General features: G+C 61.5%; 51 protein-coding genes, 2 pseudogenes and 1 riboswitch (2 of these 54 cut by a window edge). Of the genes and pseudogenes, 21 read left to right on the top strand and 32 right to left on the bottom strand.

The window, feature by feature from the left end; genetic code table 11:
- A protein-coding gene (locus tag AC30D9_RS09530) for a M48 metallopeptidase family protein (protein WP_134926172.1) crosses the window boundary here: on the bottom strand, positions 1-84 show its start. It extends 420 nt beyond the left edge of the window; the window shows 84 of its 504 coding nt (coding positions 1-84); the start codon lies at positions 82-84; the stop codon falls past the left edge of the window.
- Positions 85-126: 42 nt separating this feature from the next.
- Positions 127-2,250: a putative bifunctional diguanylate cyclase/phosphodiesterase gene (locus AC30D9_RS09525; protein WP_134926173.1), complete on the bottom strand. Its 2,124-nt coding sequence runs from the start codon at positions 2,248-2,250 to the stop codon at positions 127-129.
- 322 nt (positions 2,251-2,572) lie between these two features.
- Here AC30D9_RS09525 and AC30D9_RS09520 point away from each other — a divergent pair, with 322 nt between their 5' ends.
- The 4 genes from AC30D9_RS09520 to AC30D9_RS09505 all read left to right on the top strand — a co-directional run bounded on the left by AC30D9_RS09520 (position 2,573) and on the right by AC30D9_RS09505 (position 5,932).
- A complete protein-coding gene (locus AC30D9_RS09520; protein WP_307576613.1) occupies positions 2,573-3,238 on the top strand; it encodes a polysaccharide lyase family 7 protein in 666 nt (221 codons plus the stop codon).
- A 281-nt stretch (positions 3,239-3,519) separates the two neighbouring features.
- Complete coding sequence (locus tag AC30D9_RS09515) at positions 3,520-4,188, top strand: polysaccharide lyase family 7 protein (RefSeq protein WP_134926175.1); 669 nt, start codon at positions 3,520-3,522, stop codon at positions 4,186-4,188.
- A 328-nt stretch (positions 4,189-4,516) separates the two neighbouring features.
- Positions 4,517-5,185 (top strand): polysaccharide lyase family 7 protein, encoded by a 669-nt coding sequence (locus tag AC30D9_RS09510; protein ID WP_134926176.1) that lies wholly within the window; start codon positions 4,517-4,519, stop codon positions 5,183-5,185.
- Between the two features lie 462 nt (positions 5,186-5,647).
- Complete coding sequence (locus tag AC30D9_RS09505) at positions 5,648-5,932, top strand: fructose-bisphosphate aldolase (protein ID WP_210641687.1); 285 nt, start codon at positions 5,648-5,650, stop codon at positions 5,930-5,932.
- A 1,043-nt stretch (positions 5,933-6,975) separates the two neighbouring features.
- Here AC30D9_RS09505 and fba read toward each other — a convergent pair.
- From fba to tkt, 6 genes are all read right to left on the bottom strand, one after another.
- On the bottom strand, positions 6,976-8,040 hold the full coding sequence (fba, locus tag AC30D9_RS09500; RefSeq protein WP_003177554.1) for a class II fructose-bisphosphate aldolase: 1,065 nt from the start codon (positions 8,038-8,040) through the stop codon (positions 6,976-6,978).
- A gap of 244 nt (positions 8,041-8,284) precedes the next feature.
- Entirely contained in the window at positions 8,285-8,617 is a 333-nt protein-coding gene (locus AC30D9_RS09495; RefSeq protein WP_490143934.1) for an MliC family protein, read from the bottom strand.
- Between the two features lie 56 nt (positions 8,618-8,673).
- Entirely contained in the window at positions 8,674-8,898 is a 225-nt protein-coding gene (locus AC30D9_RS09490; protein WP_307572442.1) for a hypothetical protein, read from the bottom strand.
- Between the two features lie 31 nt (positions 8,899-8,929).
- A complete protein-coding gene (locus AC30D9_RS09485) occupies positions 8,930-10,093 on the bottom strand; it encodes a phosphoglycerate kinase (RefSeq protein WP_134926182.1) in 1,164 nt (387 codons plus the stop codon).
- A gap of 24 nt (positions 10,094-10,117) precedes the next feature.
- Positions 10,118-11,173, bottom strand: a complete 1,056-nt coding sequence (epd, locus tag AC30D9_RS09480; RefSeq protein ID WP_134926183.1) for an erythrose-4-phosphate dehydrogenase — start codon at positions 11,171-11,173, stop codon at positions 10,118-10,120.
- Positions 11,174-11,324: 151 nt separating this feature from the next.
- Positions 11,325-13,322, bottom strand: coding sequence for a transketolase (tkt, locus tag AC30D9_RS09475; protein ID WP_307572443.1), 1,998 nt, complete (start codon positions 13,320-13,322; stop codon positions 11,325-11,327).
- Between the two features lie 271 nt (positions 13,323-13,593).
- Here tkt and AC30D9_RS09470 point away from each other — a divergent pair.
- Positions 13,594-14,588: pseudogene (locus AC30D9_RS09470) on the top strand (ArsR/SmtB family transcription factor).
- Between the two features lie 19 nt (positions 14,589-14,607).
- Entirely contained in the window at positions 14,608-15,798 is a 1,191-nt protein-coding gene (metK, locus tag AC30D9_RS09465) for a methionine adenosyltransferase (RefSeq protein ID WP_003177547.1), read from the top strand.
- Positions 15,799-16,008: 210 nt separating this feature from the next.
- Here the strand turns inward: metK and AC30D9_RS09460 are convergent, their stop codons facing one another.
- Positions 16,009-16,629: a LysE family translocator gene (locus AC30D9_RS09460; RefSeq protein WP_490143933.1), complete on the bottom strand. Its 621-nt coding sequence runs from the start codon at positions 16,627-16,629 to the stop codon at positions 16,009-16,011.
- A 207-nt stretch (positions 16,630-16,836) separates the two neighbouring features.
- On the opposite strand from AC30D9_RS09460, the gene ligB reads away from it, so the two are divergent.
- Both ligB and AC30D9_RS09450 read left to right on the top strand, forming a co-directional pair.
- On the top strand, positions 16,837-18,513 hold the full coding sequence (ligB, locus tag AC30D9_RS09455) for an NAD-dependent DNA ligase LigB (RefSeq protein WP_490143932.1): 1,677 nt from the start codon (positions 16,837-16,839) through the stop codon (positions 18,511-18,513).
- An 89-nt stretch (positions 18,514-18,602) separates the two neighbouring features.
- On the top strand, positions 18,603-18,998 hold the full coding sequence (locus AC30D9_RS09450) for a DUF1090 domain-containing protein (protein WP_134926188.1): 396 nt from the start codon (positions 18,603-18,605) through the stop codon (positions 18,996-18,998).
- 54 nt (positions 18,999-19,052) lie between these two features.
- Here AC30D9_RS09450 and AC30D9_RS09445 read toward each other — a convergent pair whose 3' ends face one another.
- On the bottom strand, positions 19,053-19,502 hold the full coding sequence (locus tag AC30D9_RS09445; protein WP_307572445.1) for a c-type cytochrome: 450 nt from the start codon (positions 19,500-19,502) through the stop codon (positions 19,053-19,055).
- Between the two features lie 125 nt (positions 19,503-19,627).
- Here AC30D9_RS09445 and mltA point away from each other — a divergent pair, with 125 nt between their 5' ends.
- Positions 19,628-20,815 carry a murein transglycosylase A gene (gene mltA / locus AC30D9_RS09440; protein WP_490143931.1) on the top strand — a complete coding sequence of 396 codons (1,188 nt, stop codon included), beginning with the start codon at positions 19,628-19,630 and terminating at the stop codon, positions 20,813-20,815.
- 153 nt (positions 20,816-20,968) lie between these two features.
- Here mltA and AC30D9_RS09435 read toward each other — a convergent pair whose 3' ends face one another.
- Together AC30D9_RS09435 and AC30D9_RS09430 are read right to left on the bottom strand one after the other, a co-directional pair.
- Complete coding sequence (locus tag AC30D9_RS09435; protein WP_134926191.1) at positions 20,969-21,352, bottom strand: MAPEG family protein; 384 nt, start codon at positions 21,350-21,352, stop codon at positions 20,969-20,971.
- A gap of 49 nt (positions 21,353-21,401) precedes the next feature.
- Positions 21,402-22,235: an EamA family transporter gene (locus AC30D9_RS09430; RefSeq protein ID WP_490143930.1), complete on the bottom strand. Its 834-nt coding sequence runs from the start codon at positions 22,233-22,235 to the stop codon at positions 21,402-21,404.
- Positions 22,236-22,429: 194 nt separating this feature from the next.
- Here AC30D9_RS09430 and AC30D9_RS09425 point away from each other — a divergent pair, with 194 nt between their 5' ends.
- Together AC30D9_RS09425 and AC30D9_RS09420 are read left to right on the top strand one after the other, a co-directional pair.
- Entirely contained in the window at positions 22,430-23,590 is a 1,161-nt protein-coding gene (locus AC30D9_RS09425) for an MFS transporter (RefSeq protein ID WP_490143929.1), read from the top strand.
- Positions 23,591-23,831: 241 nt separating this feature from the next.
- On the top strand, positions 23,832-25,784 hold the full coding sequence (locus AC30D9_RS09420; RefSeq protein WP_307572447.1) for a patatin-like phospholipase family protein: 1,953 nt from the start codon (positions 23,832-23,834) through the stop codon (positions 25,782-25,784).
- Positions 25,785-25,822: 38 nt separating this feature from the next.
- On the opposite strand, the gene AC30D9_RS09415 is transcribed toward AC30D9_RS09420, so the two are convergent.
- Both AC30D9_RS09415 and AC30D9_RS09410 read right to left on the bottom strand, forming a co-directional pair.
- Positions 25,823-26,704 (bottom strand): formate/nitrite transporter family protein, encoded by an 882-nt coding sequence (locus AC30D9_RS09415; protein ID WP_307572448.1) that lies wholly within the window; start codon positions 26,702-26,704, stop codon positions 25,823-25,825.
- A 200-nt stretch (positions 26,705-26,904) separates the two neighbouring features.
- The gene (locus AC30D9_RS09410; protein WP_072346269.1) at positions 26,905-27,306 is read right to left on the bottom strand and encodes an acyl-CoA thioesterase; all 402 of its coding nucleotides are present in this window, start codon (positions 27,304-27,306) and stop codon (positions 26,905-26,907) included.
- Positions 27,307-27,495: 189 nt separating this feature from the next.
- A riboswitch (S-adenosyl-L-homocysteine riboswitch) is annotated at positions 27,496-27,602 on the top strand.
- Positions 27,603-27,625: 23 nt separating this feature from the next.
- Between AC30D9_RS09410 and ahcY the strand changes: the two genes are divergently transcribed.
- The 5 genes from ahcY to rhlE2 all read left to right on the top strand — a co-directional run bounded on the left by ahcY (position 27,626) and on the right by rhlE2 (position 34,259).
- Positions 27,626-29,035, top strand: coding sequence for an adenosylhomocysteinase (gene ahcY / locus AC30D9_RS09405; protein WP_134926196.1), 1,410 nt, complete (start codon positions 27,626-27,628; stop codon positions 29,033-29,035).
- A gap of 180 nt (positions 29,036-29,215) precedes the next feature.
- The gene (gene metF / locus AC30D9_RS09400; RefSeq protein WP_134926197.1) at positions 29,216-30,061 is read left to right on the top strand and encodes a methylenetetrahydrofolate reductase [NAD(P)H]; all 846 of its coding nucleotides are present in this window, start codon (positions 29,216-29,218) and stop codon (positions 30,059-30,061) included.
- 83 nt (positions 30,062-30,144) lie between these two features.
- Positions 30,145-31,227, top strand: a complete 1,083-nt coding sequence (locus AC30D9_RS09395; protein WP_490143928.1) for a hypothetical protein — start codon at positions 30,145-30,147, stop codon at positions 31,225-31,227.
- Positions 31,228-31,361: 134 nt separating this feature from the next.
- Positions 31,362-32,141 carry a substrate-binding periplasmic protein gene (locus tag AC30D9_RS09390; protein WP_134926198.1) on the top strand — a complete coding sequence of 260 codons (780 nt, stop codon included), beginning with the start codon at positions 31,362-31,364 and terminating at the stop codon, positions 32,139-32,141.
- Between the two features lie 261 nt (positions 32,142-32,402).
- On the top strand, positions 32,403-34,259 hold the full coding sequence (gene rhlE2 / locus AC30D9_RS09385) for an RNA helicase RhlE2 (RefSeq protein WP_134926199.1): 1,857 nt from the start codon (positions 32,403-32,405) through the stop codon (positions 34,257-34,259).
- A gap of 244 nt (positions 34,260-34,503) precedes the next feature.
- On the opposite strand, the gene AC30D9_RS09380 is transcribed toward rhlE2, so the two are convergent.
- Entirely contained in the window at positions 34,504-35,100 is a 597-nt protein-coding gene (locus AC30D9_RS09380) for a YceI family protein (RefSeq protein WP_134926200.1), read from the bottom strand.
- A gap of 32 nt (positions 35,101-35,132) precedes the next feature.
- Positions 35,133-35,684, bottom strand: a complete 552-nt coding sequence (locus AC30D9_RS09375) for a cytochrome b (protein ID WP_134926201.1) — start codon at positions 35,682-35,684, stop codon at positions 35,133-35,135.
- A 340-nt stretch (positions 35,685-36,024) separates the two neighbouring features.
- On the opposite strand from AC30D9_RS09375, the gene llpB reads away from it, so the two are divergent.
- Positions 36,025-36,531: a lectin-like bacteriocin LlpB gene (llpB, locus tag AC30D9_RS09370; RefSeq protein ID WP_490143927.1), complete on the top strand. Its 507-nt coding sequence runs from the start codon at positions 36,025-36,027 to the stop codon at positions 36,529-36,531.
- 563 nt (positions 36,532-37,094) lie between these two features.
- Here the strand turns inward: llpB and AC30D9_RS09365 are convergent.
- On the bottom strand, positions 37,095-38,858 hold the full coding sequence (locus AC30D9_RS09365; protein WP_490143926.1) for a flavin monoamine oxidase family protein: 1,764 nt from the start codon (positions 38,856-38,858) through the stop codon (positions 37,095-37,097).
- 223 nt (positions 38,859-39,081) lie between these two features.
- On the opposite strand from AC30D9_RS09365, the gene AC30D9_RS09360 reads away from it, so the two are divergent.
- Together AC30D9_RS09360 and AC30D9_RS09355 are read left to right on the top strand one after the other, a co-directional pair.
- Positions 39,082-40,488, top strand: coding sequence for an adenosylmethionine--8-amino-7-oxononanoate transaminase (locus AC30D9_RS09360; protein ID WP_490143925.1), 1,407 nt, complete (start codon positions 39,082-39,084; stop codon positions 40,486-40,488).
- 199 nt (positions 40,489-40,687) lie between these two features.
- A complete protein-coding gene (locus AC30D9_RS09355; RefSeq protein ID WP_307572454.1) occupies positions 40,688-41,407 on the top strand; it encodes a 16S rRNA (uracil(1498)-N(3))-methyltransferase in 720 nt (239 codons plus the stop codon).
- 138 nt (positions 41,408-41,545) lie between these two features.
- On the opposite strand, the gene AC30D9_RS09350 is transcribed toward AC30D9_RS09355, so the two are convergent.
- Both AC30D9_RS09350 and AC30D9_RS09345 read right to left on the bottom strand, forming a co-directional pair.
- Complete coding sequence (locus tag AC30D9_RS09350) at positions 41,546-42,448, bottom strand: transporter substrate-binding domain-containing protein (RefSeq protein WP_307572455.1); 903 nt, start codon at positions 42,446-42,448, stop codon at positions 41,546-41,548.
- Between the two features lie 21 nt (positions 42,449-42,469).
- The gene (locus tag AC30D9_RS09345; RefSeq protein WP_307573236.1) at positions 42,470-43,711 is read right to left on the bottom strand and encodes a D-amino acid dehydrogenase; all 1,242 of its coding nucleotides are present in this window, start codon (positions 43,709-43,711) and stop codon (positions 42,470-42,472) included.
- A 105-nt stretch (positions 43,712-43,816) separates the two neighbouring features.
- Between AC30D9_RS09345 and AC30D9_RS09340 the strand changes: the two genes are divergently transcribed.
- Positions 43,817-44,734, top strand: coding sequence for a LysR family transcriptional regulator (locus AC30D9_RS09340; protein WP_490143924.1), 918 nt, complete (start codon positions 43,817-43,819; stop codon positions 44,732-44,734).
- A 6-nt stretch (positions 44,735-44,740) separates the two neighbouring features.
- On the opposite strand, the gene trhA is transcribed toward AC30D9_RS09340, so the two are convergent.
- On the bottom strand, positions 44,741-45,358 hold the full coding sequence (gene trhA, locus AC30D9_RS09335) for a PAQR family membrane homeostasis protein TrhA (RefSeq protein ID WP_134926206.1): 618 nt from the start codon (positions 45,356-45,358) through the stop codon (positions 44,741-44,743).
- 288 nt (positions 45,359-45,646) lie between these two features.
- Here trhA and AC30D9_RS09330 point away from each other — a divergent pair, with 288 nt between their 5' ends.
- The gene (locus AC30D9_RS09330) at positions 45,647-46,561 is read left to right on the top strand and encodes a LysR family transcriptional regulator (RefSeq protein WP_109755107.1); all 915 of its coding nucleotides are present in this window, start codon (positions 45,647-45,649) and stop codon (positions 46,559-46,561) included.
- A gap of 118 nt (positions 46,562-46,679) precedes the next feature.
- On the opposite strand, the gene madM is transcribed toward AC30D9_RS09330, so the two are convergent.
- From madM to AC30D9_RS09270, 12 genes and pseudogenes are all read right to left on the bottom strand, one after another.
- Positions 46,680-47,444 (bottom strand): malonate transporter subunit MadM, encoded by a 765-nt coding sequence (madM, locus tag AC30D9_RS09325; protein WP_116833652.1) that lies wholly within the window; start codon positions 47,442-47,444, stop codon positions 46,680-46,682.
- A 1-nt stretch (position 47,445) separates the two neighbouring features.
- Positions 47,446-47,862, bottom strand: coding sequence for a malonate transporter subunit MadL (madL, locus tag AC30D9_RS09320; RefSeq protein ID WP_490143923.1), 417 nt, complete (start codon positions 47,860-47,862; stop codon positions 47,446-47,448).
- Positions 47,863-47,928: 66 nt separating this feature from the next.
- Positions 47,929-48,849, bottom strand: a complete 921-nt coding sequence (gene mdcH, locus AC30D9_RS09315) for a malonate decarboxylase subunit epsilon (RefSeq protein ID WP_307572461.1) — start codon at positions 48,847-48,849, stop codon at positions 47,929-47,931.
- Positions 48,846-49,466, bottom strand: a complete 621-nt coding sequence (locus AC30D9_RS09310; protein ID WP_307572463.1) for a malonate decarboxylase holo-ACP synthase — start codon at positions 49,464-49,466, stop codon at positions 48,846-48,848. The genes mdcH and AC30D9_RS09310 overlap by 4 nt, the downstream gene beginning before the upstream one ends.
- Positions 49,463-50,266 carry a biotin-independent malonate decarboxylase subunit gamma gene (gene mdcE, locus AC30D9_RS09305; protein WP_307572465.1) on the bottom strand — a complete coding sequence of 268 codons (804 nt, stop codon included), beginning with the start codon at positions 50,264-50,266 and terminating at the stop codon, positions 49,463-49,465. Before mdcE ends, AC30D9_RS09310 begins: the two co-directional genes overlap by 4 nt.
- Positions 50,263-51,114 carry a biotin-independent malonate decarboxylase subunit beta gene (locus AC30D9_RS09300; protein ID WP_490143922.1) on the bottom strand — a complete coding sequence of 284 codons (852 nt, stop codon included), beginning with the start codon at positions 51,112-51,114 and terminating at the stop codon, positions 50,263-50,265. The genes mdcE and AC30D9_RS09300 overlap by 4 nt, the downstream gene beginning before the upstream one ends.
- Positions 51,107-51,406, bottom strand: coding sequence for a malonate decarboxylase subunit delta (locus tag AC30D9_RS09295; protein ID WP_134926210.1), 300 nt, complete (start codon positions 51,404-51,406; stop codon positions 51,107-51,109). The genes AC30D9_RS09300 and AC30D9_RS09295 overlap by 8 nt, the downstream gene beginning before the upstream one ends.
- Positions 51,406-52,281 carry a triphosphoribosyl-dephospho-CoA synthase gene (locus AC30D9_RS09290; RefSeq protein WP_490143921.1) on the bottom strand — a complete coding sequence of 292 codons (876 nt, stop codon included), beginning with the start codon at positions 52,279-52,281 and terminating at the stop codon, positions 51,406-51,408. Before AC30D9_RS09290 ends, AC30D9_RS09295 begins: the two co-directional genes overlap by 1 nt.
- Positions 52,282-53,952, bottom strand: a complete 1,671-nt coding sequence (mdcA, locus tag AC30D9_RS09285; RefSeq protein WP_307572472.1) for a malonate decarboxylase subunit alpha — start codon at positions 53,950-53,952, stop codon at positions 52,282-52,284.
- Between the two features lie 185 nt (positions 53,953-54,137).
- Positions 54,138-54,490 (bottom strand): annotated as a pseudogene (locus AC30D9_RS09280) (DUF6124 family protein); the annotation flags it as partial.
- 993 nt (positions 54,491-55,483) lie between these two features.
- Positions 55,484-55,957 carry a chemotaxis protein CheW gene (locus tag AC30D9_RS09275; protein WP_490143920.1) on the bottom strand — a complete coding sequence of 158 codons (474 nt, stop codon included), beginning with the start codon at positions 55,955-55,957 and terminating at the stop codon, positions 55,484-55,486.
- Positions 55,950-56,648, bottom strand: partial view of an Hpt domain-containing protein gene (locus tag AC30D9_RS09270; RefSeq protein WP_490143919.1) — the end only. The gene runs 5,241 nt beyond the window's last position; only the last 699 of its 5,940 coding nucleotides appear in the window; the start codon falls outside the window, past its right edge; its stop codon occupies positions 55,950-55,952. The genes AC30D9_RS09275 and AC30D9_RS09270 overlap by 8 nt, the downstream gene beginning before the upstream one ends.

Below are 56,648 nucleotides of genomic sequence, written 5' to 3'. Positions count from 1 at the left end.
GCCCAGACGGTCCTGGGCGATCAATTGCTGCACTTGGGCTTGCAGGGCGGCGGGGTAGGCCTGGAGGTATTTGAGCGCGGTCATCAAAGGGCAACACAGTCACAAGAGGCCGCCAGTGTAGCGAATTCAGGCCTGCACCGCGCTCCAGTCGAATGGCGTGGCGAAGGCATTGGTGTCTTCGGCCATCAAGGGCCGCGCCACGAGGAACCCCTGCACGTACTCACAGCCATGGGCCTGCAGCCACCGATATTGCTCGTGGGTTTCCACCCCTTCGGCAATCACCCGCAAGCCCAGTTGCGTACACAGGTCGATCACCGAGGCCGCCAACGCGGCGTCCCGGGGCGACCCTGGCAGGCGGGCAATCAGGTGTCGGTCGAGCTTGAGGGTATCGAGCTCAAGGTCGCGCAGATGCGTCAGTGAGCAAGGCCCCGAACCGAAGTCGTCCAAGGCCACGCGCACCCCGAGGTGGCGCAGCAGGCGCAATTGCTTTCGGGTTTCCTCGGGATTGCGCATCAGCGCATCCTCGGTCACCTCGACTTCCAGCTGCCGTGGCTTCAACGCATGGCGCTCCAGGACCTGGCGCAATTCGGTCACCAGGTTTGGCATGCCGAACTGAGTGCTGCTCAGGCTCACCCCCAACACCAGGTCGTCAGCGAACAAGCGCTCCCAGACTTTGCGCTGGGCCGCGCTGCGATGATAAATCCAGCTGCCCAGCCGACTGATCAACCGCGCCTCTTCCAGCAGGGGCAGGAACAGGCCCGGCGGAACATCGCCGACGCTGGGGTGCTGCCAGCGCAACAACGCCTCGAACCCGCGAATCCGCCCGTCGACGATGCTCACCTGCGGCTGGTAGACCATATTGAAATCACGATTCTCGATGGCCGAGCGCACGCTTTCTTCGAGCATCAGCCGTGAGCGGGCCCGGCCGTTCATTTCGTGGTCGTAAAAACGGTATTGCTGGCGACCGGCACGCTTGGCCTCGTACATGGCGATGTCGGACGCCCGCAGCAATCCATCGAGATTGGCGCCACAATCCGGGTACGTCGCGATGCCGATGCTGGCCCCCAGGGCCACGTCCATGCCTTCGATCTGCTGGCAGATCGCGACTCGCTCGATAAGCTTCTCTGCGATCTTGGCAGCCTGCTCGGGAAACTCCAGGTCCAGCAGCGCCGTGAACTCGTCCCCGCCCAGCCGCGCCAGGATATCGAATGGCCGCAGGCACGCCTTCAACTGCTCCGATACCCAGCGCAAAACCCGGTCGCCGGCATCGTGCCCCAGCGAGTCATTGACCCGTTTGAAACCATCGAGGTCCAGGTACAGCAGCACCCAGTTGCTTTCCAGTCGCTCGCTGCGCATCAACAGGTTTTCCGCGGTCTGGTAGAACCCCCGGCGGTTGAGCAATCCGGTCAGCGGGTCCGTGACGGCCTGGTATTCGAGTTGCTGGTGCAAGTGGCGGACCACGGACATGTCCTGGAGTGTCACCACCATCGCTTTCTGCTCCGAGGGCAACGGCGCACAAGACAAGGCCACCGACACCTGTTGGCCGGGTGCCGTGCGCAGGACTGCATCATGCAAACGCCAGGTTTCACCACGACGGTAGGCGTTGTGGATATCGGAATCGATCCATTCGGGGATGTGCGGTTTCTGCAGGAAATCCAGGAACGGCATGTCCTGCAAATGCTCGGCGGTGGCATTGAGCAAGCGGCAGGTCGACGGGTTGGCGAAACGAATACACCCATTCTCATCCACCACCAGGATGCCTTCGGCGGCGTTGTCCAGCACCGAGGCGTTGAAAGCCCTGGCCGCTTCGAGATCCTGACTCAGGCGCTGCAAGGCCCGGCGATTGCGCTGGTGCTCGAGCAACGCCTGGACCTTGGGCTTGAGGATCTGCGGATCGAAGGGTTTGAACAGGTAATCCACGGCACCACTGGCGTAGCCCTTGATCACCGCATCCTGGGATTGTTCGTTGGCGGTCAGGAAAATGATCGGCGTAAGCCGCGTGCGCTGGCTGCCGCGCATCAGGCGCGCCACTTCGAAACCGTCCATGTCGGGCATCTGCACATCCAGCAGCACCAGATCGATGTCATGTTCGAGCAGCAGGTTAAGCGCCTCGACCCCCGAGGACGCGGTCATGACCTGCCAATCCTGACGCTGCAACAAGGCCCGCATGCTGAGCAGATTTTCAGGGTAATCATCAACAATCAAAAGGACAGAGCTGTCTTCGCCGAGCGGTGGTTGCGCGCATTCCATGCTGCTTCTCTTATCGGGCGCCACGTCCGTTTTTACGTAGCAAAGCGGACAAATACTGTCCCCTCACTCTAGACCGGGATTTTGAAAAGCAGTAGGTGTCAACGAGCCATCATCCAGGCAAAGCCCGAAATAGCCGACTAACGGTCACCCTCCTCGGGCACAGAAACTGCAAAGACATCTTCGACAGACAATTGACGTCAGTCATCCGCCGGACGGTTATCAAAAAAATTTCCCTCCTGCGTGATTAATCCGCCCACAAGCGCGGGCTAGAGCCTCTCGTTGGGCGTTCAGCATTTTCACTCCCGTTACGTAGGATCCGATCATGATTGATCTCGCCACCTGGAACCTGAGCATCCCCGAAGGTAGCCCACCGACGACCATCCAAACCTCTCAACTGGTGCAAGGGTTCCAAGACCAGTACTTCCATGCCGACTCCGGCACGGTGTTTTTCTGGGCACCGGTGACCGGCGCCACGACCGCCAATGCTATTTATCCGCGCAGTGAACTTCGTGAAACCTACAGCGACGGCACCTTGCGCAATTGGCTGTACTCGGCGGCGGACAACAAGCTGGCTGCCACCCTGGCCGTCAGCCAGGTACCCAGCTCCGGCAAGGTCGTCATTGGCCAGATCCATGCCAAGGACAGCACCAGCCCCCTGGTGAAGCTGGAATACCAATACAAGACCTACAGCTCCACCGGCAACATTGTCGCCAAGGTGCGCATGCGCCCCGACGACGAATCGGGTCAGGTCATCACCATCGCCACGGGCATCAAGCTCAACCAGTCCTTCTCTTACCTGATCCATCTCAGCCCCGCCGGCGTCCTGACCATCAATGGCGCGGGTTACCAGTGGAGCTCCCCCATCAGTTCCACTTGGAGCGACAAGCCGCTGTACTTCAAGGCGGGCGTGTACGTGCAGGACAACACCGGTTATCCCACCGAAGGCGGGACCGTGACGTTCAGCCTGCTGGATATCGATCACATCTAGACGCTTTGCGGGGCGCCAGGGCAGCAACGCAATGCTGTCCGCCCGGGCGACCCTATCAATAAGAAATCGTTCAGTGTGGGTTTGAAACAGCCGACTAACGGTTGCCTACCCAGGCACAGATGCTGCAAATGACCTATTCGACGAACAATTGACGTCAAACATCCGCCGGATGGTCATTCAAAAAATCTCCTTCCTGCGTGATCAACACACCCCAAATGCTTGGAGTAGAGCCTCCCGCTTTGGTCCTCAGCACTTTTACGCCCGTTACGCAGGATCCGACCATGATCGATCTCAACACCTGGAACTTGAGCATCCCCGAAGGCAGCCCGGCAATGACCATCGAAACGCCGCGGCTGGCGCAAGGCTTCAAGGACGAATATTTCCATTCCGACACCGGCACGTTGTTCTTCTGGGCGCCGGTGACCGGCACCAAGACTGCAAACGCGATTTATCCGCGCAGCGAACTGCGGGAAACCTACAGCGACGGCACCCTGCGCAACTGGCTGTATCCGGCGGCGGACAACATCCTGCGTGCCGCCGTCACCGTCAACCAGGTGCCCAGTAGCGGCAAGATCGTGATCGGTCAGATCCACACCAAAGACAGCACCAGCCCGATGGTGAAACTGGAGTACCAGTACAAAACCTATAGCTCCACCGGCAACATCGTCGCCAAGGTACGCATGCGCCCCGACGACGAAACCGGCCAAGTCATCACCATCGCCACCGGCGTGAAGCTCGACCGCAGCTTTACCTACATGATCCATCTCAGCCCGAAGGGCGCATTGGGCATCAGCGCGGCGGGTTACAACTGGAGAACCACGATCGACCCGTCCTGGAAGGTCAAACCGCTGTACTTCAAGGCGGGCGTGTACGTGCAGGACAACACCGGCTACACCACCGAAGGCGGGAAAGTGACGTTCAGCCAGCTGGAAATCAATCACAACATCTGATCGCTTTGCTTGGCGCCATGGCAGCACGGATGCTGCCTGGGCCCTTCCTCCACCCTTGATATTCGCGCCTCAAGCGCCTTCGAACAGAGGCCGTGTGTGCGGTGCCATATCGCCATCGTTCAAAAAAAATACGCTTTAGCCGACTAACGGTCGCTTGTCTCGGGCACCAAACCGGCAAACGCCACTCTGACGGTCTGCTGACGTCAACCCTCCGCCGGGTCCACGTGGAAAACGTTCGATCCCGCCGCCTCCTGGCGTCAGCGAAAGCGCGTCCTAGAGCCTTCGGCTGTGGCGTAAATCATTTCTTATGTATAGAAAGGATCCGAGCATGGTCGATCTTGCAACCTGGAACTTGAGCATCCCCGAGGGCAGCCCGCCGAAAACCATTGAAACGCCTCGGCTGGTGGATGGATTCCGGGATAAATACTTCAACTCCGAAGGTAGTACGGTGTACTTCTGGTCACCGGTTACCGGCACCAAGACTGAAAACGCGATCTATCCGCGCAGCGAATTACGAGAGACCTATAAAGACGGCACCTTGCGCAATTGGCTGTATCCCGATGCCGACAATAAATTGAGCGCGACCCTGGTGGTCAACCAGGTGCCCAGCAGTGGCAAGATCGTCATCGGTCAGATTCATGCCAAGGACAGCAGCAAGCCCATGGTGAAGCTGGAATACCAATACAAGGATGCCAGCAGCACCGGGGACATCGTCGCCAAAGTGCGCATGCGCCCCGATGATGACAAAGGCCGGGTCATCACTGTCGCCAGCGGCGTGAAACTTAATCAGGCCTTCAATTATCGGCTCCACCTCGATCGCACCGGTGACCTGGGCATTACCGCGGCGGGTCGTAGCTGGTACACCACCATCAGCTCTACGTGGCGGGTCAAGCCGTTGTACTTCAAGGCTGGCGTGTACGTGCAAGACAACAGCGGCTATACCAGCGAAGGCGGGAAAGTGACGTTCAGCAAGCTGGATATCGATCACAACACTTAAAAAGTGCTTCCGAAAATCTCGTAGGAAACATCCCCTTGTGACGAGGGGATTTATCCTCGCTGGGCTGCGCAGCAGCCCTCTCCTTTCGTCAGACCTACCGCATGCGCCGGTTTTGCGGCGGCTGCGCTCCAGAGCGGGGGCTAGCTCTCTGGCCACGGTGGCGCGGTGAGTCCTACAGGTCGATTTTGGCTTCGAGAATCTCCTCTATAGTTCGGTGGGTCTGCTGGCTTTAGTCGGTGGGCAGGGGTTTCGCAGCCCACTGACAGAACAGAGACTTTGCACCGTCAAATGAAAATTCAGGCAAACTCGCCTGCGTTCATTTTATGGCGGTTGCGCGCGGGAGATCTTCGGGTCTGCCGGGTTTGGTCTCTATCTCGGTCTGCGAACCCGCGCGCAACTGCCACCCATTTGTTTCGCAGCAAGAAGGTGGCAATTTATTTTTCTTAAATAGAGCCAAACCTTATGACGACGACTCAAGCAATCAGCCGCTTCACCCCTCTCACCCCAATCGCCACCACCCAACCTGTTCTGTTCATCGACAAAACCGTCCCGCTAACAGAGCTTCACGCCTGCGCCAGCGAACGCCTGCATGCCACCCTCGATTACCTGACGCTCATGGCCTGCGCCAGCCTGCGAGACTCGGCCGCCAGCGACTTCAATACCCTTACCAATGTGGCTCGGATCCTGGTCCAGGATGTCACCGATGTGTTTGGTGTCATTGAACAGCGCGGCCTCGAAGACCAATAAAGCCCTCCCGGTGGGCGATGATCCCCTGTGGGCGAGCTTGCTCGCGATGGCGGTCTGATTGAGTACATATCCATTTCTGCGGTAACGGCTACTTATGGTTCCGCCCTGACGGCGGGTCACTTTCGAAAAGCGCGAAAGTAACCAAAGCGCTCCTGCCCCACCACTCGGTGCCTCGCCTAGGCTCGGCATGCCCTCACTCCGGCATTGCTCCGTGGGCCCGCCGCGAAGGACCATCCATGGTCCAGCGCGGCTATCCCGGCATCCATGCCGGGATGCCCACTCCACAATGCCTGCGTTCGGCCAACGTGGTTAACGGGGCGCCGAAATCTACGTCCACCGCGAGGCGGCCTGATAGCCGGCCTGGCTCTTGCGGGGGGGGGTACACCCATCAGACTTGTTTGAGCTGGACCTTTGGGAGCAAAGCTTGCTCGCGAGGCGGCCTTATAGCCGACCTGCTCTTGCGGGTGTACCCAGTCCAATTGTGGGAGCGGGCTTGCTCGCGAAGGCAGTGTCATAGTCGATGAAGATGTTGAATGTGCTGTCGTCATCGCGAGCAGGCTCGCTCCCACATTAATTGGATCGGAGTACTCCCGGGAGAAAGAAACAGGTCGGCTATAAGGCCGCCTCGCGAGCAAGCTTTGCTCCCACAGATTTGACAGGTGTACGACCAGGAGAGCCAGGTCGGCTACTAGGCCGCCTCGCGGTGGACGTAGATTTTGGCGCCCCGTTAACCACGATGGCCGAACGCAGGCATTGCGCAGCGGGCATCCCGGCATGGATGCCGGGATAGCCGCGCTGGACCATGGATGGTCCTTCGCGGCGGGCCCACGGAGCAATGCCGGAGTGAGGGCATGCCGAGCCTAGGCGAGGCACCGAGTGGTGGGGCAGGAGCGCTTTGGTTACTTTCGCGCTTTTCGAAAGTGACCCGCCGTCAGGGCGGAACCATAAGTAGCCGTTACCCAAAAAACGGATATACACACAAATCCCACGCATAAAAAAACCCGCATCACTGCGGGTTTTCTCACAACCACAACGCTGAAGCCTTAGTTAACCTTAGCGTTCAACTCACCTTTCAGATAACGCTGATACATCGCTTCCAACGAGATCGGCTTGATCTTGGAGGCGTTGCCGGCAGTACCGAACGCTTCGTAACGTGCGATGCACACGTCGCGCATCGCCGTCACAGTCGCGCCAAAGAACTTACGCGGATCAAACTCGCTAGGGTTGGTCGCCATCAAACGACGCATGGCACCGGTAGAGGCCAGGCGCAGGTCGGTGTCGATGTTGACCTTGCGCACGCCGTACTTGATGCCTTCGACGATTTCTTCAACCGGCACGCCGTAGGTTTCCTTGATGTCGCCGCCGTACTGGTTGATGATCGCCAGCCACTCCTGCGGAACCGAGGAAGAACCGTGCATCACCAGGTGGGTGTTGGGGATGCGCTTGTGGATTTCCTTGATACGGTCGATAGCCAGCACGTCGCCGGTTGGTGGCTTGGTGAACTTGTAGGCGCCGTGGCTGGTGCCAATGGCGATGGCTAGGGCGTCGACCTGGGTCTTCTTGACGAAGTCCGCGGCTTCTTCCGGGTCGGTCAGCATCTGACTGTGATCCAGCACGCCTTCGGCGCCGATGCCATCTTCTTCACCGGCCATGCCGGTTTCCAGCGAGCCCAGGCAACCCAGCTCACCCTCTACCGAAACGCCGCAGGCATGGGCCATGGCGACGGTCTGCTGGGTGACGCGTACGTTGTATTCGTAGTCGGTCGGGGTCTTGCCGTCTTCGCCGAGGGAACCGTCCATCATCACCGAGCTGAAGCCCAGCTGGATGGAGCGCTGGCAGACGTCAGGGCTGGTGCCGTGGTCCTGGTGCATGCACACCGGGATGTGCGGGAATTCTTCGATCGCCGCCAGGATCAGGTGACGCAGGAACGGCGCACCGGCGTATTTGCGGGCACCGGCCGAAGCCTGGACGATCACCGGAGAGTCAGTCTTGTCAGCGGCTTCCATGATGGCGCGCATCTGCTCAAGGTTGTTGACGTTAAAGGCTGGAACGCCATAGCCGAACTCGGCTGCGTGGTCCAGCATCTGACGCATGCTGATAAGTGCCATTGTGTCTCTCTCCCGGTCGAGGGTCGTTAATCGTGCCAGCCTGCCGGAGCGGCGGCGGCTATTCAAGTCATTGCGGATCGGGGGTCGGCCCCGGTCTGCGTGTTCGGTGAAACAAAATCTCGAAACTATAGAGGCCCCTGTGGGAGCGAGCCTGCTCGCGATGAGGGCCTAACAGTCAACATCTCTGGCGCCTGATACATCGCTATCGCGAGCAGGCTCGCTCCCACATTGGCTATCTATTGAATCACTCAGCCTTACAGCCACGCCCAATCAAGTCATTGGTGGCAACCCAGTACACCAGGCCTTCCTCACCCTTGACGTGAAACGCCAGCATGTCATCGCTGTACAGCGAACCTTCGGCTCCCGGCTCAAGCTTGAGGCGGTAAACCTTATCGGCACCGCCCAGGCGTACGTCGACTTCCTTGTGGGCCGCATCGGCGTAGCGCCAGAGCACCTTGGCCTCGCTGTCACAGGTCCAGGTCGTCCAGCCTTCAACAGGTTCGGAGGTGTGCAAGAAGTCCAACTGTGCACAACCGCCCAGCAATGCCAACGCCACGACGGCGATCAAGCCTTTCATCCGTGTTCCTCGACTGACGGCACATGCCGCCAGCCATGAGTTAAGAGTCAGACCCGTCAAGGACAACCATGTTCCTTGGCCGGGGTTTGCGTCTCGTATTTGTCCAGGCCATCCGGTCCGGAACGCTTGTTCAGCACCGGGTTGGTCTCTGCCTGCCAGTCGGCCTGGTAGCAGCCCTCTTCAGGCGCCGGCGTCCCGGTTTCCGGGGCCGTTGCCTTCGGGCTGCTCGAGCAGGCCACCAACATCGTCGCGGCCAGCAGCAACGTGAACGTCTTGACCATCAGAACACTCCTTTGCCTGGTCAACGCGGCGTCAGGCCTTGGCCCGGCTTTCCAGGACTTCCACGGCAGGCAGCACTTTACCCTCGACGAACTCGAGAAACGCGCCGCCACCGGTAGAAATGTAGGAGATCTGCTCGGCCACGCCATATTTATCGATGGCCGCCAGGGTGTCGCCGCCACCGGCGATGGAGAACGCAGCGCTTTCGGCGATGGCCTGGGCCAGTACCTTGGTGCCGTTGCCGAACTGGTCGAACTCGAACACACCAACCGGGCCGTTCCACAGGATCGTCTGGGAGGATTTCAGCAGTTCGGCGAAGTTGGCCGCAGTTTGCGGGCCGATGTCGAGGATCATGTCGTCCTCGGCCACGTCATCGATCAGTTTGACGGTGGCGGTGGCGCTTTCGGCGAATTCCTTGGCCACAACCACGTCCACTGGCAATGGCACGCTGACCTTGGCGGCGATTTCCCGGGCGGTGTCCAGCAGGTCTGGCTCGTACAGGGATTTGCCGACCGGGTGACCGGCCGCGGCGAGGAAGGTGTTGGCGATGCCGCCACCGACGATCAACTGGTTGCAGACCTGGCTCAGGCTGTTGAGCACGTCCAGTTTGGTGGAGACCTTGGAGCCGGCAACAATGGCGGCCATCGGCTGGGCCGGCGAGCCCAGGGCCTTGCCCAACGCATCCAGCTCAGCGGCCAGCAGCGGGCCGGCAGCGGCGACTTTGGCGAACTTCGCCACGCCGTGGGTCGAGCCCTCGGCGCGGTGGGCAGTGCCAAACGCGTCCATCACGAACACGTCGCACAGGGCGGCGTATTGCTGGGCCAGTTCGTCGGCGTTCTTTTTCTCGCCCTTGTTGAAGCGCACGTTTTCGAACAGCACGACATCGCCAGGCTTCACGTCCACGCCGCCCAGGTAGTCAGCGACCAGCGGCACGTCACGGCCCAAGGCACGGCTCAGGTACTCGGCGACAGGCTTGAGGCTGTTTTCCGCCGAAAACTCGCCTTCGGTCGGGCGGCCCAGGTGGGAGCAGACCATCACGGCCGCACCTTTTTCCAGGGCCAGCTTGATGGTCGGCAGCGAAGCCAGGATACGCGCGTCGCTGGTGACGACACCGTCCTTGACGGGGACGTTGAGGTCTTCGCGGATCAGTACGCGTTTACCTTGCAGATCGAGGTCGGACATCTTCAACACGGTCATGGGTCGCAATTCCTGGGTAACTGTTTAGAGAGCAGGTTTGTTAGAAGCGGTTTGCAGGTAATGCTCGGCAACGTCCAGCATTCGGTTGGCAAAACCCCATTCGTTGTCGAACCAGGCCAGGATGTTCACAAGCCGTGGCCCGGAAACACGGGTCTGGCTGGCATCGACGATGGCCGAATGCGGGTCGTGGTTAAAATCACAACTGGCGTGAGGCAACTCGGTGTAGGCCAGTAGGCCTTTGAGCGGGCCGCTGGTGGCGGCTTCGCGCAGGATCCGGTTGACCTCGGTGGCGTCGGTATCGCTCACGGTCTGCATCGTGATATCGAGGCAGGACACGTTGACCGTCGGCACCCGCACGGCTTTGGCCTGAATTCGCCCGGCAAGTTCCGGCAGCAGCCGTTCGATGCCACGCGCCAGACCAGTGGACACCGGAATCACCGACTGGAACGCCGAACGAGTGCGGCGCAGGTCCTCGTGGTGATAGGCGTCGATCACCGGCTGATCGTTCATCGCCGAATGGATGGTGGTGATCGACACGTATTCCAAGCCAATGGCCTGGTCCAACAGGCGCAACAGCGGCACGCCGCAATTGGTGGTGCAGGATGCGTTGGACACCAGCAGCTCATCGCCGCTCAGACAATCCTGGTTCACACCGTAGACGATGGTCGCGTCGACATCCGCTTCGCTGGCCATCGGCTGGGAGAACAACACCCGTGGCGCGCCGGCGGCGAGGAAGCGCTGGCCGTCTTCGCGGGTGTGGTAGGCACCGGAGCATTCGAGCACCAGGTCGACGTCCAGGGACGCCCAGTCGATGCCTTCAGGGGTGGCACTGCGCAGGACTTTCACGCAGTCGCCATTAATATGCAGACAGTCGCCCTCGACCCGCACTTCGCCGGGAAACCGGCCGTGGGTGGAGTCGAAGCGTGTCAGGTATTCGATGCTGGCCATGTCGGCCAGATCATTGATGGCCACGATCTCGAACCCGGCCTTGGCTCCTCGCTCGAACAACGCACGCAAGACGCAACGACCAATCCGGCCGTAGCCGTTGAGTGCAACTTTGTAGGGACGCGGTTGGGGCATGGGGGTTCTCTGACCTGATTGAATCCGTGAAGGCAGTGGCGCCTGGACCAACGCTATCGCGAGCAGGCTCGCTCCCACAGGGGTCAATGGAGATCCTTGTGGGAGCGAGCCTGCTCGCGATGGCGTCAGTCCAGATGACGCGACTTTACGCTCAGTCTTCCAGCAGCTCTTCAGCCTGACCCAGGATGTTCTCCAGGGTGAAGCCGAACTCCTCGAACAACGCCGGCGCAGGCGCCGATTCGCCGTAGGTGGTCATGCCGATCACGCGGCCTTCCAGGCCCACGTACTTGTACCAGTAATCGGCGTGGGCTGCCTCGATGGCGATCCGCGCACTGACCTGCAGCGGCAACACCGCTTGCTTGTAGCTGGCATCCTGGGCATCGAACACGCTGGTGCAAGGCATGGAAACCACACGCACATTGCGGCCCTGGGCGGTCAGTTTGTCGTAGGCCTGGACGGCCAGGCCGACTTCGGAACCGGTGGCGATCAGGATCAGTTCTGGCTCGCCAATGCAGTCCTTGAGCACGTAGCCACCACGGCTGATGTCGCCGATCTGGTCGGCATCGCGGTTCTGGTGCTGCAGGTTCTGGCGGGAGAAGATCAGCGCCGACGGGCCGTCGTTACGCTCGATGGCGTATTTCCAGGCCACTGCCGATTCCACGGCATCGCATGGGCGCCAGGTGTCCAGGTTCGGCGTGCAGCGCAGGCTTGCCAGTTGCTCGATCGGCTGGTGAGTCGGGCCGTCTTCGCCCAGGCCGATGGAGTCGTGGGTGAACACGTAGAGCACGCGTTTTTTCATCAGCGCCGACATGCGCACGGCGTTGCGGGCATATTCCATGAACATCAGGAAGGTGGCGCCGTAAGGCACCAGGCCGCCATGCAGGGCCACGCCGTTCATGATCGCGCTCATGCCGAACTCGCGCACGCCGTAGTACATGTAGTTGCCGCTGGCGTCTTCGGCGCTGACGCCTTTGCAGCCTTTCCACAGGGTCAGGTTGGAACCGGCCAGGTCGGCCGAACCGCCCAGCAGTTCCGGCAACAGCGGGCCGAAGGCGTTCAGGGTGTTCTGGCTGGCCTTGCGGCTGGCGATGGTTTCGCCCTTGGCGGCAACTTCAGCGATGTAGGCCGAGGCTTTTTCGGCGAAGTCGGCTGGCAGCTCGCCACTGAGGCGACGGACCAGTTCATTGGCCAGTTCCGGGAACTCGGCGGAATAGGCGGCGAAACGCTGGTCCCACTCGGCTTCGAGCGCACGGCCTTTTTCCTTGGCATCCCACTCGGCATAGATGTCGGCCGGGATTTCGAACGGGCCGTGGTTCCACTTCAACGCGGCGCGGGTCAGGGCGATTTCCTCGGCACCCAGTGGCGCGCCGTGGCAGTCTTCCTTGCCTTGCTTGTTCGGCGAGCCGAAACCGATGGTGGTCTTGCAGCAGATCAGGGTCGGCTGGGCGCTCTTGCGGGCCGTCTCGATGGCGGTCTTGATCTCTTCCGGATCGTGACCGTCAACGTTGCGGATCACCAGCCAGTTGTAGGCTTCGAAGCGCTTGGGGGTGTCGTCGGTGAACCAGCCTTCGACTTCGCCATCGATGGAGATGCCGTTGTCGTCATAGAAGGCGATCAGCTTGTCCAGGCCCAGGGTGCCGGCCAGGGAGGCGACTTCATGGGAAATGCCTTCCATCATGCAGCCATCACCCAGGAATACGTAGGTGTGGTGGTCGACGACGTTATGACCTGGGCGGTTGAACTGCGCCGCCAGGACTTTTTCCGCCAGGGCAAAGCCCACGGCGTTGGCCAGGCCCTGGCCCAATGGACCGGTGGTGGTTTCCACGCCTGGGGTGTAGCCGTATTCCGGGTGGCCCGGAGTGCGGCTGTGCAACTGGCGGAAGTTCTTCAGGTCATCGATCGACAGGTCGTAGCCGGTCAGGTGCAGCAGCGAGTAGATCAACATCGAACCGTGGCCGTTGGACAGCACGAAGCGGTCACGGTCGGCGAACGATGGGTTGCTCGGGCTGTGCTTGAGGTAGTCGCGCCAAAGCACCTCGGCGATATCCGCCATACCCATGGGGGCACCGGGATGGCCGCTGTTGGCTTTCTGCACGGCATCCATGCTGAGGGCACGAATGGCATTGGCACGCTCACGACGGCTGGGCATCGCTGTTCTCCTGCGGGTATTGAATCGAGAATGAATAAAACGAAACTGAAAAAGGCGAGCATTTTCCCTCACCCACCCGCCCCGGGGCAATGACAGATAGTCATCCTTGGGCGTTTTTCCGGTGGATAAAGCCGCATTCACCAAGTGAAACCTTTCCGCTGATGGATTGTAGAGTCAAGCACAGGTTGGGAAGTGCCATTTATCCACCAATATCAAAACTTTTTGATATTGAACTTGCGATGATCCAAACCCCTCACTAGACTGCTTCACCATGAACTTACCCGCGCCCTCCATTCGCCCTGACGACTGCGATGAGCTGGCGGCCCTTTGCAAGGCCGGCGGCGATCCGTTGCGGCTCAATGTATTGCGCGCCCTGGCCAACGATTCGTTCGGCGTACTGGAGCTGGCGCAGATCTTCGGTATCGGCCAGTCCGGCATGAGTCATCACCTCAAGGTCCTGGCCCAGGCCGACCTGGTGGCGACCCGTAGGGAAGGCAACGCCATTTTCTATCGCCGCGCCCTGCCCCACACCGATTTGCTGGGTGGCAAGCTGCACGCGGCGCTGCTGGACGAAGTGGATGCGCTGACCTTGCCGACCGACGTGCAGGCTCGCATCGCCCAGGTACACGGACAACGGGCCGCCGCCAGCCAGGACTTCTTCGCACGGGTCGCCGAAAAATTTCGCGCCCAGCAGGACCTGATCGCCGGCTTGCCGCAATACCGTGAAAGCGTTGTGGCGCTGCTCGACAAACTGAGCTTCGAACCCACGGCCACGGCGATCGAAGTCGGCCCCGGCGATGGCGCCTTTCTGCCGGAGCTGGCGCGACGCTTCAGCCAGGTGACGGCGCTGGACAACAGCCCGGCCATGCTCGAACTGGCGCGCCAGGTATGCGAACGCGAGGCCCTGGCTAATGTCAGCCTGCAACTGGCCGACGCACTGGGTGGCATGAGCCTGCAGGCCGACTGCGTGGTATTGAACATGGTGCTGCATCATTTCGCCGCGCCGGCCGATGCACTCAGGCACATGGCCGGCCTGCTGCAACCGGGCGGCAGCCTGCTGGTGACGGAGTTATGCAGCCACAACCAGAGCTGGGCCAGGGAGGCCTGCGGCGATCTCTGGCTCGGGTTTGAACAGGACGACCTGGCCCGCTGGGCCACCGCTGCGGGCCTCGTGCCCGGGGAGAGCCTCTATATAGGCTTACGTAATGGTTTCCAGATCCAGGTTCGCCACTTTCAGCGGCCACTGGCGACACTCACCAACGGTAACTTGTAGGAAAACATCGAGATGAGCGAATACTCCCTTTTCACCTCCGAGTCCGTGTCTGAAGGGCATCCGGACAAAATCGCCGACCAGATTTCTGATGCGGTGCTGGACGCCATTATTGCTGAAGACAAGTTCGCCCGCGTGGCGTGCGAGACTCTGGTGAAAACGGGCGTGGCGATCATCGCCGGCGAAGTCACCACTTCGGCCTGGGTCGACCTGGAACAGATCGTCCGGGACGTCATCCTGGGCATTGGCTACAACAGCTCCGACGTCGGCTTCGACGGCGCGACCTGCGGGGTGATGAACATCATCGGCAAGCAGTCCCCCGACATCAACCAAGGCGTCGATCGGGCCAAGCCCGAAGATCAGGGCGCCGGCGACCAGGGCCTGATGTTCGGCTACGCCAGCAACGAAACCGACGTGCTGATGCCAGCCCCGATCACCTTCTCGCACCAGCTGGTTCAACGCCAGGCCGAAGCCCGTAAATCCGGCCTGTTGCCTTGGCTGCGCCCGGACGCCAAGTCCCAGGTGACCTGCCGTTACGAAGGCGGCAAGGTGGTCGGTATCGACGCGGTCGTCCTGTCGACCCAGCACAACCCCGATGTGTCCTACAAGGACCTGCGCGAAGGTGTGATGGAACTGATCGTCAAGCACGTGCTGCCTGCCGAGTTGCTGTCCAAGGACACCCAGTTCCACATCAACCCGACCGGCCAGTTCATCATCGGCGGCCCGGTGGGCGACTGCGGCCTGACCGGGCGCAAGATCATCGTCGACAGCTACGGCGGCATGGCCCGTCACGGCGGCGGCGCGTTCTCCGGCAAGGATCCATCGAAGGTCGACCGTTCGGCGGCCTATGCCGGTCGTTATGTGGCCAAGAACATCGTGGCTGCCGGCCTGGCCGAGCGCTGCGAGATCCAGGTTTCCTACGCTATTGGCGTGGCACAGCCTACGTCGATCTCGCTGAACACCTTCGGCACTGGCAAGATCGGCGATGACAAGATCATCAACCTGGTCCGCGAAGTGTTCGACCTGCGCCCGTACGCCATCACCACCATGCTCGACCTGCTGCACCCGATGTACCAGGACACCGCAGCCTATGGTCACTTCGGTCGTACGCCACAAACCAAGACGGTCGGTGACGATACCTTCACCACCTTCACCTGGGAAAAGACCGACCGTGCCGACGCCCTGCGCGCCGCTGCCGGCCTGTAATACCCACGCATAAAGAAAAAGCCCCTGGCGACTCGGTCACCTGGGGCTTTTTCATGCCTGCTGTGGCGAGGGGATTTATCCCCGCTGGGCTGCGAAGCGGCCTCAAATCAGCTGCCTTGGTGTGTCAGGTTAACCATGCTTGACCATTTTGGGGCTGCTGCGCAGCCCAGCGGGGATAAATCCCCTCGCCACAAGGGACCTCCATCGAACTCAGGTCCGTCGCGCCACCAGCAAAAACGAAGCCGCACTGGCCAACAAGCCCGCACACAGCCGATTGAACAGCCGCTTGCCACTGGGCCGGGCGAACAGCCGCCGAGCGTAAATGCCCATGTAGCAATACAACCCGATGGCAATGCACTCCAGCGCCAGGAACAAGCCCCCCAGCACGGCGAATTGTTGGGTGACGGTGCCCGTGCGGTCGACGAATTGCGGCAGGAACGCGGTAAACAACAGGATCGCCTTCGGATTGCCGATCGCCACCAGGAACTCCTGGCGTGCCAGGCCGACCCTGCTCATCGACGCGACCGCCGCTTCGCTGCCGGCCTCGGGCTGGGCCCGCCACAATTGCACGGCCAGGTAGAACAGATAACCGGCACCGACGAGCTTGATCCCCAGGAACAACAGTTCCGAGGTATGCAACACGGCGGTGAGCCCCACCGCGGCCAGGGCGATCATGATCGCAAAGGCCACCAGCCGACCGAGGCCACCGCTGCATGCGCGGACGAAGCCATAGCGCGAAGCATTGCTGATGGACAGCAGGTTGTTCGGCCCCGGCGCCATGTTCAGCGCGAAGCAGGCCGGAATGAAAACGGCGAGGGTCGTCAGGTCCATCGGGGGCACTCCTGGCAGAAGCGAAACGAAGGTCCATTCTGCACCGGCCCTTGAGGGGTTCAAGGGACAGTTGCACGGCTAAATCGTGCCGCACTGTACCGCCGCGACTTTGCCAGCAGGCGCCGCAAAATCCGGTAACGCTCCAGGCCTCGCACCTTGCGCCACAGTGGCTAGCCTTCAAGCACACCACCAAGCAAGGATGCTTCGATGCTGCCGTTACTCCGTACAATCACCTGTTTCATGTGCCTCGTTTCCCCCGCCATCGCCGCGCCCTGCCCCGATTGGCCCACCGAACGCGCCCAGGCAGAGGTCATCGCGCTGCAACAGCGAATCGATGCCTGGGATGACACTTATCACCGTCTCGGTCGTTCCTTGGTGGCCGACGAGCTGTACGATCAATCCCGCCTGCAATTGGACCGATGGCGCAGTTGCTTTGGTCTTGAAGCACCCGGCGACAACCCTTTGCGCTCGGCGGGCGGGAAGGTGCCGCACCCGGTACTGCATACCGGCCTGGACAAACTCAAGGATGCCGATGCCGTGAAGGCCTGGTTGCACGACCGGACGGACGTCTGGGCCCAACCGAAAGTCGATGGCGTGGCGGTGACCCTGATCTATAGGAAGGGACGCCTGCACCAGGCGATCAGCCGCGGCGATGGCATCCAGGGGCAGGACTGGACCTGGGCCGTGCACAAGATCAGCAGTATCCCCCATCGGTTGCGCCAGCCTTTGGACCTGCTCGTGCAGGGCGAGTTGTACTGGCGACTGAACGCCCATGTCCAGGCCGACAACGGTAGCCTCAACGCCCGGGCGACCGTGGCGGGCCTGATGGCGCGCAGCAACCTGACCGCGCAAGAGGGGGCGGATATCGGCCTGTTTGTCTGGGACTGGCCTGAAGGGCCCGACACCCTGCCCGAGCGGATGAGCGCGTTAAGTGAGCTGGGCTTCGCTGACACCCTCGACTACAACCAGCCCGTCCAGACATTGGCCGATGCCGAACACTGGCGCGACCACTGGTATCGCACACCGCTGCCATTCGCCAGCGACGGGATCGTCCTGCGCCAGAGCCGCCGTCCCCCCGCCGACCGCTGGCAGGCCAAGGCGCCGTTCTGGAGCGCGGCCTGGAAGTACCCTTATGCCCAGGCCCTGGCCGAGGTCCGCAAGGTCCGTTTCAAGATCGGGCGCACCGGACGCATCACCCCGGTGCTGGAGCTTGAGCCCATCAAGCTCGATGATCGCTGGATCCGCCGAGTGAGCGTCAGCTCCCTCAAGCGCTGGGAGGAAATGGACATTCGTCCCGGCGATCAGGTCGCCATCAGCCTGGCCGGGCTGACCATCCCGCGCCTCGACGACGTCGTGCTGCGCAGCCTCGAGCGCCAGGACGTAAATGCCCCTGCGGCGACCGACCATCACTTCTTGAGTTGCTGGCAAGCGACGCCCGGCTGTGAAAGCCAATTCCTCGCACGCCTGAACTGGCTCAGCGGCAAGCACGGGCTCGCCCTGCCCCATGTCGGCCCCGGGACCTGGGAAAAACTCCTGGCAGCAGGTCGAGTGCATGGATTGCTGGATTGGTTGACCCTTGATGCCGCCGAGCTTGCTAACATTGGCGGCTTTGGCGAACGCAGTAGCGCGCGCCTGCTCGCCAGCCTGGACAGCGCCCGGCAACGCCCTTTCGGGCAATGGCTCAAGGCCCTGGGCCTGCCGCCCGTCGGTGAGGCCCGGCTGGAAGGGCCGTGGCAAGTGCTGGCCGAGCGAAATACCGAACAATGGCAAGCCGAAGCCGGCATCGGACCGGGACGCGCCGCGCAATTGAGCGCGTTCTTTCGCGACCCGCAGGTGCTGGCCTTGAGTGAGGAATTACGCACCGCCGGGGTCGACGGTTTTTAATCCGGGCCCGTGCGGTTGAACCCAAGGGGCAAGCATGCGTTCCAACAGCGCATCTGTACCGACCGCTCGCGATTTTTTACGGAGTTGCTATGAATTTCCTGTCCCCCGTTGCCCTGCTGGTTTTATGCAGCGCCATGGCCGCCCCCTTGATGGCGGACGAGCAAGCCCCGGAGCTCACCGGCTGCGCGGCCAAGCGCCAGGGCATCATCAACCAGATCGAACTGGCCAAGTCCCGTGGCAACCAGGACCAGCAGGCAGGCCTGGAAACCGCGCTGAATGAAGTCACCACCCATTGCACCGATGCATCCTTGCGCAAGGAGCGTGAAAACAAGGTGCTCGACGCCAAGCATGAGGTCAGCCGACGTCAGGCCGACCTGGAAAAGGCCATGAAGAAAGGCGACGCCGAGCGGATCAACAAACGCAAGGACAAGCTGGCAGCCTCCCGCAAGGAACTGCAGGAAGCGGTGGATGAGTTGGATAAATAGGTTTCTAGCTGCAAGTTCAAAGCTCCACACTTGCAGCTTGCAGCAGCTTCAAAATCAATGATCCCGAAATTCCTTATGGCAGGCACTGCATGCATCCTCGACCTTCTGCACCGCCGGCCCCAGGTAACTGGCCTTGTAGGGCTGGACTTTGCTGGCGGTCACCAACTCACCGGTGGCGGCTTCAAGATTGCGGGCCAGCTCCTGGAAGCGCGCCTGTTTTTGCCAGACTTCATCCCGGGCGCTGGTGTGGTCTTGCTCGCGTACCTGCGGGAAGTGTTTCCACGGCTCATGGGACAGTTGATCCAGTTGCACCGCGCCGTCGGCAAATCGTGCGCCATCGAACGGGACGCGGCCACGCAACATGCCGCCCAGCTCTTCGTTGGTCTTGAGCATCTGCTTGAAGATCGCCTTGCGCTGGCCCAGGGGAGAATTGGGATCGACGCCGCCACAGGCGGACAGCATCAGGCAGGCCAGTACTGCCATGGAAAATCGTTTTACAAACATCTTGGCCTCGGGGCAGGAAACGGCGGTTAGTATCCTCGGGTCATCGGTAAAGACCAATGGCCCTATCAACAATACGGGTTGTTCGAGCGCCTGACAGCGTCCGAATGACTGCAAAGGAAATCTTCATGAACAGCCGCATCAAGACCTGGCACAAAGGCCTGGCATTGACCCTACCGCTGATCGCACTGTTGGCCGGTTGTAATCGGGGCGAAAAGGTCGAAGAGCCTCAGACCCATGCCCTCGCCACCTATGTCAGCGCACCGTGGGAGGCGCTGCCGTCGGTGTCCGATGCAGACCTGCTGGCCGGTTTCGGCTCCTGGCGCAGTGCTTGCACCCGTCTCAAGGCCGATGCGACCTGGGGCCCGACCTGCGCAGCAGCGGCCAATGTGCCGCAAACCGCACCGGATGTACGCAATTTCCTGAAACAGAACCTGGACGTCTATGGCCTGCGCTCGGGGGATAACAGCCCCAATGGCCTGATTACCGGCTACTACGAGCCGGTCTACCCCGGCAGCCTCACCCAGACCGCTACGGCGAATATCCCGGTCTACGGTGTGCCTGACGACATGATCATTGTGGCGCTGGATAGCATTTACCCTGAGCTCAAGGGCAAACGCCTGCGCGGTCGCCTCGAAGGCCGGGTGCTCAAGCCGTACGACGACGCAGCCACCATCGAAACCAAAGGGGTCAAGGCCCCGGTCATCGCCTGGCTGACCGACCCCATGAACCTGCAATTCCTGCAAATCCAGGGCTCGGGACGCATTCGCCTCGATGACGGCCGCCAACTGCGCATCGGTTATGCCGACCAGAACGGCCACCCTTACCGCCCCATCGGGCGCTGGCTGGTTGAGCAAGGCGAGCTTAAGAAAGAAGACGTGACCATGGGCACCATCAGTGCCTGGGCCAAGGCCAACCCGAACCGTATTCCTGAATTGCTCGGCAGCAACCCCAGCTATGTGTTCTTCAACCGCAATCCCGACAGCAACGAAGGCCCGCGAGGCTCGCTGAATGTACCGCTGACCGCCGGCTACAGCGTGGCGGTGGACCGCAAGGTGATTCCGCTGGGCAGCTTGCTGTGGCTCTCCACCACTCGCCCCGATGGCAGTCCCTTGAACCGGCCGGTGGCCGCCCAGGACACTGGCGGCGCGATTGCCGGCGAGGTGCGGGCGGACCTGTTCTGGGGCACGGGCGAGGCGGCGGGGCAATTGGCCGGGGACATGAAGCAGCAGGGGCAGATCTGGATGCTGTGGCCCAAGGGCATGGCGTTGCCGCAAGTGCCGCAAGTGGCGAATGCGGTCAGCGCCAATCCCTGAAGAGGTGTGTTGATTGTCCCGGCCCCATCGCGAGCAGGCTCGCTCCCACTGTTGATCTCCAGTGGACACATATTTTGTGTACGGCTAGATCCATTGTGGGAGCGAGCCTGCTCGCGATAGGGCCTCACAGACACTATGTCTCAACCGCCAGGCTCAGACCGAAACAAAAAAGAAACTCAAGACCAACCCCACCCCCACGAACCACACCAGCGACCGCAAGATGGCCCAGTCCGCCAGGTAGCAAATGATGTAAAGCAGGCGACTGGTGATGAACAGCACCGCCAGCACGTTGATGGTCACCAGCTCGGCATTGCCGGCCAGGTGCGCGACGATCACAGCGGCGGCGAAAAACGGGCTGATTTCGAAGCTGTTCAATTGCGCGGCGTATGCCCGCCGGGGAGCGCCTTCGAGTGTTTCCAGGAAGTCCCGAGGGTCGTGGTTATCTGCCAGCCTGAATTTTCCACCTATCTTGGCAATGGCGATGCACAGGTAAGGCAGGAGAAAGGCAATCAAAATACACCACAGGGCAACCGTCATGAGGCAGTTCCTTCTTTGAGTTTTATAGAAATCGCAAGTCCAGCGCCGGTCAGAACTTCATCACCAGCATGCCAATCAGCACCAGCGCGCAAGCTAAGAGCCGCGGCCGCCCAAAAGGTTCTTTCAAGTAGCGCATGCCAAACAGTACAACCAGGATCACGCTGATCTCCCGCAACGCCGCAGCCTCGGCAATCGAGCCCAGTTGCATGGCCCACAGCACCAGAGCGTAGCTGAACAATACGCAGAACCCGACCGCCAACCCCAACCGCCACTGCTCGCGCCAAAACAGCAGGAACGCCGGTCGCTTGCCCACCAACGCCAACAATGGAAACGGCCAGGCGCTGAGCAGCGTGACCCAGACCAGGTAATCCAGCGGATGGGACCAACGCCGCAAGGCGTGGCCGTCGATAAAGGTGTAGCAACCGATACACAGGCCGATCAGCGCCACCACCGGCAGCATCGACCAAGGCAGTCGCTCGCCACCGCCGCCCTGCCACAACAGGCAAAGCATGCCGAACGGGATCAGCAAAATGCCGATGACCTGCTGGTTCGTCAGCACTTCTCCGGCGAAGATAAACGTCAGGGCCAGCACCACCAGTGGCGACAGGCCGCGCATCAGCGGATAGACCAGCCCCAGGTCACCAACCCGATAAGCCTGGATCAGCAGATAGCGATACAACAGCTCGAACAGCGCCGAGGCCAGGATCCACGGCCAGATCTCCAACGGCGGAACTGCCACGAAGCCCAGGGCCAGCGTCCCGAACAGCAGCGCGACACTGTCCATGCACGCCACCACCAGCAAACGCTCGCCACTGAACTTGATCAGCGTATTCCACGCCGCATGCAACAGCGCCGCCACCAACACCAAGGCCGTTGCAAGCACGGCACGCTCCTTATTCCATTGAGAATTGATTCGCCATCCATCCGCAGCCGTTTATACTGCAAGCGACCACGCCGCACTCAGTTGCGCATACACCTATTCCAATAATTTCGCCGTTGCCCCGTTCACTCGAACCGGTGGTGCCGGCCTGCGTATGCCTGATCAGAGCGTCAAGACTACAGACAGAGACCTTGCGCATGCCACTCGCCTTGCTTGCTTTGGCCGTCGCCGCTTTCGGCATCGGCACGACTGAATTCGTCATCATGGGGCTGTTGCCCGATGTCGCCCGTGACCTGGCGGTGAGCATTCCCCAGGCCGGGTTGCTGATCACCGGCTATGCCCTGGGCGTGGTGTTCGGCGCTCCGATCCTGGCCATCGGCACCGCCAATATGCCGCGCAAGGCGACGCTGCTGGGCATGACCCTGATGTTCATCCTCGGCAACGTGCTCTGCGCCCTGGCGCCGAACTACGCCACGTTGATGGCCGCACGAGTCATCACCGCGCTGTGCCACGGGGCCTTCTTTGGTATCGGCTCGGTCGTGGCGGCCGGGCTGGTGGCGCCGAACAAACGGGCCCAGGCCATTGCCATGATGTTCACCGGCCTGACCCTGGCCAACGTGCTGGGCGTGCCGTTGGGCACGGCCTTGGGCCAATACGCCGGCTGGCGCTCGACCTTCTGGGCCGTGTCGGTGATCGGGGTGATCGCCGCCATCGCCCAATGGGCCTGGCTGCCCAAGGAAATCCCCATGGACAAGGCCAACCTGGCCAGCGAGTTCAAAGTCCTGGGCAAGGCCAACGTGTTGCTCGCCCTCGGCATGAGCGTGCTGGCCTCCACCAGCCTGTTCAGCGTGTTCACCTACATCGCGCCGATCCTGCAAGACATCACCGGTGTCAGCCCCCACGGCATCACCATCATGTTGCTGTTGTTCGGCGTCGGCCTGACGGCGGGCAGTTTTCTCGGTGGGCGCCTGGCCGACCGACGCCTGCTGCCCTCGCTGGTGGCCATGGCCCTGGCCGTGGTGCTGGTGCTGGCCGCGTTCAGCCAGACCAGCCAGTCGGTGATTCCGGCGGCGATTACCCTGGTGCTGTGGGGCATTTTCGCCTTTGCCCTGTGCCCGATCCTGCAATTGCTGATCATCGATCAGGCCTTTGAGGCGCCGAACCTCGGCTCTACGCTGAATCAGAGCGCGTTCAATCTCGGCAACGCGGCTGGGGCGTGGATTGGCGGGTTGGTGGTGGCCAGTGGTGCGGATCTGGCGGATCTACCGTGGACCGGGGCAGCGGTCGGAGGCCTCACGGTATTGACTGCCTTGTTCTTTATCCAACGACAACGACGCTTGGCGGCAGTCACTGTTTGAGGGCCTGAGAAATCTGCCCTGCCCGTGAGCGAATGGGCGACGCTTTCAGTAAGACTTTGTCCCCATCCGTGCGAGCTGTTTTACCTACCTGCCAGAAGCCTTGTTCCAGAGCGCTTTTCATTGAAGTCCGCCGAGTGCTGTTTGCAGTCGGCGGATGTTTGTCCAATTGAGTCGCAACGCAATAAGCCCTCGGATTTTGCTTAGAGTTCGGTCCCTCCATAGGTACAAGGAACGAACCACAATGCTAGCCCCCATCTCGCGCGCCCCCCTTCAACCTCTCTCTTTCGAGAACAGCGACCGGACCGTAAAACAGGCGAATCCCGACGATGACTGCATACTGGTAGAGCGCGCTACAGACCGGTCTATATCCATCATTCGACATGGCGACGGTAGCGTCGATGTCACTATGAAGCGCCCCGCCATTAGCGACCTGATCCTGAGTGGTGGTGGCGCCAAGGGAGTGGCCTATTCCGGGCTCGTCAAAACTCTCGAAGACAACCGCCTCATGGACAATATCAGAAAGATTTCAGGCTCTTCCGCGGGTGCCATATCGGCCGCCGTACTCGCCAGCGGCATGGGTCATGCGCGTTTCGACAAGATTCTTGACGATATTCCCCTCCCGTCCTTGCTCGACAGCACCCACCCTATCGTTAAAGCAATCCAGAACGGATGGTCGAAGCTGGGTGAGAACCTGAAAAGCCTTCCGCTGGCGCAATTGTTGTGTGATCTGTTGCCACGCCTGGGTTCCAAGGGGATGCCGCTGGAGGATCTGATCCGGAAGGAATCCTGCGAGGCGCTTTTGGAGCGTTGCAAAGAGCATACGGAACCTCTTTCCGACAAAGCGCAACAAGCCGTTGCCAATGTGAAAAAAAATCAGTACGTCACCTTTGCTGACCTGGCGACCCTGAGCAAGGAAATCGATCAGATCAAGACCGTGGAAATCACCGGCACCGTCATGTTCGAGGAAGGCACGCAATTGGTGGTATTCAGCAAGGAAACCACTCCTGAGATGGACATTGCCGTGGCAGCGCATATCTCCGCGTCGCTGCCGGTGGTGTTCAGCAAGCCGATCCTGCAAGGGCAGCCGTTCCAACCGAAGGACGCCACCACGGCATGTGCCGATGGCGGCGTCCTGAACAACACACCGGTAGGTGCCATCATTAACCCGGTGAGGTCCATGAGCCCGATCCCGGACAGAGAGTATTTGATCCTGGTATTCGAGCCGGAACAATCGGACCAGGAAAACCAGCGGGGTACGGGCATCTCGGCCCTGATCGACAAATTTCTCAACGCACCCCATACGGCCAGCTCCGCATGGAATGCCGAACAACTAAAGCACTTTGCCGACCAGATCATCGTCGTGCCGCTGACATCCGAAAAAGGTGATTACAGCACCCTGTTGGGCGGGACAGTTAACTTCAGCATGCCCAACGAGATCAAAAATTATCTTCAGGAAGAACTGGGCAAGAAAGCCCAAACCCATCTGGACAGGCACAGCGCTACCCAACAAACCTTTTCGTTTGACTCCACCGAGGATGCACTGTTGGCGTTGGGTGACAAAGAATTCGAGCAGCTAAGGACAGAACTGGAGAGTGACGAAGCCTGCGCCGAGGCGATCTTCTTCAGACAAGAGACAGAAACGGCATTGACGCTATTGAAACTGGCGATTCAGAACGCCAACAGCCTCACCACCCCGCAAGGCGAACACCTCGCGCTTAAACTCACCCCGCAAATTTCCCTAGCCATATGGCAAATCGATCAGTTTGCAACAACTCCCGAGCGGCAGGAATGGCTGGCTAAACGCCTCAATCATGGCAATGATCCGGACTTCATGCAGTTCCTGCAGGCCGCCGCCGAGTGGGACAAAGGCGCACCCAGCGCATCCAGGGTGACCCATCGCGCCATCGAGCAAATGCACATGCAGGACATTGCCACGCGCATCCGTTACGCCACGCAATACGTACTGAATACCGCGCGCTATCTCTTCGGTCAGCCCGGTCCGAACATTCAGCTGATAGACGAGGCCATCCAGAAACTGCAAAAAGTGCCAGAGCTCAACAACTCACAGGACCAGAAGAACGCGTTCAACGGAGCACTCGAAGGGGTCATCGCCAACTACAGGTCTCGCTCCACTGGGATGCCCAATCCGAATTCAACAACCGTCAATACACTGCGCAACATGCTGTTCAAATAACCGCCACTCTCGCCGGGAGCCTGGGGTCAGGTTCCCGCCTACTCCGAGCCCTTGCGCTGCGTAGGTTTATCTGGGCGTTTATCTTTGGGCGGGCCCACTTCGCTACGAATCTGCGCATGACTGATCAAAGCGAAGATAAAACTCCCACCGACGATATTGCCCGCCAACGTCGGCCCGGCAAACACCATCCAGAAGTCCTCCCACGACAACTGACCGGCAAACACCAGGTAGGATACTTCCGCCGAGCCGACGACGATGTGGGTGAAATCCCCAAGCGCCATGAGGTAAGTGATCAGAATGATGATCCACATCTTGGCGCTTTCCATGGAGGGGATCATCCAGACCATGGTGGCGATCATCCAGCCGGAAATGATGCCCTTGGCGAACATCTGGCCAGTGTCGTTCTCCATGACCTTGCGGCCGATCTCCAGGAAAGCCTGGTCGGTGCGCTGGTCGAAAATCGGCAGGTGCAGCATCACGTAGGCCACCAGCAAGGTGCCACACAGGTTGCCCACCAGCACCACGCCCCAGAGCCGCATCAACCGGCCGAAATTGCCCAGGGTGGGCTTGCTCATGATCGGCAGCACGGCGGTCAGGGTGTTTTCGGTGAACAATTGCTGGCGGGCCAGGATCACCGCGAGGAAACCGGCGCAGTAGCCGAAACTGGCGATGACCTTGAAGCCTTCGTGGTCCGGCAGCCGGGAGTTGAGCAACCCCATCGCCATCAGCGACAGGCCCATGGTCAACCCCGCCGCCAGGGCCGACCACCAGAGCGCGGCGATACTGCGCTCTAGTTCCTGGTTGCCCTGGGTGCGGATGATTTCATGCAACACGGCAGCCCGTGGCGGCTGGTTGCGGTCGACTTCGTGCTGTTCCTGCGCCGAGAGGTCAGGGGTCTTGCCGTCTTTGTGGGTGTCCATACAGCTCCTGAACCGGTGGCGTGATGTACCTACGACACGTGGCGCTCGGAGCTGTTCAGTGGTGGACTGATGTTCATGGACCTTGAAGCCGTCATCGCGAGCAGGCTCGCTCCCACAAGGGGATTGATGGCGAACACAAATCCCATGATCAATACCGAATCAATGTGGGAGCGAGCCCGCTCGCGATGGCGGCGTCGATCTCACTCGACTACATCATCCTTGAACTGATCCTTGACGTACTTGATCTCGGTCCGCCCATGGGGCGCGGGCAAGCCGTCCTCCCCAAGGTTGACGAAAACCATCTTCTCCACGGTCAGGATGCTCTTGCGGGTGATTTTGTTGCGCACCTCGCAGGTCAGGGTGATGGAGGTGCGGCCAAATTCGGTGGCGGTGATGCCCAATTCGATGATGTCGCCCTGGCGCGAAGCACTGACGAAGTTGATTTCCGAGATGTACTTGGTGACCACGCGCTGGTTGCCCAGCTGGACGATGGCGTAGATCGCCGCTTCTTCGTCGATCCAACGCAACAGGCTGCCACCGAACAGCGTGCCGTTGGGGTTGAGGTCTTCGGGCTTGACCCATTTGCGGGTGTGGAAATTCATGTTCACTCCTGAGCGTCTGGCCGATGAATGACTGCATCATGGCAGACCGGGCAGGCAGGCTCTACGTCGCGGCCCCTATAACGATCATCGGCAATTTCGATTTGCCGACAGAAACCCTTTTGGAAGATCCGGTTAGCCCGTTATAATCGCCCCGCTTTACCGGTCCACGCTTTGGACCGTTCCCGCCACCTGTCCGAGGGGCGCTGCAGCAGGCTCGACCTGTCAGGCTCGGATGGGGCGTTGTTCGTACGGGGCTCCCCATACGGACACTAAACGCACAACGGCGCCCATTCGCATACATTACGAATGGAGGCTCTTCATGAGCGCTGTTATCACGCCTGCTGCTTTTACCGATTACAAAGTCGCCGACATGTCCCTGGCCGCCTGGGGCCGTCGCGAAATCATCATCGCCGAATCCGAAATGCCAGCCCTGATGGGCCTGCGCCGCAAGTACGCCGGCGAGCAACCGCTCAAGGGCGCGAAGATCCTCGGCTGCATCCACATGACCATCCAGACCGCCGTGCTGATCGAAACCCTGGTTGCCCTGGGTGCCGAAGTGCGCTGGTCGTCCTGCAACATCTTCTCGACCCAGGACCAGGCCGCTGCCGCCATCGCCGCTGCCGGTATCCCGGTATTCGCCTGGAAAGGCGAGACCGAACAAGAATACGAGTGGTGCCTGGAGCAAACCATCCTCAAGGATGGCCAGCCATGGGACGCCAACATGATCCTCGATGACGGTGGCGACCTGACCGAGCTGCTGCACAAGAAATACGCAGCCGTGCTGGAAAAAGTCCACGGCGTGACCGAAGAAACCACCACCGGTGTGCACCGCTTGCTGGACATGCTGGCCAAGGGCGAACTGAAGATTCCGGCCATCAACGTTAACGACTCGGTGACCAAGAGCAAGAACGACAACAAGTACGGTTGCCGTCACAGCCTCAACGACGCCATCAAGCGCGGCACCGACCACCTGTTGTCGGGCAAGCAGGCGCTGGTGATCGGCTACGGTGACGTGGGCAAGGGTTCGGCCCAGTCCCTGCGTCAGGAAGGCATGATCGTCAAGGTGTCCGAAGTCGACCCGATCTGCGCCATGCAAGCCTGCATGGACGGTTTCGAGCTGGTTTCGCCGTTCATCGACGGGATCAACGATGGCACCGAAGCGAGCATCGACAAAGCGCTGCTGGGCAAGATCGACCTGATCGTGACCACCACCGGCAACGTCAATGTCTGCGACGCCAACATGCTCAAGGCCCTGAAAAAGCGCGCCGTGGTCTGCAACATCGGTCACTTCGACAATGAAATCGACACCGCTTTCATGCGCAAGAACTGGGCATGGGAAGAAGTGAAGCCACAGGTGCACAAGGTTCACCGCACTGGCACTGGCAGCTTCGACCCGCAGAACGACGACTACCTGATCCTGCTGGCCGAAGGCCGCCTGGTGAACCTGGGCAATGCCACCGGTCACCCAAGCCGCATCATGGACGGTTCGTTCGCCAACCAGGTCCTGGCCCAGATCTTCCTGTTCGGCCAGAAATACGCCGACCTGTCGCCAGCCCAGAAAGCCGAGCGCCTGACCGTGGAAGTACTGCCCAAGAAACTCGACGAAGAAGTGGCCCTGGAAATGGTCCGCGGTTTCGGCGGCGTGGTCACCAAGCTGACCAAGCAACAGGCTGACTACATCGGCGTCACCGTCGAAGGCCCGTTCAAGCCGCACGCTTACCGCTACTGACTAGGCGCCCCTCCCTGTGGGAGGGGCCTGTGGGAGCAAAGCTTGCTCGCGATGCAGACACCTCGACCCAGCTATCGGACCGAGGTAATGCCAATCGCGAGCAGGCTCGCTCCCACATGAGTCCGCTCCCACAAGGGATATGCAAGCCTTACCGGCCTACGAGTTTCCAAGGATATGACCATGTCCCAAGACCGTCGCTACAGCTTCGAGTTCTTCCCGACGAAGACCGATGCTGGGCATGAAAAACTGATCGCCACTGCCCGGCAGTTGGCCAGCTACAACCCCGACTTCTTCTCTTGCACCTATGGCGCTGGCGGTTCGACCCGTGACCGCACCCTGAACACCGTGCTGCAGCTCGAAAGCGAAGTCAAAATCCCCGCCGCTCCTCACCTGTCCTGCGTGGGTGACAGCAAGGACGACCTGCGCAGCCTGTTGACCCAATACAAGGCCGCTGGCATCAAGCGCATCGTCGCCCTGCGTGGCGACCTGCCGTCGGGCATGGGCATGGCCAGCGGCGAGCTGCGCCACGCCAACGAACTGGTGAGCTTCATTCGTGAAGAAACTGGCGAGCACTTTCACATTGAAGTCGCCGCTTATCCGGAAATGCACCCCCAGGCGCGCAATTTCGAAGACGATCTGCATAACTTCGTGCGCAAGGCCAACGCTGGAGCCAACAGCGCGATCACCCAATACTTCTTCAACGCCGACAGTTACTTCTACTTCGTCGAGCGTGTACGCAAGTTGGGGGTCGACATTCCTGTCGTGCCGGGAATCATGCCGATCACCAACTACAGCAAGCTGGCGCGCTTTTCCGACGCGTGCGGTGCAGAAATCCCACGCTGGATTCGCAAGCAGCTGGAAGCCTACGGCGATGACACCTCCAGCATTCAAAGCTTCGGCGAGGAAGTCATCACGCAAATGTGTGAGCGTTTGTTGCAAGGTGGTGCGCCAGGGCTACATTTCTATACCCTTAACCAGGCCGAGCCCAGCCTCGCGGTATGGAACAACCTCAAGCTGCCGCGCTGATGACTTGATGCGGGGGTACAAAGAGGCCTTGGCGAAAACCAAGGCCTTTTTTTTAAGCAAAGACGACTGGAGGATTGCAGTAGATGCCTAATGGTCAAAGGCTCACGACCCCACAACTCATTTACCTGGTCTACGGGGCCGAGACCTATCACCAGGAAGCGTTGTTCAGCATTGCCAGCGCATTGGCCGGCCTGCGCAAGACGCCGGACGAAGCATTGGATATCCAGGTGTTCACCGACAATCCCGCGCCTTACGAAGGGCTGCCGGTGCGTCTGCGCCCGTTGGACAACGAGACCCGCCAGGCCTGGATCCAACCCCACGGCTACCACTTCCGCGCCAAGCACGTGGTGATGCAGAAAGTGCTCGAAGAAGCCGAACTGGCGCTGCTGATCGACACCGACACTTTTTTCCACTGCTCCCCCCTGGAACTGTTCCGCCGCGTCCGGCCTGGGACGCTGCTGTGCAACGCCTTCGGCCTGAAGTATGGCGCCAACAAGGATTCCGGGCTGTACCTGACACTGGCCGACACACTGCGCCAGCGGCAATTGGCAGACGACGACATGCCGTTGTTGAACTCGGGGGTCATTGGCCTCAACTGCACGGACGCCGCGGTCCTGGATCGCTCGATCGCCCTGATGGATGAACTGTATCCATTGGCGCAGGGGGCCTACACACTGGAAGAGTTCTGCCTTTCGGTAGCGGCCTATCGCTCGGTGCAAGTGCGCGAATGCCCGGACCTGATTCATCATTACTGGAGCCGCAAGCAACTGTTCCGCGCCAAGACCAAAGCCTGGCTCGACAAACACCGCGCCGCACCGATTTGCCAACGGGCCCTGGATGAAACCGGGCAAGTCACCGCCACCCTGCCCCGACCGCCGGCCCTCCAACGCCTGGCCTACAAGGTCGTTACCCTGGCGCTGCCCAATCATAAACGCCAGTTCATGCGCGAGATCCTCTACGGCTGCTACCGCCACACCAACCAGTTCGACCAGGCCTGCGCGCCGGTCTGGTGGGAAAAGGCCCTGGAGAACGTCGAACACCGCCTGGAAAAGCCGTTGCAGGACCATGAGCTCAAGCGCTGGCTCAATCATCCGGTGATTCGCCTGGTACTGGGTGAGCGCCGCGAAGTCATCTATGAGCACTTGATGCAGACAAAGGGCCACTAGTGGCCTGCGTGGTTAGTTCGTCAGTTCAAATCCGGATGCCAGAAGTTGAACTGACAGGACTAACCACACAGGCCACCAGGGCGCAGGCCAGAGCGCTCTAGCTATTTGGTGAGCTCTCGTCGTAACCTCAGGCCATGCCCGTCATTGTCCAACTGCTGACCGCCCTTATCCTCCTGTGCCTGAGCATGACTGCCCGGGCCGAGAAGTTGCGCATTGTCACCGAACCCTGGGCCCCGTATGTCTACGAAGAGCAGGGCAAGATGCTAGGCCTGGACTACGAAACCACGGCCATCGTGTTCAAGCGCCTGGGCATCGACGTGGAATGGCAGTTCCTGCCGTGGAAGCGTTGCCTGGTGATGCTGGAGCAGGGGCTGGCGGACGGTGCGCTGGACATTTTCCACAGCGATAAGCGCGATGCCATGCTGCTTTACCCCAGCGAACCGCTGTCGGACGTGGAGTTCGTGATGTTCTACGCCAATGCCCGGCCCCATCCGTTTCGCACGCTCGATGACCTGGGCGGCCTGACCATCGGCACTTCGCCCGGTTATCTGTACAGCCAGGCTTTCAGTGAGTCGACCCTGTTCACCCGTGAAACGGCGCCCACCCACGAAGCCAATTTCGGCAAGTTGCAGTTGGGGCGGATCGATCTGCTCATCACCGACCGTAGGGTGGGCCGACATGTACTTGAACAAATGCGGTTGGGCGACCAGATTACCGAAAACCCGACGGTCGTGAGCCGTCAAAGCCAATACCTGGCGGTACGACGCAACGCCGGGATGGATTTGCTGGTGCAACGCTTCGGTGCCGAACTCAAGCGTTTCAAGCGCGAACCGGCCTATGCCGAACTGAGCGCTCGTTACGGCGCCGGCCCGATTGCCAAGGTCGCCTCGCCCGGTCAGGCAACGCTGAAATAAACCGTTGAGCAGCGGGAAAGCGGCGCACGGCGTTTGCTCTGTTATACTCCGGCCTTCCCGCCAGGCTCACGCCCGGACGCCCGGCCTTGCAAAAGGCATCCCGACACCGCTACAGCGCAGCCTACAGCCCGCGCGAGCCTTGTCCGGACCCGCCTTCGAGGCCCGGCAGGACCGGACGGGATGACGTCTTTTTGTTGAACGTCATTCGCGCCCGGCAAGACTATCCCATTGGGCCAGGCCCTCACTAAAACAGGATTACTCATGTCCTTTGCTTCCCTCGGTCTCTCCGAGGCTTTAGTCGGCGCTATCGAAGCCGCCGGCTATACCCAGCCTACCCCGGTGCAACAGCGGGCCATCCCCGCCGTGTTGCAAGGTCGCGACCTGATGGTCGCGGCGCAGACAGGTACTGGTAAAACCGGCGGTTTCGCCCTTCCGATCCTGGAGCGGTTGTTTCCCAACGGTCACCCAGACAAATCCCAGCGTCATGGCCCGCGCCAACCGCGCGTACTGGTCCTGACCCCAACCCGCGAACTGGCGGCCCAGGTCCACGAGAGCTTCAAGATCTATGCTCGCGACCTGAAGTTCGTCAGCGCCTGCATTTTTGGCGGCGTCGGCATGAACCCCCAGGTCCAGGCCATGTCCCGTGGCGTCGATGTACTGGTGGCCTGCCCCGGCCGCCTGCTGGACCTGGCCGGCCAGGGCAGCGTCGATTTGTCCCACGTGGAAATCCTCGTGCTGGACGAAGCCGACCGCATGCTCGACATGGGCTTTGTCCATGACGTGAAGAAAGTGCTCGCCCGCCTGCCCGCCAAGCGTCAGAACCTGCTGTTCTCGGCAACGTTCTCCAAGGACATCACCGACCTGGCTGGCAAGTTGCTGCACAACCCGGAGCGCATCGAAGTCACGCCGCCGAACACCACGGTCGAGCGCATCGAGCAACGCGTATTCCGCCTGCCAGCCAGCCACAAGCGCGCCCTGCTGGCGCACCTGATTACCGCCGGTGCCTGGGAACAGGTCCTGGTGTTCACCCGGACCAAGCACGGCGCCAACCGCTTGGCCGAGTACCTGGACAAGCACGGCCTGCCGGCAGTGGCGATCCACGGTAACAAGAGCCAGAACGCCCGCACCAAGGCCCTCGCCGACTTCAAGGCCGGCGAGGTACGCATCCTGGTAGCCACCGACATCGCGGCCCGTGGCCTGGACATCGACCAGTTGCCCCACGTGGTCAACTTCGAGCTGCCAAACGTCGATGAAGATTACGTTCACCGTATCGGCCGTACGGGCCGGGCCGGTCGTTCGGGCGAAGCGATCTCGCTGGTCGCGCCGGACGAAGAAAAGCTGCTCAAAAGCATCGAGCGCATGACCAAGCAGAAAATTGCCGACGGCGACCTGATGGGCTTCGATGCCAGCACCATCGAGGCCGAGAAGCCTGAAGTGCGTGAACGTCCGGACGTGCGTAACCCGCGCAACGCCCGTGGCCCACGTGGCGACGGTCCGAATGGCGGCGGTGGCGGCGGTGGCCGCAAGGACAAAGGCAAGGACAAGGGCAAGGAAAAACCGGCCAGCAACAGCCGTGGCGAACGCCCAGCTCGCGAGCAGAAGCCCCGCGAAGGCACGCCAGCCCGTGAACAGCAGCGCCCAATCCCACGCGCCGCAGCCGATCGTGCCCCGGACGAGTTCCTGGACGACGACATCGACAACTTCGGTAACCGCGTCGACTACGTGCCGCAGCAGAAACCGGCCCAGGGCCGTGGTCGCCGTCCAGGTGCCCCGGCACAAGGTGCAGGCGCTCCGCGCAGTGGCCAGCCACAGGGACGCCAGAACGGCCCGCGCAACAGCAACGGCTCGTCCACCGGCACCCCGCCGGCCAAGCGCAACGGCCCACGCAACGGTGCCCCACGTGACGGCCAGGCTCGTCGCGATGACACCCGCCCGCGCCGCCCGGCCCGTGACGACCAGCCGCGTCAGGAACCCGCCGTGCAGAACCCGCGCAGCAACCAGCCGAAGATCATGCACAAGGAATCGAAAGCCGATCGCTTCCCGACGCCTGAGCAACTGGATCAACTGCCAAGCCGTCCACGGGGCGAGAAGCCGGCGTTGCTGACCCGCAATCGCTGAGTTTTTCCAAGCCTTGAAAATGCCCCGGGTCTCGCGACCTGGGGCATTTCATTTGATGGGCTCTGATCCAACCCTGTGGGAGCGAGCCTGCTCGCGATAGCGGTGGGTCAGTCACCGCTCTTTTCATGCACCGGCCTCATCGCGAGCAGGCTCGCTCCCACAGGGACACTGTGTTGTCAAAATCCGCGCAATAAAAAACGCCCCTGATCGCAAGACCAGGGGCGTTTTTTGTCAGGCGCAAAGGTTACTTCGCTTTGACACCTTCAAACGAGATGTACAGCTCAACGACGTCGGATTGTGGACCCAGGTCCATCATCTTGCCGAAGTCAGAACGCTTGATGCTGGTGGTGCCCTCGAAACCAGCACGGTAGCCGCCCCACGGATCCTTGCCTTCACCCAGGAACGTGGCCTTGACCACGATTGGCTTGGTCACGCCGTGCAGCGTCAGGTCGCCAGTCACGTCGGCAGTGTCTTTACCATCAGCATTCTTGCCGGTGGGCTTGACACTGGTGGACACGAACTTGGCATCGGCGAACTTGCCTACGTCCAGGAAGTCCTTGCTGGAGATATGCTTGTCGCGCTCGGCGTGATTGGTGAACACACTGGCGGTACGTACGTTGAACTCGATCTTGCTGGCTTCAGGCTTGGCGGCGTCGAAGCTGAACTTGCCGTCGATGTCCTTGAAGGTACCGGTGATGTAGCTATAGCCCAGGTGGCTGATCTTGAAGTCGACGAAGGCGTGCTGGCCTTCCTTGTCGACCACGTAGTCGGCAGCCATGGCCTGACCGGCCGACAGCAGGGCAGAACCGATTGCCAGGGCGGCGAGCGTCTTTTTCAACATGCTTTCTATTCCTTTGGAGTCGAGGTTGAACATCAGGCTTGGCGTCCCAGCATGCGCTTGAGGGTCGCGTCACGGTCGATAAAGTGGTGTTTCAATGCAGCCAACGCATGAAGGCCGGAAAAAATGACCAGCGCCCATGCCAGGTACAGGTGAATCTGGCCGGCGACGTCTGCCTGATCGGGCAGTCCGGACACCAGCGCGGGTACTTCAAACAGGCCAAACACCGGAATCCCGACACCGTCTGCGGTGGAAATCAGGTAACCGGCAATCATCACGGCGAACAGCCCGAGATACAGCGCGCCATGGCCAAGCTTGGCGCCGGCGCGAGTCAGGCGACCATAGGTTTCAAGGGTCGGTGGCGGCGGGCTGACGAAACGCCAGAGCACTCGCAGCAACATGACCGCCAGCAACACCAGGCCAATGCTCTTGTGCAGGTCCGGTGCGTCTTTGCGCCAGGCGCTGTAGTAATCCAGGCCAACCATCCACAAGCCCAGGGCGAACAGCCCGTACACCGCCAGCGCCACGCCCCAGTGCAGAGCGATACTGACCCAGCCATAGCGAGAAGAGGAGTTGCGTAGCTGCATTGCTCATATCCTGTAAAAACTGCGATCAAGACTAGCGAGTTATCTATCGAATTAAAGCGGAAAATTTCGCTTTGAAATATCGAGAAATACGATCATCAGTCTGGAGGGGGTGGGTTAAGGAAAGATTAAAGGGAAAAAGGTGGTGATGACGAGGGGGTCGGGCAGCCTTTAGGGGCCTGTATGAACCTCATCGCGAGCAGGCTCGCTCCCACAGGAGGCCGCGCAGGGGCTGTCACCGCCGCCCAACTATTTTCGCCATGTAATATATATGTATTGCCATTTTTCATCTTTACCCTTGATCAAATGAGCGCTCAACAACTCATTGAACAAGGTGAACAAAATGGCTGTTCGTTATACCCCTTTCAAAGCTAGCGGCTCGCCGCAACTACCGCCTAATCAAACAATGTCCCCGGGGCAATACCTAAAATCCAGCAATGGGCGGTTCCGATTGATCTTACAGGCCGATGGAAACTTGGTAATCAAGGACCGCGAGGCAATTATCTGGACCGCTGGTGATAAACAACCTTACAGCGTCACGTTGTATCCAAGGAGAATGCGTGAACCTCTACAATTCGTCGTCAGCAACAGCGGCTTTCTTTATGATCCGTCCAGACGGCGATTGTGGATCGCCGAAAGCACCCACAGCACAGACAAATCTCTTTGGTTCAACACCTATATGCTCATGCAGGACGATGGAAACCTGGTCATTTTTGACATGCGAACAGGGGATCTTTGCTGGGCCCGCTATGGCTTCGTCCCGGGACGTATGTCCAAGCCAAAGTGGGTCAAAATTTTATTTGAGAACTTTGAGATTAAAACTTGGTCGTTTTCGTTGCCGCCTCTTTAGAGTCACTTATTGACGCACTCAGGCCTGTAAGGATCCATGTCGCATCTATAAACTAATTGAGGATCGTGCTTTTTCAGAACCATACGGCCATCAGCAGTGCAACCACTGACACCGAATACTGCCAATAGCATTAAGGCCGCTATCAATTTCATGTTAACTCCAGCTTTCACGAGGTAAAAATTTCGAATTATTAGTTTACCGAGCACTCAGCCCTATATGGATCAATGGAGCATTTGTGTGCTAGCTGCGGATCTCTTTTGGAATCATCGGAATCGTCAAAGGATCTCGGCATTCGCCATACACACATCCATATATCGAAGCCAATACGACTACTGCCATTAGTATTTTCATACGCGCTCCTGTTTTTGGTGGAGCCTAGATTTGTGGCTTGGTGCGCGCTATCGCCTGCTTCCGGTTAAAGGGTGGGAAGTTTCCGATGTATCGCCAAGGCGTGTAGGACGTAGCGCTTATTAAGCGATGCCGGGCTTTGAGTGGTGCCGCCGGTACGCTTGATGCTGGATAAAAAAACGCGGCCCTTGAGCCGCGTTCTTTCCACCTGATCGTTACTGAGCCTTCGTCTCAGTAGCCGTCGTCGGTTTGACTGCTGGCTTCTTCACCGGCTCGGCCTTTTTCACCGGGGCCTTGGCCGGCGCTTTTTTAGCCGGAGCTTTGGCGGCTGGTTTTTTCGCCGCCGGTTTGGTCGCTGCTTTCTTGGCTGGCTCAACCTTCGCCGGAGCAGGCGCTGGCGGTTCCACGGGTGCTGGGGCTGGGACGGGTGTCGGCGCAGGCGCTGGTGCAGGCGCTACCGGCTCCGGTGCCTTGACCGGCTCCGGTTTCTTGTCGTCATCCGAACCACCAAACAGGTTGCTGAAGAAGTTGCCCTTCTTCGCCGCTACCGCACCCGCCGCTGCCGCCGCTGCAACTGGCGCGACCTTGGCCGGTTCGAACGATTTGCCCGCCGCCAAGTCCTCAACCTGGCTGGCCGCCCGCTGGCCGCTACGCAGCGCGCCTTCCAGGGTGCCCGGGTACAGGGTGTCGGTGTGCTCGCCGGCAAAGGCTACGCGTTGCAATGGCTTTTCCCACAGACGCCAGTACTTGCTGATCTGGCCCGGGCCGAAGGCCAGGTACGCGCCGCCCGTGGACGGGTCGGTGCTGTAGCGGCGGATTTCATAGCCAGTGAACGCACCACGGGCCTGTGGATAAAATGCGTGCAGGCGGATCAGCACCTGATCGACCATCTGCTTGTCGCCGAACGCCTGCATCACCCGGGCGTTGTCGCCGGACAAGTTGATGACCACGTTGGCACCGCCCTTCATGGCCGGTTCGATCCACATCATGCCCAGGCCGGCGTTGCTGTAGATTTCGCCCGACATACGCGCCTTGCTATCCCAGACCGGGTTCTTGAACTTGAGCATGATCTGGTCACGCCAGCCGTAGTTGGTACCCTTGATCGCGCCTTGGTGCTGGGCGTCCAGGGCCGGGGTCAACTGGATCTTGTTCAGGGCTCGCAAGGGCACGGCCAGCACCACGTAATCGGCCTGGTAACCGACGCTGCCGACCTTGACGGTCACACCGTCCTTGTCTTGGGAGATGGCCGACACAGGTGAATTGGTCTTGATGGTCTTCAGTTGCTTGACGAACGCCTGGGCCAGGGTCGGACTGCCGCCCAGCAGGCGCGAAGCCCGCAGGTCGCGGTCAGATACGCCACGATAGACGCGGTTCTGCTGGGCGAAATACAGCAGCGACAGGCGCGAAGGTTCGTCATAACGAGTGCGAATCTCCTGGTTCACCAACTGCCGCGCCGTGGCCGGCAGTTGCAGACGATCGAGCCAGTTGGACACGGTGATCTGGTCCAACGCATGCAGCGTGTTGGTGGCCGCCGGGTTCTGCGGGTCTTCGATGGAGCGCGCCAGGTCGTCCAGGGTGGTTTCGTAGCGCTTGAGGGCTTCGGCGGTGGCCGGCTGTTTGGTTGCCAGGTCCGCGGCGGTGAAGTAGGTGCCGTCGATCAGGTAGCTGGGGGTGCGCACGAATTCCGGGGCCGGCGTGGTGCTCAGCTTGAATATGGAGACGTACTTGTTCAGCACCGGCTGCGTCTTCTCGTTGCCGATCCACTCGCTGGTGGCCATGCCCGACCGTCCGCCCAGGTCCGGCTTGGCCTCCAGCAGCGTCACCGCCCAGCCCTTGTTCTGCAACTCATAGGCCGCGGTGAGCCCCGCCAAACCGCCGCCGATGACGATGGCCGTCGGTTGTTTGTCCTTGGCCAGCGCCGAAACGCTGAACAGCCCTATCATCACCAGCGCACAGGCGCGCAGCCAACCAGCAGACATTCAACGAACTCCGGATTAAAACGTAGGAAATTTCAGTTTTCGAGCCAGTCGGCTCAGGGAACGGCGAAGAATACGTCAGCCATCAAAACGCCGCCAGCGACGTCTATCGCCTCATTCAAAGTAGCCGCGATGACACAATGGGTTGTCCCCGGGGCCGCCATTGCATAGGCTTGCGCGATTGTTTTGCCCGCGCCCGCCGCGAGCCGCCTCGAGGAGACTGTACATGGGCCTGAATAACCAGTGGATGCAACGCGATCTCGCGGTGCTGTGGCATCCCTGCACCCAGATGAAAGACCACGAACAGCTGCCGCTGATCCCCATCAAGCGCGGTGAAGGCGTGTGGCTGGAAGACTTCGAAGGCAAGCGCTACCTCGATGCCGTCAGCTCCTGGTGGGTCAACGTGTTCGGCCACGCCAACCCGCGCATCAACCAGAGGATCAAGGACCAGGTCGATCAGTTGGAACATGTGATCCTCGCCGGCTTCAGCCATCAACCGGTGATCGAACTGTCCGAGCGCCTGGTGAAGATGACGCCCGAAGGCCTGACCCGGTGCTTCTACGCCGACAACGGCTCGTCCTGCATCGAAGTGGCGATGAAGATGAGCTTTCACTACTGGATCAATCGCGGCCGGCCGGACAAGAAGCGCTTCGTCACCCTGAGCAACAGCTACCACGGCGAAACCATCGCGGCGATGTCGGTGGGCGATGTGCCGTTGTTCACCGAAACCTACAAGGCGCTGCTGCTGGACACGATCAAGGTGCCGAGCCCTGACTGCTACCACCGCCCTGAAGGCATGGGTTGGGAGGAGCATTCACGCAACCTGTTCGCCGCCATGGAGCAGACCCTCGCCGAGCACCACGACACTGTCGCGGCGGTGATCGTCGAGCCGCTGATCCAGGGCGCTGGCGGCATGCGCATGTATCACCCGGTATACCTGAAGTTGCTGCGCGAAGCCTGCGACCGCTATGGCGTGCACCTGATCCACGATGAAATCGCCGTCGGCTTCGGCCGCACCGGGACGATGTTCGCCTGTGAGCAAGCCGGCATCACGCCAGACTTCCTCTGCCTGTCCAAGGCGTTGACCGGCGGCTACCTGCCGCTGGCCGCGTGCGTGACCACCGACGAGGTCTACAGCGCGTTCTACGACGACTACCCGACCCTGCGTGCCTTCCTGCATTCCCACAGCTACACGGGCAATCCATTGGCCTGCGCGGCGGCCCTGGCGACGCTGGATATATTCGAAGAAGACAACGTCATCGAAAACAACCAGGCCCTGGCCCAGCGCATGGCAAGCGCCACCGCGCACCTGGCTGACCACCCGAACGTCGCCGAGGTGCGCCAGACCGGCATGGTACTGGCGATCGAGATGGTCAAGGACAAGGCCAGCAAGACCGCCTACCCGTGGCAGGAACGGCGCGGCCTGAGCGTGTTTCAGCATGCCCTGGAGCGCGGTGCGCTGTTGCGACCGCTGGGCAGCGTGGTGTATTTCCTGCCGCCGTATGTCATCACCCCGGAGCAGATCGACTTCCTGGCAGAAGTGGCCAGCGAAGGCATCGACATCGCCACCCGGGACACGGTCAGCGTGGCGGTGCCGAAGGATTTTCATCCGGGCTATCGCGATCCGGGCTAACCCCCCGGTGTTCTTGTCGGAATACTGTTGTGGCGAGGGGATTTATCCCCGTTGGGCTGCGCAGCAGCCCCAAATGCAGGCAACGCGATTTGCCTGAAGCATCGGAGCGTCCGGTTTTAGGGCTGCTGCGCAGCCCAACGGGGATAAATCCCCTCGCCACAGCCCCTCATTGCACTTTTAACCTTTTCAGAGATCCAGCATGAGACTGTCCCGTTTCTTCATCGACGCCCCCCTGGGCCTCGGCGACCACGAACTGCCCGAAGCCCAGGCCCACTACATCGGCCGGGTGCTGCGCATGGCCGAGGGCGATGCGGTGCAGGTGTTCGACGGCTCGGGCCAGGAGTTTCGCGGCACACTGGCCGAAGTCGGCAAGAAACGCGTGCGGGTGCAATTGGACGAGCAGTTCGCCGGCCAACCTGAATCGCCGCTGCGCATCCACCTCGGCCAGGGCCTGTCCCGGGGCGAGCGTATGGATTGGGCGATTCAGAAGGCCACGGAGCTGGGGGTCAGCGAAATCACGCCGATTTTCAGCGAGCGCTGCGAAGTACGCCTCAAGGACGAACGCGCCGACAAACGCCTGCTGCACTGGCGCCAAGTGGCGATCAGCGCCTGCGAGCAGTGTGGACGCTCCACCGTACCGGCGATCCACCCACCACTACTGCTGGCTGACTGGCTGAAACAGACCGAGGCCGAACTGAAGCTGGTGCTGCACCCGGTGGCCGAGCCGCTGGTCAGCCATGCCAAGCCGTCGAGCCTGGCATTCCTGATCGGGCCCGAAGGCGGGTTGTCGGAAGCCGAAGTCGAACAAGCCAAGACCGCCGGCTACTACGCCGCCCGCCTCGGCCCCCGCGTGCTGCGCACCGAAACCGCGCCCGTGGTGGCGCTGGCGGTGGCGCAGCAGTTGTGGGGGGATTTCTAAGGCTCCGCGACCACTGAAGATCAATTGTGAAGCGGGCTTGCTCGCGAAGGCGGTGTGTCAGTCAATACGAATGCTGGCTGACACACCGCTTTCGCGAGCAAGCCCGCTCCCACAGTGGATCGTGGATGTCCGTGCGGCCTACTGCACCGGCTCGCTGGTCGGCTTGGCAATGATTGCCTTCAATTCGCTGGTCATCGGGAATTCCAGGTTCAGACCCTTGGGTGGGATCGGTTTCTGGAACCAGCGCGCGTAGATCTCGTTGATCTCCCCCGACTTGTACAAATCGGCCAGGGTCGCGTTGACCAGCGCCAGGAATTGCGGGTCGTCCTTGCGCAGCATGCAGCTGTAGATTTCCCGCGATTGCTCTTGCCCCACCACCACCCATTTGTGTGGGTCGCGGGCCTTGGCCCGTTCGCCGTAGAGCAACGCATCGTCCATGTAGAACGCCGCCGCCCGGCCGGTCTCGAGCATCTGGAAGGACTCGCCGTGGTCCTTGGCGCTGATGATGAACATCTCGGCGTTGTTGTCCTGGTTGTAGCTTTTCAGGAAGCGCTCGTTGGTGGTACCGGCGGTGGTCACCACATTCTTGCCGCGCAGGTCGGCAAAGCTGTGGATGCCGCTGTCCTTGGCCGTCAGCAACTGGCCCTTCACATAGATGAAACCGTAGGAAAACGCCACTTGCTTCTGCCGCTCGGCCGTCACCCCGGTCGAGCCGCACTCCAGGTCGACGGTACCGTTCTGCACCAGTGGAATACGGGTCTGGGAGGTGACCAGGTTGTACTTCACGTTCAGTTGCGGCAACGCCAGTTGGGTCTTGATGCGCTCGACAATCTTGCCCGCCAGCTCCACCGAGTAACCCATCGGCTGGCCGCTGCTGTCACCGACGTAGGAAAAGGGCACCGAGGCGTCACGATAGCCCAGGGTAATGCTCCGGGTACTGGCGATCTTGTCCAATGTGCCGGTCGGAGCCGCTTCATTGGCATGGGCCTGGACGCTCAGCAACAGGCTCAGGGTGCAGCCGATCAACGTGATTTTTCGCATTGTTGTTCTCCGTTGGATGGGTCAGGCGGCGCGGGGCGTCAAGCCCTGCAAGTCGATGGAGGGTGTGTGCTGGCGGATCAGCTCGCTGAGCAAGCGAGCGCTGCCACACGCCAGGGTAAAGCCCAAGGCCCCATGACCGAGGTTGAGCCACAAGTTGCGGTAGCCAGTGGCGCCGATCAGCGGCACGCCGCTGGGAGTCGCCGGGCGCATGCCGGCCCATTCGACGGCGCGCTGGTAATCCCCACCCCGGGGCAAGGTTTCCTGGGCCTGGCGCTTGATCAGGGCGAGGCGCTTGGGGTCCGGCGTCGGGTCGAAGCCGACGATGTCCACCATCGCCGCGACTCGCAGTTGTTCGCCGATGCGAGCGTAGACGACCTTGCGGTCGTAATCGGTGATGCTCAACTCCGGTGCCCGATGCTGTGGGCCAATAGGCACGGTCAGGCTGTAGCCCTTGAGCGGATACAGCGGCATCCGCACCCCGGGCAAGGCGAGCGCGGCGCTGCGATGGCCGGCGGCAAGCACCAGGTGCTCCACCGGCAGCCGCTGCCCGTCCAGCACAATGGCCTGCACCGCGCCATCGGAGTGTTCGATGGCGCTGACCGGGTGCCCCAACAGGAACTCGCAGCGCCCCGACGCCCGCAGACGCATCGCCAATTGCTGGCAGAAGGCATGGCAATCGGCAACTTCCTCATCCGGCGTGTAGATCCCGCCCACATATGGCACGCCGGCCAGGGCTGGCTCCAGGTTCGCGCACTCGTCGGGGCCAAGCACCTGCTGATGGGCACTGTCCGCCAAGCCCTGCCGCGCACGCTGGAAATGCCTCGCGTCGCGAAACGTCACCAGCTTGCCATTGCGCCGCCAGTTGAAACCGTCGAGGCGATCGTCCTCGCGCCAGCCCTGCAAGGTTGCCTGGCTCAATAACGCCAGGCGCAACAGGTGGGCGCCGTTGCGCCGGTTGACCGAGGTCCGGCAGGCGCCGATGAACGCGGCCATCCAACGCCACTGTGCCGGGTCCAGGCGCGGTCGCAGCTTGAGTGGCGAATCACCGCGCAGCATCCAGCCCAGTGCCTGCCAGGGCACCCCGGCGTCCGCCAACGGGGTGACGTAGCGATACGACAACTGGCCGCCGTTGGCAAAACTGGTTTCGCTGCCCAAGGTCTCCCGGGCCTCCACCAGCGTCACGTCGACGCCATCGCGCACCAATGCATAAGCCGTCGCCAGCCCGACCACGCCACCACCGATGATGCAAACCCGCTGAGCCATGTCCATCTCACATCCGTTTTCAGTGGCTTGAGGTTAGGGCCAGGTGACAGGCCGCGGACAATGAATAAAGATGGACTCCCTATAAACAAAGGTTATGGGTTCGCCATGCGTCTTCGCCATATCGAGATCTTCCAGGCCATACGCCAGACCGGCTCCATCAGCGGTGCCGCCCAACTGCTGCATGTTTCGCAACCGGCGGTGACCAAAGTGTTGCAGCATGCCGAGCAGCAATTGGGGTTTGCGTTGTTCCTGCGGGTGCGCGGCAAGTTACAGGCCACGCCTGAAGCGCTGGAGCTGGAGCGCGAGGTCGATAAAGTCAGCGAGAGCCTGCAAGGTGTCCGGCGTCTCGCCCAAAGCCTGCGGCGCGAGCCGGGCCACAGCCTGCGAATCGGCGCAACGCCGGCCCTGGCCCTGTCACTTCTACCGGCGGCGATTCATCAATGGACGCGCCGCTACCCGGACATCGTCTGCGAGTTGTCCAGCGCCCACAGCCGCGAGCTGGTGCAAAACCTGTTGATGCGCGAAATCGACGTCGCCCTGACCCTGCAACCGCCCGATCATCCGGGCCTCAAGGCCCAAACCCTGGCCAGCGGCGTGCTGGTGGCCCTGGCGCCAAGCGGGCATTGGCCCCAAGCGCAGGTGGGGCAGCCGATGCCGTTGCAGGCGCTGGCCGGCGCACCGTTGATCGGCCTGTCCAGCGCCGACCCGCTTTCGGCCAAGCTGGACGGCTATCTCAAGGCCGTGGAGCCATCGCCGCGCATCAGCATCGCCGTACAGACCTATTCACTGGCCCGGGCCATGGTCGAATCCGGCGCCGGGCTGGCGGTGATCGACCCATTCACGGCACTCGGCGCTTCGAGCACCCGCACGGCAATCCGACCGTTGTCGCCACCGCTGCCCATTTCCCTGTATGCCGTGACCCGGGCCAATGAGGCTCCGGCGCACACCCTCGGCGCATTGCTGGAAATTTTTGCCGGCCAGGCCCAGGCGCAACTGGACCGCCTGTTCGCGGTGGCCGGTTGAAACTGACTAGAGAACGTAGAACAGAATCGCCACGAAGTGCAGCAGGCTGCCGGCGATCACGAACAGGTGCCAAATGCCGTGGGCGTGGCGCAGCCGGTGGTCGAGGGCAAAGAAGATAATGCCCACGGTGTACAACACGCCACCCGAGGCAAGCCAGGCGAACCCGGCGCTGCCCAGGGCCGCCAACAGCGGTTTGACCGCCACCAGCACGATCCAGCCCATCACCGCGTAGATGACGATCGACAGGATCCGCGCTTCGGAACGCGGCTTGATCTCCTGCAGGATTCCGATCAGCGCCAGGCCCCAGACGATCCCGAACAAACTCCAGCCCCAAGGCCCGCGCAGAGTCACCAGGCAGAACGGGGTGTAGCTGCCGGCAATCAACAGATAGATCGAAAAGTGATCGACCTTCTGCATGATTTCTTTTTTGCGCCCGCGCACGCTGTGATAGACCGTCGAAGCGCTGTACAGCACCAGCAAGGTGAACCCGTAGATCGCCACGCTGACGATCTTCCACGGATCGCCTGCCATCCCGGCAATCACCAGCAACCACACCGCCCCGATAAAAGCCGCCACCGCCCCGACCAGGTGGGTCCAGGCGTTGAGTCGTTCGCCGTGATACATCCAATACCACCTCACATTTAGAAACAGGTGCCAAGGCTCAGGCTTGGCGATTGAAAGTGCAATGGTTCGCTTTTTAAACCTGGAGACATACCTTGTGGCGAGGGAATTTAGCGAAACGTCGCACCGCCCCTCTGGGCTGCGAAGCGGCCCCAATGCACCTAAATGCGATCAGCCTGACACACCGAGGTGACAGGATTTGGGGCTGCTGCGCAGCCCAGCGGGGATAAATCCCCTCGCCACAAAGGCCTATTGGGGCACAATCAGGCCATACGAATAAGAGTCCGCCCCATGCTGATCGACGAAGAATTGACCCTGAAGAAACTCGAGGTGTTCCTGGCCTTCATGCGCACCGGCAACCTGGCGCGGGCGGCGGCCGAGTTGCAGACCAGCAACGTCAGTGTGCACCGGGCCATTCACTCACTGGAAAGCGCCCTGCGCTGCCCGTTGTTCAAGCACGAAGGCCGCAACCTCACGCCGCTGGAGAGCGCCTATGTGCTGGAAGAACGGGCGCAGAAACTGATCCAGGACGTGGTCGAAAGTGTACGCCTGACCCGCGAAGCCGCGGGCTTCTCCGCCGAGCGCTTCAAGTTGGGCTCGCTGTATTCGCTGACGGTCAAGACCGTGCCGCAACTGATCATGGGCCTGAAAATCCGCCGCAGCGAACTCAATATCGACCTGATCCTGGGTTCGAACATCGACCTGCTGTACAAACTCAAGAACATGGAAGTGGACGCGATCCTGATTTCCCTGGATGACAGCGTGAACGACCCGGACTGCGAGCATATCGCGCTGTTTTCCGATGACATCTTTCTTGCCACACCGGCGGATTCGCCCTTTGCCCAGCGCAGCGAAGTCGACCTGGCCGAGGTCCGCGACGAGACGTTCATCACCCTGACCCAGGGCTTCGCCACGCACCAGGACGGTATCCGGGTGTTCAAGCAGGCGGGGTTCGAGCCGAAGGTGGCGATGCAGGTCAACGACATCTTCACCCTGCTGAGCATGGTCAGCTCCGGGGTGGGTTATGCGTTGCTGCCGGGCAGGATTGCGGCGGTGTATGAAAACCGGGTGAAACTGATCCCGTTGCAGGAAAAGTACCGGTTGCAGCAGCACATCGGCGTGGTGTTCCTCAAGGCCAAGGAACGTGACCCGAATCTGCTGGCGCTGTTGGCTGAGTGCCGGATGTATGCCAATCGCCAGGCTTGAAACCGAGTCGCCCCTATCGCGAGCAGGCTCGCTCCCACAAGGGATTTGTGAACACCGATCCAATGTGGGAGCGAGCCTGCTCGCGATAGCGTCAGAACAGGCGATACAAATTCGAAACCTAGCCGACAATCCCGCGCACAATGAAGTACAGCAACGAAGGCCCCAACAAACAGCCAAGCCCGGTATGGAACGTCGCCGTCAACGCGCCATACGGCACCAACCGCCGGTCCGTCGCCGCCAGGCCGGCTGTCACCCCACTCACCGTCCCGGCCAGACCGCCGAAGACCATGGCTGAGCGCGGATTGTCCAGGCCCATCCAGCGCGCCGCCATGGGCGTGCCGACCATCACGATGATCGCCTTGATCAAGCCGGTGGCAATCGACAACGCCATCACATCGGAGGTCGCGCCAATCGCCGCCCCGGTCACGGGCCCGACGATGTAGGTCACCGCACCCGCGCCAATGGTGGTCATGCTCACCGCATCGCGATAACCGAACACCCAGGCGATGCTCGCACCGACAATGAAGGGCAAAATCGTGCCCAGCAGCAACGCGATGGCGCCAATCAACCCGGCCTTTTTCGCTTCGGTGGCCTGCACCTCGAACGCCGTGGCAACAATGGCGAAGTCGCGCAGCATGGCGCCACCCATCAAACCGATGCCGGAAAACAGCGACAGGTCCGCCAGGCCTTTTTGCCCGCCGGTCATGGTGCCGCCCACCCAGGCCAGCACCAGGCCGATGACGATGGCAATCGCCGAACCGTGGACCCGCCCATAGGTCAGGCGCTTGGACAATATCACCGACACCCACATGATCACGCCGACGAACGCGAACGCCGTGATCAGACCGTTATGTTCCAGGCCTTTCTCGATGAGATCCCACATATCAGCGACCTCCTACTGGGGTACCGAGTGGCGTGACTTCCGCCGGTTCCTCGGGCAAGGGTTCGCCTTTGTGGGTCCGGCTGATCAGCGTAATGGTGCAACCGCAGAGCACCACCGAACCAATGGCCGCCAGCACCGCCACCGGGCCGCCGTGCAAGGCCGTGACCACGTTCTGTTGCGCGGCCATCGCGACCACCACTGGAATGTACATGGCGCCCCAGAAGCCGACGCCCATTTCGCATTCCTTGGTCATGCCGCCGCGTTTTTGCATCCACAGCCGCGCACAGATCAGCAGGATCATCGCAATGCCGACCCCGCCGACGTTGGATTTGACGCCCAGCAACACGCCGAGCAGGTCGCCCATGATCACCCCTGCCAGCGTACAGATCGCCAACAGCGCCACACCGTAAATAATCATTGTTGTAGTCCTCAAAGTGCATCGTCGAAGTTGTTGTTTTTGTAATTCGCAGCCTGAGTCGGTGGTCTAGGGTTGGCGGCTTCCCTCCTCACGCAACAGCGCTTGCAAGGTATCGAGCCGGGCACCGTCGAAGGCCATGACGGTGCCTTGCTCGAACACCCGGCGCGCCAGCCCGGTCAGCACCGCACCGGGCGGCAGTTCGATCTGTAGCCGCACGCCACGCTCGTAGGCGCTTTGCACGGTGCCGCGCCAATCGACGACGCGGCACATGTTGAACGCCAGGTCGTCACGCAGGGCCTCGGGGCTGATCACCGGGCGGGCGCGGCTGCCGCTGAGATAGCCCAGGGTTGGCGCTTTCAACGCCACATCGGCAAACGCTTGGGCCAATGCTTGCGCCGGAGCCTCCAGCAATGGGCAATGGGACGGCACGCTCACCGCCAGCCGACAGGCCTTCCCGGCCCCCAGGCTTCGCGCTCGCTTGGCAACGTTGCTCATTGCTTCGTCGCTGCCGGCAATGACCACCTGATTATCCGCATTGATGTTGGCCAGGTAGACCGGTGTGCTGTCGCTGTGCACCTGTGCCAACAACGCTTCCACTGCCGCGAGGTCGAGGCCGATGATCGCAGTCATGCCGTAGCCTTGCGGATAGGCTTGCTGCATCAACTCACCGCGCAGGCTGACCAGTCGCAACGCCTCGTCAAACCCCAGCGCACCGGCCACCACCGCCGCCGGATAAGCGCCGATGGACAGCCCCGCCACGTAGTCCGGCGCAGGCGCCCGTTCCAACAGTTGCCGGGATGCCGCCACCCCGGCGATCAACAGGCACAGCTGCACGGCACGGGTCGATTGCAACGCCTCGGCGCTGTCCAGTTGCAGGACGTCCTCGCCGAGCACATCACCCGCCTCACCCAGGATTTGCGGCGCCAGGCCATGGAGCATGCCTGCTCGCTGCGCACCCTGGCCGGGAAACACCAAGAGGCTGCTCACGCGACATCCTCCAACGCCGACCGCCAGGGATCGCTCACCAGCCGTGCCTGCCGGTCATCCTTGAGCAAGACCCGGCGTGCCGAACCCGCCCACTCGCGCAGGGCGACGGCGCCGCAAGGCGTCTGCAATTGCATGTCCACCACGCAAGCCGATGCATCCAGATGCGCCAGCAATTCCCTGGCCTGGAGGCGATCCAACCGCTGCGGCGTGCGCAGGATCAGGTCGAGGTCGCTGCGCTCATGCAACGCCTCGATGCCACTGGCGAGTTCGAACCCGGCGCTACCGCTGACGCCCCAGATCCAGCCACTGGCGTCGAGCATCGGGCGCAGTCGGGACAGCGCTTGCAAGGCTGGCAAGTCGCGAGTCGGCACTACGTGACAAAGGTCTTCTGGCCGGACGCGACGGGCAATCGCCGCGATCGCCATCGACGTTGCATAACGCTGCTCGCGCAAGCGCCCGCGCACGCCAACCGCGATTTGATCCGGCGCCGTCAGCGAACGCCGGACCACTACCGGTTGACCGGCGCCGATCGACTCGACCGCCCATGCCGGCGCGCCCACGGGCAACTGCTCCGGGGTCAGTCCCCAGAGCAGGTCATGGGCCAGGTAAGGATTCACCACTGCGCTCTCAGTAATTGGCGAACCGTGCTGGAGGCGGCGCGATGGTTCGCGCCCAGGCGACTGCTCAAATCCCGAGGCGCCCCGGCAATATCGTTGATCGCCTGTTGCAGGCAATCACTCACCTGCGCCAGGTCAACTGCCGTCGGCTGTTCGATCTGCTCCACCGACAAGGTTTCCCAGAGCAACCCCAGGCTGGCGAAGCTGTCGATGTCATAAGCCATCGGCGGCACGCTGGCGGCCAGGGCTTCCAGCTCTTCGACACTGCGCAGGGTCACCCGCGCCGCCGAAGCCTTGCCCATGGCGTGGACCATCACCCCCGGGTCCCGCAGGGCAATCAACCGGTTGGCCTGGTAGCCGTGGGCCAGGAACGCTCCGGACATGGCCTTGCCCACCAGCAAACCGATCACCGGATGCCCGGCCAACCGCGCCCGGGCATAACTGTCCGCCGCACCGGCCAAGGCCTGGTGAATGCCCAAGGCTTCTTCGCGTCGGCCATAGGCCTGGCTCGGCACATCGACAATGGCGATCAGCGCACGCTTGTACGGTGCCGCGCGGTCAGCGTCGATGGCATCGTCCACGGCTTTGGCCAAGCCCCAGCCCTCCAACAAGCCGACTTCACCGTTGCGAGCCCGCGGGAAACGGTTATCGGGATCGGCCACGACAGCCAACAGACGCACGTTCTGTTCACCCAATCTGACGTCGGCCACTTTCAACGAAGCAGGCAATCCGTCCACCGGTTTGGCGCCGCCGCTCAATGCCTCGAACCAGCGCAAGCCTCTTAATGAATACGCACTCATGGGCGTTCTCCCTGATACAACTGGCGAACCGCTGCCGGTTCGATTTGCACTTGCGTGTCCAATCGGGCCAGGCGTTGCAGGAACAACTCAGCCTGGCCGCTGCGATGTTGGGCGGGAACGCCCAGGTGCAGCAACTGGCTGACCTGTTGGCGGATTTGCGTCACATCATCGGCCGCATAACGGTCCACCAGTGCCGTGGCGAAACGCTGTTCACCGCCGGTCAGGCTCCAGATGAACGGCCGGTCGCGGGAGTCGTATTCGTCGATCCCGGCTTCCTGCTCGATCACTTGCGGACCGTTCAGCCCCAGTCGCGCCTCCTGGGTCACCAGCAGATAACTGCACAGCCCGGCGGCGATGGACATGCCGCCAAAACAACCGACGCTGCCGGCCACCACGCCCACTACCGGCTGATACTGACGCAGGTCGACTATCGCCGAATGAATCTCGGCAATCGCCGCGAGCCCGAGGTTGGCCTCCTGCAAACGCACGCCACCGGTTTCCAGCAGCAATACGGCGCGGGTCGGGATGCCCTTGCGGTTGTCCTCGGCGGCCAGTTCCAACGCACCGGCAATCTTCGCCCCACCGACTTCACCGAGGCTGCCGCCCTGGAACGCGCCTTCGATGGCGGCGATCACCACCGGCAGGCCATCGAGCGAACCCTTGGCGATCACCACGCCGTCATCGCTTTGCGGCACTACGCCCTGGCGTAACAGCCACGGCGACATGATCCGTTGGAACGGATCGAGCAGTTCGCGGAAAGTACCGTCATCGAGCAAGGCTTTCGCCCGTTGCCGAGCGCCAAGTTCGACGAAGCTGTGCTTGTTGAGCAACGCTGCGCTGTCAGTCATGGCCGATCTCCTCGAAGCCTTGTTCCAGGCGCAAGCGCACCACGCCGGGGGTGGCGCCGAAATCGTGGATGTCGATGGACAGGGCCGGCGGCGTCTGGCCGTCGAACATGCGGGCGAACAGGTGCTGCCAGCGTTGTTCGCTGCCATTGACCGAGGTCTGCACCCGAATGCTCAGCTTGCCCGCCAGCCCCGGCTCGATCAGCACTTCCAGGTCTCCCGAGCCGACGCAGCCCACCAGCGCCCGGCCCCGTGGCGGCTGCCCGGCGGGAAATTCAAAGGATAAGGTTTCCATCAGCACACTCCAGGAAAGAGGCCATCGCCGCGTTCGATACGGTCGAGAAACAGGCAGGCGGCGAGCAAGTCGGCAGCGCCCCCGGGCGAGGCGTTCAAGGCAATCAGTTGTTGGTCGAGCGCGTGCAACTGGCGGCGACCGCCCAGGCTCGCACTGCCACCGGCATCGAGAACCGCTTTGGCGCCGTGCTGCATGGCTTGCAGGCCCTTTTCACCGGCACGGTAGAGCACGCAAGTGTCGGCCAGCGTGGTCATGATCGCCAGCAACGCATCGAGCCGGGCGTTCTGCTCACCCGCCCCCGCCGCGCGGCTGCGCTTGAGTTGCGGCAAGCCCAGGCCGGTGACCGCCGGGAACGCCAATTGCGCTTCTTCCCGGGCACCGCGCACGCCGTAGCGTTGGGCGACCTGGGCGCCGTGGCTCAGGGGGGTTGGCGCGAAGCGGTCGGTGAGCAAGGCCAGCCGTGCGGCACGCAAGGTGACGGCGCTGGCGACGCTGGATTTAGGTTCCAGCGCCGCCGCAGCCACGAGCAAACCCAAGGCCCAGATCGCACCCCGGTGGGTATTCACGCCGTTGGTGGTGGCGAGCATTGCCGCTTCACCCTCACGGCCGATCCGCCCAAGGGCTTCGCGCAGTGGCAAGCCGATCTCGCCACAGCCAAGGGCGGCGTCGGCCATTTCCTTGAATGCGGGCCACAGCGACAGCGCCGAGGCATGCATCAAGCCCAGGTGCAGATCGGTGTGGGCGCCATTGCCGCGCCGGTCCACCAGAGCCGGCTTGGGTGACAGGTCGGCTTCGTCGATCAGCGCATCCACCGCCATATCCGCCAGGCGCTCGGCCAAGGACAGTTTTTTCGGTTGCAGGTTGAAGGCGTGCATTTACCAGCTCCTGAACTTGGCGGGCGGGTTGTAGAGGCCACCGGACCACTCCACCAGATCGGCCACGCTCTTGGCCGCGAGCAGCTCGCGGGTGGCGTCGGTGCGGCGGATACCGAGGTCTTCGGGCAAGGCGATCAGCCCTTCGCGGCGCATGCGCGCGGTGTCTTTGGGGTCGTGGCGCAAGCCGATGGCGGTAACCCCGGCCACGGCGGCGATCATTGCCTGGCGCTCCTCCAGGGAGCGGGCCTTGTACAGGTAGGCGATGCCTTCCTCGGTCAGCAGGTGGGTGACGTCGTCGCCGTAGATCATGATCGGCGCCAGGGGCATGCCGGCCTTCTTCGCCACATCCACTGCATCGAGGGTCTCGACGAAAGTCGGTTTGCCGCCCTCCTGGAACGTCTCGACCATCTGCACCACCAGCTTCTTGCCACGTTCGAGCAGCGGTGCCTCACTGTCGCCGTGACGCATGTCGAGCCAGGCCGGCGTGCCGTGACGACGACCGCGCGGGTCGTGGCCCATGTTCGGTGCCCCACCGAAGCCGGCCAGGCGACCACGGGTCACGGTGGAGGAATGGCCGTCACCGTCCACTTGCAAGGTGGCGCCAATGAACAGGTCCACCGCGTATTGCCCGGCCAGTTGGCAGACCATGCGGTTGGAGCGCAGCGAGCCATCACGTCCGGTGAAGAACACATCCGGTCGGGCGGCGATGTAGTTTTCCATGCCCAGCTCGGTGCCAAAGCAATGCACACTTTCGACCCAACCACTTTCGATGGCCGGGATCAGGGTTGGGTGGGGATTGAGGGTCCAGTTGCGGCAGATCTTGCCCTTCAGGCCAAGGGACTCGCCGTAGGTCGGCAGGATCAGTTCGATGGCGGCGGTGTTGAAACCGATGCCGTGGTTGAGGGACTGGACGTTGTGTTTTTCATAGATCCCACGGATCGCCATCATCGCCATCAGCACGTGCACAGGCTTGATGTGGCGTGGGTCGCGAGTGAACAGCGGTTCGATGTAGAACGGTTTGTCGGCCACCACCACGAAATCGACCCAGGACGCCGGGATATCCACCCGAGGCAGGTCGCTGACGTCGTCCACCAACTGGTTGACCTGGACGATGACGATGCCATCGCTGAAGGCCGCCGGCTCAATCAGCGCCGGGGTGTCTTCGGTGCTGGGGCCGGTGTAGATATTGCCGGCGCGGTCGGCCATGAAACCGGCCGAGAGCACCACGTTGGGAATCAGGTCCACCACCAATCGGGCATAGAGCTCGATGTAGGTGTGGATCGCGCCGATCTCCAGCAACCCGTCTTCGAGCAACTGGCTGATGCGCAGGCTCTGGGTGCCGGCGAAGGAGAAATCGAGCTTGCGGGCGATGCCGCGTTCGAACAGGTCCAGGTGCTCTGAGCGGCCGACGCTGGGCATGATCATGTGCAAATCGTGCAGCTTCGAAGGGTCGACTTTGGCCAGTGAGCGCGAGAGAAAATCCGCCTGCTTCTGGTTATTCCCCTCCAGCACCACACGATCGCCAGGCAGAATCAACGCCTCCAACGCCGCAACGATTTTGTCGGTGGGCAACACCACACCGTCGGCAAGCCCCTTCACCAGTTCGAGACGCCGCTGCTTTTCGCCGCGCCGCCGCGTCCAGCGCGAGTCGGGGGATATTGTTGTTGTCATGACCACTCCACGGGTTCGCTGTCGTGGGGGTCACATTAGGAGTGTTGGGGCGAGGGTATCAATCAAGCTTGGTGGTGGATCGTTACGGTTGGAGTAATGGTTTGCGAACACGGCCCTTGTGGCTGGATTCGAATTCTGTGGCGAGGGGGTTTGTCCCTTCGCCACAAGAGTGCGCTCGACTTTAAGCGCGGGTCGACAATGTGCAGCGCCCGATGGGCCAGTAACTCGCTGAGTCGATCATCTGCTGGATGCCGAGGGCAAAATGCCGGGGCGAACCTTCAAGGTCGAAAGCCAGCTCGTTGAGCATGACATTGGCGCAGGCGAGGGTTTCGCTGAGGTTGGACAGGAGGCATTCGCTGTCGAGGTCATCCACGACAGTGAACAGCTGGCCTGGGGGTCGTTTCTTTTTGGTTTGAGGTTTGGGGTCGAGATAGAAACTGAGGGCGCGCTCGGCCGCTTCATCAAGCTTTTGCGAAGCTTGGCCGGCATGGGCTGAGGTGGGATCGGTTTCGGGGGGATTGGGTGTGGCTTTGAACATAGGGTGCCACTCCGTTTACTGGTTGGAGCTGCCACGTTCGTTTCCAAGCGAGGGGGTGGCAGCCGTACGCAGGTTGGAAAACCGGGGTAAACGAGCCCGGCAGACCCGAAGGTCTCCCGCGCACAGCTGCCATAACGAAAGCATGGTCAAAAAACGACCGCAAGCATACGTTATGAAGGGCGCTTTCGCGCCGTCTACTTATCGGATTTCCAAGCCCGGCCGCTGAATTTGCAGCGACGGGAAAAGACTAGCGACAGCTCTTCCCACCCGGCAACCGCCAGAGCTCGTCGGAAAAATCAACTTGAGTCAGGAAGTGTGTCCGACCATTCCCACAACGCTTGGTCGGCTGTCAGGCCGCCATCGCGAGCAAGCTCACTCCCACACTGGTTTCAGTCGTTTATAAGATCAGTGCCCACCGCCAATCTTGTGGGAGCAAAGCTTGCTCGCGATAGCGGTGGGTCTAATTGCATCAATGCTGAATGTGCCGCCGCCTTCGCGAGCAAGCCCGCTCCCACAATTGAATTGGGTACACCCGCAAGAGCAGGCCGGCTATAAGGCCGCCTTCGCGAGCAAGCTTTGCTCCCACAGGTCCAGCCCAAACAGGTCTGATGGGTGTACACCGCCCGCAAGAGCCAGGCCGGCTGTCAGGCCGCCTCGTGGTGGACGTTGATTTCGGCGCCCCGTTAACCACGATGGCCGAACGTAGGTATTGCGTAGTGGGCATCCCGGCATGGATGCCGAGGTAGCCGCGCTGGGCCATGGATGGCCCTTCGCGGCGGGCCCACGGAGCAATGCCGGAGTGAGGGCATGCCGAGCCTAAGCGAGGCACCGAGTGGTGGGGCAGAAGCGCTTTGGTTACTTTCGACTGGGCCGGCTTCCGGGCTTTTCGAAAGTGCCCCGCCGTCAGGGCGGAACCATAAGCAGCCGTTACCGCAGAAATGGATATGTACTCAGTAAGCCGCCTTCGCGAGCAAGCTCGCTCCACAGTCTGGCTCAAATTCTTACCAGCCCCGCCGCCGCCACCAACTCTTCCAGCGCAAGCAGGTCCGGCACTTTCGCCACATGCTCGCCCACCTGCACCGCCGCCTGTTCCAACCCGCACAGCGGCACGTCGACGTAGCTCAACTGGCTGTCGAGCTTGTAGGAGCGCGGAATGCCTTGCACCAGCAGGGCAATGAAACGCAGCTCCGGTCGCCCGCCAAGGGCGTTGAGCACGACGATGCGTGCTCGCTCACCAATCACGGTTTTCTGGCCGCAGGCCGACTCGAAGCTCAGCAACGGGATTTGCCGTTCGCGCCAGCTCACCCAGCCCAGGAACCATGGCGGAGTGTCCATATCGAATGCGCTGCTCTGGTAGTCGATCAGTTCGGCCACGGCCACGTTGGGCAACACCAGGTGCCGGTCGGCCAGTGGCAGCAGCAGGCCGGTAAGTGGGCTGGTGCGCTGATGAAGATGCAAGTCATGCATGGGTCTTGCTCCAGTGCGCGATGCTGTCCAGTAGCACCGATTCCTGGTACGGCTTGCCCAGGTAGTCGTTGACGCCAATGGCCATGGCGCGGTCGCGGTGTTTCTGGCCGGTGCGGGAGGTGATCATGATGATCGGCAGGTGCGCCAGACGCGGGTCGTTGCGCACTTGGGTGGCCACTTCGAAGCCGTCCATGCGCGGCATCTCGATGTCCAGCAGCATCAGGTCCGGGGAGTGTTCGGCCAGCAGCGCCATGGCGTCCACGCCATCCTTGGCGGTGAGCACGTGCATGCCATGACGCTCCAACAAGCGGCTGGTGACCTTGCGCACCGTCACCGAGTCGTCCACCACCAGCACCAGCAACGGTCGCTGATGTTCGCCCTCGCCTTGCGCCGCTGTCGGGCGGCGCGGGACTTGGTGGGGCAAGGCTCGGATGGGCGCCAGCAGGTCGAGAATCAATACCACCCGGCCGTCCCCCAGGATCGTCGCCCCGGACAGACCCTGCACCGCCGAGAACTGCGGCCCCAGGCTCTTGACCACGATCTCCCGGGTCCCGGCGGTAGCGTCCACTTGCACGGCGACGTGCCGCTCGTTGCACTGCACCAGCAGCACTGGCAACGGTTGGCTCTGGCCCAACAGTTTCGGGCGGGCGCCGGTTTTCAACAGCTCGCCGAGGTAGCACAGCTCATAGCG

The organism is Pseudomonas sp. DF11 (assembly GCF_058148565.1).
Note: the sequence above shows the minus strand (reverse complement) of the source record. Positions and strands in the feature narration are given on the sequence as shown.

Excerpts from the sequence above, each read along its gene's own strand:
- AC30D9_RS09525 (WP_134926173.1), bottom strand. The coding sequence starts at position 2,250 with ATGGAATGCGCGCAACCACCGCTCGGCGAAGACAGCTCTGTCCTTTTG.
- AC30D9_RS09275 (WP_490143920.1), bottom strand. The coding sequence starts at position 55,957 with ATGCATGACTTGCATCTTCATCAGCGCACCAGCCCACTTACCGGCCTG.
- AC30D9_RS09510 (WP_134926176.1), top strand. The coding sequence starts at position 4,517 with ATGGTCGATCTTGCAACCTGGAACTTGAGCATCCCCGAGGGCAGCCCG.
- AC30D9_RS09300 (WP_490143922.1), bottom strand. The coding sequence starts at position 51,114 with ATGACTGACAGCGCAGCGTTGCTCAACAAGCACAGCTTCGTCGAACTT.
- rhlE2 (WP_134926199.1), top strand. The coding sequence starts at position 32,403 with ATGTCCTTTGCTTCCCTCGGTCTCTCCGAGGCTTTAGTCGGCGCTATC.
- AC30D9_RS09450 (WP_134926188.1), top strand. The coding sequence starts at position 18,603 with ATGAATTTCCTGTCCCCCGTTGCCCTGCTGGTTTTATGCAGCGCCATG.
- AC30D9_RS09515 (WP_134926175.1), top strand. The coding sequence starts at position 3,520 with ATGATCGATCTCAACACCTGGAACTTGAGCATCCCCGAAGGCAGCCCG.
- AC30D9_RS09420 (WP_307572447.1), top strand. The coding sequence starts at position 23,832 with ATGCTAGCCCCCATCTCGCGCGCCCCCCTTCAACCTCTCTCTTTCGAG.
- madL (WP_490143923.1), bottom strand. The coding sequence starts at position 47,862 with ATGATTATTTACGGTGTGGCGCTGTTGGCGATCTGTACGCTGGCAGGG.
- AC30D9_RS09360 (WP_490143925.1), top strand. The coding sequence starts at position 39,082 with ATGGGCCTGAATAACCAGTGGATGCAACGCGATCTCGCGGTGCTGTGG.
- AC30D9_RS09290 (WP_490143921.1), bottom strand. The coding sequence starts at position 52,281 with ATGCACGCCTTCAACCTGCAACCGAAAAAACTGTCCTTGGCCGAGCGC.
- epd (WP_134926183.1), bottom strand. The coding sequence starts at position 11,173 with ATGCCCCAACCGCGTCCCTACAAAGTTGCACTCAACGGCTACGGCCGG.
- mdcA (WP_307572472.1), bottom strand. The coding sequence starts at position 53,952 with ATGACAACAACAATATCCCCCGACTCGCGCTGGACGCGGCGGCGCGGC.
- AC30D9_RS09490 (WP_307572442.1), bottom strand. The coding sequence starts at position 8,898 with ATGGTCAAGACGTTCACGTTGCTGCTGGCCGCGACGATGTTGGTGGCC.
- AC30D9_RS09345 (WP_307573236.1), bottom strand. The coding sequence starts at position 43,711 with ATGGCTCAGCGGGTTTGCATCATCGGTGGTGGCGTGGTCGGGCTGGCG.
- AC30D9_RS09435 (WP_134926191.1), bottom strand. The coding sequence starts at position 21,352 with ATGACGGTTGCCCTGTGGTGTATTTTGATTGCCTTTCTCCTGCCTTAC.
- AC30D9_RS09295 (WP_134926210.1), bottom strand. The coding sequence starts at position 51,406 with ATGGAAACCTTATCCTTTGAATTTCCCGCCGGGCAGCCGCCACGGGGC.
- AC30D9_RS09390 (WP_134926198.1), top strand. The coding sequence starts at position 31,362 with ATGCCCGTCATTGTCCAACTGCTGACCGCCCTTATCCTCCTGTGCCTG.
- AC30D9_RS09330 (WP_109755107.1), top strand. The coding sequence starts at position 45,647 with ATGCTGATCGACGAAGAATTGACCCTGAAGAAACTCGAGGTGTTCCTG.
- ligB (WP_490143932.1), top strand. The coding sequence starts at position 16,837 with ATGCTGCCGTTACTCCGTACAATCACCTGTTTCATGTGCCTCGTTTCC.
- AC30D9_RS09425 (WP_490143929.1), top strand. The coding sequence starts at position 22,430 with ATGCCACTCGCCTTGCTTGCTTTGGCCGTCGCCGCTTTCGGCATCGGC.
- fba (WP_003177554.1), bottom strand. The coding sequence starts at position 8,040 with ATGGCACTTATCAGCATGCGTCAGATGCTGGACCACGCAGCCGAGTTC.
- AC30D9_RS09340 (WP_490143924.1), top strand. The coding sequence starts at position 43,817 with ATGCGTCTTCGCCATATCGAGATCTTCCAGGCCATACGCCAGACCGGC.
- llpB (WP_490143927.1), top strand. The coding sequence starts at position 36,025 with ATGGCTGTTCGTTATACCCCTTTCAAAGCTAGCGGCTCGCCGCAACTA.
- tkt (WP_307572443.1), bottom strand. The coding sequence starts at position 13,322 with ATGCCCAGCCGTCGTGAGCGTGCCAATGCCATTCGTGCCCTCAGCATG.
- AC30D9_RS09410 (WP_072346269.1), bottom strand. The coding sequence starts at position 27,306 with ATGAATTTCCACACCCGCAAATGGGTCAAGCCCGAAGACCTCAACCCC.
- AC30D9_RS09505 (WP_210641687.1), top strand. The coding sequence starts at position 5,648 with ATGACGACGACTCAAGCAATCAGCCGCTTCACCCCTCTCACCCCAATC.
- ahcY (WP_134926196.1), top strand. The coding sequence starts at position 27,626 with ATGAGCGCTGTTATCACGCCTGCTGCTTTTACCGATTACAAAGTCGCC.
- mdcE (WP_307572465.1), bottom strand. The coding sequence starts at position 50,266 with ATGAGTGCGTATTCATTAAGAGGCTTGCGCTGGTTCGAGGCATTGAGC.
- metK (WP_003177547.1), top strand. The coding sequence starts at position 14,608 with ATGAGCGAATACTCCCTTTTCACCTCCGAGTCCGTGTCTGAAGGGCAT.
- AC30D9_RS09495 (WP_490143934.1), bottom strand. The coding sequence starts at position 8,617 with ATGAAAGGCTTGATCGCCGTCGTGGCGTTGGCATTGCTGGGCGGTTGT.
- AC30D9_RS09375 (WP_134926201.1), bottom strand. The coding sequence starts at position 35,684 with ATGCAGCTACGCAACTCCTCTTCTCGCTATGGCTGGGTCAGTATCGCT.
- madM (WP_116833652.1), bottom strand. The coding sequence starts at position 47,444 with ATGTGGGATCTCATCGAGAAAGGCCTGGAACATAACGGTCTGATCACG.
- AC30D9_RS09395 (WP_490143928.1), top strand. The coding sequence starts at position 30,145 with ATGCCTAATGGTCAAAGGCTCACGACCCCACAACTCATTTACCTGGTC.
- AC30D9_RS09380 (WP_134926200.1), bottom strand. The coding sequence starts at position 35,100 with ATGTTGAAAAAGACGCTCGCCGCCCTGGCAATCGGTTCTGCCCTGCTG.
- AC30D9_RS09485 (WP_134926182.1), bottom strand. The coding sequence starts at position 10,093 with ATGACCGTGTTGAAGATGTCCGACCTCGATCTGCAAGGTAAACGCGTA.
- AC30D9_RS09445 (WP_307572445.1), bottom strand. The coding sequence starts at position 19,502 with ATGTTTGTAAAACGATTTTCCATGGCAGTACTGGCCTGCCTGATGCTG.
- mltA (WP_490143931.1), top strand. The coding sequence starts at position 19,628 with ATGAACAGCCGCATCAAGACCTGGCACAAAGGCCTGGCATTGACCCTA.
- AC30D9_RS09520 (WP_307576613.1), top strand. The coding sequence starts at position 2,573 with ATGATTGATCTCGCCACCTGGAACCTGAGCATCCCCGAAGGTAGCCCA.
- AC30D9_RS09350 (WP_307572455.1), bottom strand. The coding sequence starts at position 42,448 with ATGCGAAAAATCACGTTGATCGGCTGCACCCTGAGCCTGTTGCTGAGC.
- AC30D9_RS09460 (WP_490143933.1), bottom strand. The coding sequence starts at position 16,629 with ATGGACCTGACGACCCTCGCCGTTTTCATTCCGGCCTGCTTCGCGCTG.
- AC30D9_RS09415 (WP_307572448.1), bottom strand. The coding sequence starts at position 26,704 with ATGGACACCCACAAAGACGGCAAGACCCCTGACCTCTCGGCGCAGGAA.
- trhA (WP_134926206.1), bottom strand. The coding sequence starts at position 45,358 with ATGTATCACGGCGAACGACTCAACGCCTGGACCCACCTGGTCGGGGCG.
- metF (WP_134926197.1), top strand. The coding sequence starts at position 29,216 with ATGTCCCAAGACCGTCGCTACAGCTTCGAGTTCTTCCCGACGAAGACC.
- AC30D9_RS09355 (WP_307572454.1), top strand. The coding sequence starts at position 40,688 with ATGAGACTGTCCCGTTTCTTCATCGACGCCCCCCTGGGCCTCGGCGAC.
- AC30D9_RS09365 (WP_490143926.1), bottom strand. The coding sequence starts at position 38,858 with ATGTCTGCTGGTTGGCTGCGCGCCTGTGCGCTGGTGATGATAGGGCTG.